General features: G+C 72.8%; 50 protein-coding genes (2 of these 50 cut by a window edge). 23 read left to right on the top strand and 27 right to left on the bottom strand.

From position 1 onward, the window contains the following. Window positions 1-743: the 5' portion of an alpha/beta hydrolase gene (locus AB0J76_RS18970; RefSeq protein WP_352323445.1), read on the bottom strand. The gene continues 139 nt to the left of window position 1, outside the view; 743 of the gene's 882 nt are visible here — the first part of the coding sequence; the start codon lies at window positions 741-743; its stop codon lies beyond the left edge, outside the window. Window positions 744-847: 104 nt separating this feature from the next. Between AB0J76_RS18970 and AB0J76_RS18965 the strand changes: the two genes are divergently transcribed. Continuing rightward, window positions 848-1,822: a BtrH N-terminal domain-containing protein gene (locus AB0J76_RS18965; protein WP_352323444.1), complete on the top strand. Its 975-nt coding sequence runs from the start codon at window positions 848-850 to the stop codon at window positions 1,820-1,822. 38 nt (window positions 1,823-1,860) lie between these two features. Here AB0J76_RS18965 and AB0J76_RS18960 read toward each other — a convergent pair whose 3' ends face one another. The 3 genes from AB0J76_RS18960 to AB0J76_RS18950 all read right to left on the bottom strand — a co-directional run bounded on the left by AB0J76_RS18960 (window position 1,861) and on the right by AB0J76_RS18950 (window position 5,148). Continuing rightward, window positions 1,861-2,865: an enolase C-terminal domain-like protein gene (locus tag AB0J76_RS18960; protein ID WP_352323443.1), complete on the bottom strand. Its 1,005-nt coding sequence runs from the start codon at window positions 2,863-2,865 to the stop codon at window positions 1,861-1,863. A 100-nt stretch (window positions 2,866-2,965) separates the two neighbouring features. Continuing rightward, window positions 2,966-4,357 (bottom strand): MFS transporter, encoded by a 1,392-nt coding sequence (locus AB0J76_RS18955; protein WP_352323442.1) that lies wholly within the window; start codon window positions 4,355-4,357, stop codon window positions 2,966-2,968. A 62-nt stretch (window positions 4,358-4,419) separates the two neighbouring features. Next, a complete protein-coding gene (locus tag AB0J76_RS18950) occupies window positions 4,420-5,148 on the bottom strand; it encodes a TetR/AcrR family transcriptional regulator C-terminal domain-containing protein (protein WP_352323441.1) in 729 nt (242 codons plus the stop codon). Between the two features lie 99 nt (window positions 5,149-5,247). Between AB0J76_RS18950 and AB0J76_RS18945 the strand changes: the two genes are divergently transcribed. Beyond that, window positions 5,248-6,696, top strand: coding sequence for a DHA2 family efflux MFS transporter permease subunit (locus tag AB0J76_RS18945; RefSeq protein ID WP_352323440.1), 1,449 nt, complete (start codon window positions 5,248-5,250; stop codon window positions 6,694-6,696). Window positions 6,697-6,804: 108 nt separating this feature from the next. Here the strand turns inward: AB0J76_RS18945 and AB0J76_RS18940 are convergent, their stop codons facing one another. The 5 genes from AB0J76_RS18940 to AB0J76_RS18920 are packed head-to-tail and all read right to left on the bottom strand — an operon-like array spanning window position 6,805 to window position 14,020. Beyond that, window positions 6,805-7,944 carry a VWA domain-containing protein gene (locus AB0J76_RS18940; RefSeq protein WP_352323453.1) on the bottom strand — a complete coding sequence of 380 codons (1,140 nt, stop codon included), beginning with the start codon at window positions 7,942-7,944 and terminating at the stop codon, window positions 6,805-6,807. Window positions 7,945-7,948: 4 nt separating this feature from the next. Continuing rightward, entirely contained in the window at window positions 7,949-10,255 is a 2,307-nt protein-coding gene (locus AB0J76_RS18935; protein ID WP_352323439.1) for a DUF5682 family protein, read from the bottom strand. Beyond that, window positions 10,252-11,316 (bottom strand): AAA family ATPase, encoded by a 1,065-nt coding sequence (locus tag AB0J76_RS18930; protein ID WP_352323438.1) that lies wholly within the window; start codon window positions 11,314-11,316, stop codon window positions 10,252-10,254. The genes AB0J76_RS18935 and AB0J76_RS18930 overlap by 4 nt, the downstream gene beginning before the upstream one ends. Next, complete coding sequence (locus tag AB0J76_RS18925) at window positions 11,313-12,650, bottom strand: DUF5691 domain-containing protein (RefSeq protein ID WP_364389994.1); 1,338 nt, start codon at window positions 12,648-12,650, stop codon at window positions 11,313-11,315. Before AB0J76_RS18925 ends, AB0J76_RS18930 begins: the two co-directional genes overlap by 4 nt. Then, complete coding sequence (locus AB0J76_RS18920) at window positions 12,647-14,020, bottom strand: SWIM zinc finger family protein (RefSeq protein WP_352330763.1); 1,374 nt, start codon at window positions 14,018-14,020, stop codon at window positions 12,647-12,649. The genes AB0J76_RS18925 and AB0J76_RS18920 overlap by 4 nt, the downstream gene beginning before the upstream one ends. Before the next feature lie 100 nt (window positions 14,021-14,120). Here AB0J76_RS18920 and AB0J76_RS18915 point away from each other — a divergent pair, with 100 nt between their 5' ends. The 7 genes from AB0J76_RS18915 to AB0J76_RS18885 all read left to right on the top strand — a co-directional run bounded on the left by AB0J76_RS18915 (window position 14,121) and on the right by AB0J76_RS18885 (window position 22,714). After that, window positions 14,121-14,672: a cupin domain-containing protein gene (locus AB0J76_RS18915; protein WP_352330765.1), complete on the top strand. Its 552-nt coding sequence runs from the start codon at window positions 14,121-14,123 to the stop codon at window positions 14,670-14,672. A gap of 27 nt (window positions 14,673-14,699) precedes the next feature. Then, window positions 14,700-17,942 (top strand): NACHT domain-containing protein, encoded by a 3,243-nt coding sequence (locus AB0J76_RS18910; protein ID WP_364389992.1) that lies wholly within the window; start codon window positions 14,700-14,702, stop codon window positions 17,940-17,942. 234 nt (window positions 17,943-18,176) lie between these two features. Beyond that, window positions 18,177-19,103, top strand: coding sequence for a hypothetical protein (locus AB0J76_RS18905; protein ID WP_352330538.1), 927 nt, complete (start codon window positions 18,177-18,179; stop codon window positions 19,101-19,103). Between the two features lie 78 nt (window positions 19,104-19,181). Beyond that, window positions 19,182-19,781, top strand: coding sequence for a hypothetical protein (locus AB0J76_RS18900; RefSeq protein ID WP_364389990.1), 600 nt, complete (start codon window positions 19,182-19,184; stop codon window positions 19,779-19,781). Between the two features lie 59 nt (window positions 19,782-19,840). Further along, window positions 19,841-20,104, top strand: coding sequence for a DUF1876 domain-containing protein (locus tag AB0J76_RS18895; protein WP_352324885.1), 264 nt, complete (start codon window positions 19,841-19,843; stop codon window positions 20,102-20,104). 82 nt (window positions 20,105-20,186) lie between these two features. After that, complete coding sequence (locus tag AB0J76_RS18890; RefSeq protein WP_352324886.1) at window positions 20,187-21,077, top strand: aminoglycoside phosphotransferase family protein; 891 nt, start codon at window positions 20,187-20,189, stop codon at window positions 21,075-21,077. Between the two features lie 125 nt (window positions 21,078-21,202). Then, window positions 21,203-22,714, top strand: coding sequence for an aldehyde dehydrogenase family protein (locus AB0J76_RS18885; RefSeq protein ID WP_352324887.1), 1,512 nt, complete (start codon window positions 21,203-21,205; stop codon window positions 22,712-22,714). Window positions 22,715-22,767: 53 nt separating this feature from the next. On the opposite strand, the gene glnII is transcribed toward AB0J76_RS18885, so the two are convergent. Then, window positions 22,768-23,787, bottom strand: a complete 1,020-nt coding sequence (gene glnII, locus AB0J76_RS18880; RefSeq protein ID WP_352324888.1) for a glutamine synthetase — start codon at window positions 23,785-23,787, stop codon at window positions 22,768-22,770. Between the two features lie 206 nt (window positions 23,788-23,993). Here glnII and AB0J76_RS18875 point away from each other — a divergent pair, with 206 nt between their 5' ends. Together AB0J76_RS18875 and AB0J76_RS18870 are read left to right on the top strand one after the other, a co-directional pair. Next, a complete protein-coding gene (locus AB0J76_RS18875) occupies window positions 23,994-25,448 on the top strand; it encodes an LLM class flavin-dependent oxidoreductase (protein ID WP_352324889.1) in 1,455 nt (484 codons plus the stop codon). A gap of 14 nt (window positions 25,449-25,462) precedes the next feature. Then, the gene (locus AB0J76_RS18870) at window positions 25,463-26,671 is read left to right on the top strand and encodes a TerC family protein (protein WP_352324890.1); all 1,209 of its coding nucleotides are present in this window, start codon (window positions 25,463-25,465) and stop codon (window positions 26,669-26,671) included. Here the strand turns inward: AB0J76_RS18870 and AB0J76_RS18865 are convergent. The 3 genes from AB0J76_RS18865 to AB0J76_RS18855 are packed head-to-tail and all read right to left on the bottom strand — an operon-like array spanning window position 26,664 to window position 31,926. Next, window positions 26,664-28,124 (bottom strand): MFS transporter, encoded by a 1,461-nt coding sequence (locus AB0J76_RS18865; RefSeq protein ID WP_352324891.1) that lies wholly within the window; start codon window positions 28,122-28,124, stop codon window positions 26,664-26,666. The two genes, AB0J76_RS18870 and AB0J76_RS18865, sit on opposite strands and share 8 nt — an antisense overlap. A gap of 27 nt (window positions 28,125-28,151) precedes the next feature. Then, complete coding sequence (locus tag AB0J76_RS18860) at window positions 28,152-31,268, bottom strand: AAA family ATPase (RefSeq protein ID WP_352324892.1); 3,117 nt, start codon at window positions 31,266-31,268, stop codon at window positions 28,152-28,154. Between the two features lie 10 nt (window positions 31,269-31,278). Next, complete coding sequence (locus AB0J76_RS18855; protein WP_352324893.1) at window positions 31,279-31,926, bottom strand: hypothetical protein; 648 nt, start codon at window positions 31,924-31,926, stop codon at window positions 31,279-31,281. Between the two features lie 292 nt (window positions 31,927-32,218). On the opposite strand from AB0J76_RS18855, the gene AB0J76_RS18850 reads away from it, so the two are divergent. Continuing rightward, entirely contained in the window at window positions 32,219-32,554 is a 336-nt protein-coding gene (locus tag AB0J76_RS18850; RefSeq protein ID WP_352324894.1) for a carboxymuconolactone decarboxylase family protein, read from the top strand. Here the strand turns inward: AB0J76_RS18850 and AB0J76_RS18845 are convergent. Further along, complete coding sequence (locus AB0J76_RS18845) at window positions 32,514-33,662, bottom strand: PQQ-dependent sugar dehydrogenase (protein ID WP_352324895.1); 1,149 nt, start codon at window positions 33,660-33,662, stop codon at window positions 32,514-32,516. The two genes, AB0J76_RS18850 and AB0J76_RS18845, sit on opposite strands and share 41 nt — an antisense overlap. Window positions 33,663-33,708: 46 nt before the next feature. Here AB0J76_RS18845 and AB0J76_RS18840 point away from each other — a divergent pair, with 46 nt between their 5' ends. After that, window positions 33,709-34,461 (top strand): SDR family oxidoreductase, encoded by a 753-nt coding sequence (locus tag AB0J76_RS18840; protein WP_352324896.1) that lies wholly within the window; start codon window positions 33,709-33,711, stop codon window positions 34,459-34,461. 131 nt (window positions 34,462-34,592) lie between these two features. Here the strand turns inward: AB0J76_RS18840 and ugpC are convergent, their stop codons facing one another. Beyond that, the gene (gene ugpC, locus AB0J76_RS18835; RefSeq protein WP_352324897.1) at window positions 34,593-35,804 is read right to left on the bottom strand and encodes a sn-glycerol-3-phosphate ABC transporter ATP-binding protein UgpC; all 1,212 of its coding nucleotides are present in this window, start codon (window positions 35,802-35,804) and stop codon (window positions 34,593-34,595) included. Between the two features lie 174 nt (window positions 35,805-35,978). Between ugpC and AB0J76_RS18830 the strand changes: the two genes are divergently transcribed. Then, window positions 35,979-37,061 (top strand): LacI family DNA-binding transcriptional regulator, encoded by a 1,083-nt coding sequence (locus tag AB0J76_RS18830; RefSeq protein WP_352324898.1) that lies wholly within the window; start codon window positions 35,979-35,981, stop codon window positions 37,059-37,061. A gap of 15 nt (window positions 37,062-37,076) precedes the next feature. Here AB0J76_RS18830 and AB0J76_RS18825 read toward each other — a convergent pair whose 3' ends face one another. Further along, window positions 37,077-37,874 (bottom strand): alpha/beta hydrolase, encoded by a 798-nt coding sequence (locus AB0J76_RS18825; protein ID WP_352324899.1) that lies wholly within the window; start codon window positions 37,872-37,874, stop codon window positions 37,077-37,079. A 156-nt stretch (window positions 37,875-38,030) separates the two neighbouring features. Between AB0J76_RS18825 and AB0J76_RS18820 the strand changes: the two genes are divergently transcribed. Continuing rightward, window positions 38,031-38,981 (top strand): alpha/beta hydrolase, encoded by a 951-nt coding sequence (locus AB0J76_RS18820; RefSeq protein ID WP_352324900.1) that lies wholly within the window; start codon window positions 38,031-38,033, stop codon window positions 38,979-38,981. A 38-nt stretch (window positions 38,982-39,019) separates the two neighbouring features. Continuing rightward, window positions 39,020-40,168, top strand: coding sequence for an acyltransferase (locus tag AB0J76_RS18815; protein WP_352324901.1), 1,149 nt, complete (start codon window positions 39,020-39,022; stop codon window positions 40,166-40,168). On the opposite strand, the gene AB0J76_RS18810 is transcribed toward AB0J76_RS18815, so the two are convergent. Next, entirely contained in the window at window positions 40,165-40,650 is a 486-nt protein-coding gene (locus AB0J76_RS18810) for a glutathione peroxidase (protein WP_352324902.1), read from the bottom strand. The two genes, AB0J76_RS18815 and AB0J76_RS18810, sit on opposite strands and share 4 nt — an antisense overlap. 187 nt (window positions 40,651-40,837) lie before the next feature. On the opposite strand from AB0J76_RS18810, the gene AB0J76_RS18805 reads away from it, so the two are divergent. Both AB0J76_RS18805 and AB0J76_RS18800 read left to right on the top strand, forming a co-directional pair. Next, window positions 40,838-41,233, top strand: coding sequence for a transglycosylase SLT domain-containing protein (locus AB0J76_RS18805; protein ID WP_352324904.1), 396 nt, complete (start codon window positions 40,838-40,840; stop codon window positions 41,231-41,233). Window positions 41,234-41,566: 333 nt separating this feature from the next. Further along, a complete protein-coding gene (locus AB0J76_RS18800; protein ID WP_352324905.1) occupies window positions 41,567-42,022 on the top strand; it encodes a transglycosylase SLT domain-containing protein in 456 nt (151 codons plus the stop codon). A gap of 42 nt (window positions 42,023-42,064) precedes the next feature. On the opposite strand, the gene AB0J76_RS18795 is transcribed toward AB0J76_RS18800, so the two are convergent. Further along, on the bottom strand, window positions 42,065-42,697 hold the full coding sequence (locus AB0J76_RS18795) for a TetR/AcrR family transcriptional regulator C-terminal domain-containing protein (protein ID WP_352324114.1): 633 nt from the start codon (window positions 42,695-42,697) through the stop codon (window positions 42,065-42,067). 89 nt (window positions 42,698-42,786) lie between these two features. On the opposite strand from AB0J76_RS18795, the gene AB0J76_RS18790 reads away from it, so the two are divergent. Further along, the gene (locus AB0J76_RS18790) at window positions 42,787-43,905 is read left to right on the top strand and encodes a ferritin-like domain-containing protein (RefSeq protein WP_352324113.1); all 1,119 of its coding nucleotides are present in this window, start codon (window positions 42,787-42,789) and stop codon (window positions 43,903-43,905) included. 61 nt (window positions 43,906-43,966) lie between these two features. Here AB0J76_RS18790 and AB0J76_RS18785 read toward each other — a convergent pair whose 3' ends face one another. Then, complete coding sequence (locus AB0J76_RS18785) at window positions 43,967-44,446, bottom strand: nucleoside deaminase (protein ID WP_352324112.1); 480 nt, start codon at window positions 44,444-44,446, stop codon at window positions 43,967-43,969. Between the two features lie 221 nt (window positions 44,447-44,667). On the opposite strand from AB0J76_RS18785, the gene AB0J76_RS18780 reads away from it, so the two are divergent. Together AB0J76_RS18780 and AB0J76_RS18775 are read left to right on the top strand one after the other, a co-directional pair. Continuing rightward, the gene (locus tag AB0J76_RS18780) at window positions 44,668-46,449 is read left to right on the top strand and encodes an ABC transporter ATP-binding protein (protein ID WP_352324111.1); all 1,782 of its coding nucleotides are present in this window, start codon (window positions 44,668-44,670) and stop codon (window positions 46,447-46,449) included. Continuing rightward, entirely contained in the window at window positions 46,446-48,278 is a 1,833-nt protein-coding gene (locus AB0J76_RS18775; RefSeq protein WP_352324110.1) for an ABC transporter ATP-binding protein, read from the top strand. The genes AB0J76_RS18780 and AB0J76_RS18775 overlap by 4 nt, the downstream gene beginning before the upstream one ends. Before the next feature lie 43 nt (window positions 48,279-48,321). Here AB0J76_RS18775 and AB0J76_RS18770 read toward each other — a convergent pair whose 3' ends face one another. The 6 genes from AB0J76_RS18770 to AB0J76_RS18745 all read right to left on the bottom strand — a co-directional run bounded on the left by AB0J76_RS18770 (window position 48,322) and on the right by AB0J76_RS18745 (window position 51,613). Next, on the bottom strand, window positions 48,322-48,762 hold the full coding sequence (locus tag AB0J76_RS18770) for a hypothetical protein (RefSeq protein ID WP_352324109.1): 441 nt from the start codon (window positions 48,760-48,762) through the stop codon (window positions 48,322-48,324). Window positions 48,763-48,928: 166 nt separating this feature from the next. Then, the gene (locus AB0J76_RS18765) at window positions 48,929-49,234 is read right to left on the bottom strand and encodes a hypothetical protein (RefSeq protein ID WP_352324108.1); all 306 of its coding nucleotides are present in this window, start codon (window positions 49,232-49,234) and stop codon (window positions 48,929-48,931) included. 58 nt (window positions 49,235-49,292) lie between these two features. Next, on the bottom strand, window positions 49,293-49,622 hold the full coding sequence (locus tag AB0J76_RS18760; protein WP_352324107.1) for a DUF202 domain-containing protein: 330 nt from the start codon (window positions 49,620-49,622) through the stop codon (window positions 49,293-49,295). Then, the gene (locus AB0J76_RS18755) at window positions 49,623-49,949 is read right to left on the bottom strand and encodes a DUF202 domain-containing protein (protein WP_352324106.1); all 327 of its coding nucleotides are present in this window, start codon (window positions 49,947-49,949) and stop codon (window positions 49,623-49,625) included. It lies immediately after the preceding gene. 47 nt (window positions 49,950-49,996) lie between these two features. Then, complete coding sequence (locus AB0J76_RS18750) at window positions 49,997-50,383, bottom strand: hypothetical protein (RefSeq protein ID WP_352324105.1); 387 nt, start codon at window positions 50,381-50,383, stop codon at window positions 49,997-49,999. Between the two features lie 45 nt (window positions 50,384-50,428). Further along, on the bottom strand, window positions 50,429-51,613 hold the full coding sequence (locus tag AB0J76_RS18745; protein ID WP_352324104.1) for an aminotransferase class I/II-fold pyridoxal phosphate-dependent enzyme: 1,185 nt from the start codon (window positions 51,611-51,613) through the stop codon (window positions 50,429-50,431). A 173-nt stretch (window positions 51,614-51,786) separates the two neighbouring features. Here AB0J76_RS18745 and AB0J76_RS18740 point away from each other — a divergent pair, with 173 nt between their 5' ends. Beyond that, the gene (locus AB0J76_RS18740; protein WP_352324103.1) at window positions 51,787-52,044 is read left to right on the top strand and encodes a UBP-type zinc finger domain-containing protein; all 258 of its coding nucleotides are present in this window, start codon (window positions 51,787-51,789) and stop codon (window positions 52,042-52,044) included. Between the two features lie 32 nt (window positions 52,045-52,076). Here the strand turns inward: AB0J76_RS18740 and AB0J76_RS18735 are convergent, their stop codons facing one another. After that, a complete protein-coding gene (locus AB0J76_RS18735) occupies window positions 52,077-53,681 on the bottom strand; it encodes a Na+/H+ antiporter (protein WP_352324102.1) in 1,605 nt (534 codons plus the stop codon). A gap of 63 nt (window positions 53,682-53,744) precedes the next feature. Next, a complete protein-coding gene (locus tag AB0J76_RS18730) occupies window positions 53,745-54,806 on the bottom strand; it encodes a hypothetical protein (protein ID WP_352324101.1) in 1,062 nt (353 codons plus the stop codon). A 371-nt stretch (window positions 54,807-55,177) separates the two neighbouring features. On the opposite strand from AB0J76_RS18730, the gene AB0J76_RS18725 reads away from it, so the two are divergent. Further along, window positions 55,178-55,784, top strand: partial view of an ATP-dependent DNA helicase gene (locus AB0J76_RS18725; protein ID WP_352324100.1) — the start only. It continues 1,367 nt past the right edge of the window; the window shows 607 of its 1,974 coding nt (coding positions 1-607); it begins with the start codon at window positions 55,178-55,180; its stop codon lies beyond the right edge, outside the window.

The following is a 55,784-nucleotide window of genomic DNA, read 5'->3' as shown; positions in this document are numbered from 1 at the left end:
AGGTCGGGCGAGTGGGTGGCGTCGAGCTCGCCGTACCAGACGTCGACCGGCGCCGTGATCGACGACAGGTCGATGCCCCAGCGGCCCATCGCCAGGACGGTGTCGCGGGCGTAACCGGCCGGCCCCTGCGCGAACGCCTCCCCCAGCGCCTCGCGGTATCCGGCGGCGAACTCGGGCCGCTGGTAGACGGCCAGGTCGCAGGCCGGGCTGCCGCCCATCACCAGGTCCCACATCGCCTGCGGGGTGAAGCCCGCGAAGATCTGCTCGGCGGCCTGCGGGTCGTGCGTGGACAGGTCCGACAACTGCCGCAGCTCGGCGGGCAGCGCGCCGGCGAAGCGCGGGTCGGCCACCTCGTCGGCGGCCGAGACCAGGGCCAGCGCGCCGGTCACGCCGGCGGCGGCGCAGGCGAGCGCGAACGGCGCGCCCTGCGAGTTGCCGACCATGGCCGGACGCCCGAGGCCGCGCAGCCCGGCGAAGACCCCGACGTCGGCGGCGAAGTGGGCGAACGTGCGGCCCGGCGCCGGGGTGGAGACGCCCAGACCGGGCCGGTCCAGGGAGATCAGGCGCACGCCGAGGTCGTCGGGGGCCGCCGCGCCCATGCCGAGCCGGCGGCTGGTGGCCGCGCCAGGGGAGAGCAGGACGGGCCTCCCGTCCGGCGGCCCCCACTCGGCCCAGCCCAGGAGGCGGCCGTCGGGCAGCCGTTCGGCGCCCGTGCGGGAAGGAGGTGCGACCACGATGTCCATGCGCCCATCATCCCGTGCGCACCTGTAGGCGCTTCCACCGGTTTTCCGTGGCACGCCGGGTCACCCGACAGGTGAATCCGCAGGTCATCCTGCACACTGGGCTTGTGCTCATCGATCTCGTTCCGCCCTTCGAAGGGCGTCACTGTGAGACGACCACCGCCGGCACGCTGCTGCGGCACGCGGGCGTGGAGCTGTCGGAGGCGATGCTGTTCGGGCTGGGCGAAGGGCTGAGCTTCATCTACTGGGACAGCGGCTCGCTGGACGTCCCGCTGATCGGTGGGCGGGTCAAGCCGCACGCGCTCACCGAGAAGCTGGCCGCCGCGCTCGGGTTCACGCTGGACACGCAGGAGACCTCCTCCCCCATCACGGCCTGGTCGAACGTCCGCCGCCATCTCGACGAGGGCGCCCCCGTCGGGATCCGGCTCGACTGCTACCACCTCGACTACGTCCGGACGCCCTACCACTTCGGCGGCCACTACGTGGCGATGATCGGCTACGACGAGGGCCACGCCCACCTCGTGGACACCGCCCAGCACGGCACCCGCAACCGCGTCCCGCTCGACTCGCTCGAACGGGCCCGCGCGGCGACCGGGCCGATGACGGCGCACAACCTGTCGTACACGCTGGGGCCGTGCGCCGAGCCCGACCTGCCGCAGGCCGTCAGGACGGCCGTGCGGTCCACCGCCGCCGCCTTCCTCAACCCGGCGATGAGGAACGTCGGCTACCGGGGCATCGAGCAGGCCGCCGCGCTCATCCCCACCTGGCTGGAGCGCGGGCCGACCGCGCAGCTCACGCGTACAGCCAACCTCATGGAGCGAGGCGGCACGGGCGGCGCGTTCTTCCGCAACCTCTACACCGAGTTCCTGGCCGAGGCCCAGATGATCGCGCCCGGCAAGGCCCTGGAGACGGCCTGCCAGGCGTACATGGCGCTGGCGCCCAAGTGGAGCGAGGTGGCCGACCTGCTGGCCCAGGCCGGGGAGACCGGCCGGCAGCAGCCGCTCGACCAGGCGGGGGCGCTGCTGTACGACCTGGCCGTGCGCGAACGGCTGGCCATGGAGACGTTGTACGAGGCCGCGTAGCCGGACTGAGGGTCAGCGGTGGCGATCAGGCGGGCCGGTCAGGCGTGGAAGGACTCCTTGGCCAGGCGGACGAGGCGGGTCTCGTCGATCGTGTGGCCCAGCCCGGGCTGGGTGAGCGGGACGGCGATGACGCCGGCGTTCGCGCCCACCAGCGGCGTGACGATCTGGTTCTGCTTCGGCGGCTGGGTGACGTCGCACGGCAGCGTGCAGCCGGGCAGGCTGGCGACCGCCACCGTGGCCGCCCTGGCCAGGCCGGCTCCCTGGCCGCCCGCGCACTGGATGTCCCAGCCGGCGGCGGCGGCCCGGTCGTGCGCCCGCCGGGCCTCCGACAACGACGGGAAGGCGGTGGGGCGCAGCAGGAGCACCCTGGCGGCGCGCAGGGTCAGGTAGTCGTCCAGCTCGGCGGTCGAGCGCACCTCGACGGCGACCGAGGCGGCCACGTCGTCCTGGAGCGCGGCGTGCGCGTGCACGTCGCCGAGCGGGAAGGGCCGCTCGATGACCTCCAGGCCGTAGGAGTCGAGGGCGACGAGCTGGCCGAGGTCGGTGTAGGCGTTGCCGCCGTCGACGGCCAGGGTAAGTGCGGGGTAGGCCCGCCGCACCGCGCGTACCGGCTCGACGTCCCAGCCGGGCCTGATGTCGAGGGTGACGTGCCCGTAACCGGCGCAGACCTGCTGGTTGACGCGGGCGACGAGGCTCTCGACGGACGGGTCGGGCGCCAGGCGCACGGTGGCCATCACCGAGGTACGGGTGCCGCCGATCGCGTGCGCGAGCGGCACGCCGCGCATCCTGGTCCACAGGTCCCAGCAGGCCATGTCGACGGCCGGATCGCCGCTCGGCACGGCGTCGGGGTGTTCCCAGTCGACGCCGATCAGCAGCGCGGCCAGCGATTCCTCCAGCCGCGACCAGGCCTTGGGCTCCGGCGAGACGGCCTCGCCCCAGCCGGTCATGCCGCCGTGGTCGGTGAGCTTGACGAGCAGGCTCTCCGACCTCGCGCCGTACGGCAGGACCAGCCGGAAGACCTCCAGCTCCCGCACTCGCGGCATGAACCCCCCTTAAGCCATGACGAGAGAGTCGTCGCGCCTGGTGAAGGCCATCCACGCCGATGCGTTTGGCAGCGTTCTCAGCACTATGACGTTCTCATCACTATGACGCGGTCCCTTCCATAGTGCCTGCCTTGGCGGACTGCACAAAACGGGGGGCCAGCACGAAGGCCAGGACGGCGAGCACGACGGTGAATCCGAGCCCCACGGCGTAGTTCTCGCCCGTGGCGGTGAACAGGGCGCCGCTGACGGCGACGGCCACGACGGTGAACACCGACTCGCCGACGCCCACGGCCGCGCTGTTCTGCCCTTCCTCGCCCTCCTTGGACATCTCCAGCACCAGCACGGACACCGTGGGGTGCAGCGCGCCGATGCCCAGGCCGGAGATGGCCATGGCGACGTAGGCGATCGCGATGGGCAGGGAGTCGACGAGCACGAGCGACACCAGCGCGATGCCGACGGCGATCATCGCGGCGCCGCCGCGGATGGCGGTCATGTGGCTGATCGTGCCGCGGCCCTTGATCCACGAGCCGGTGGACCAGCCGAGCGCCCCCACCGTGAGGACGACGCCCGCGCCGGTGGCGGTCAGGCCGCGCTCCTTCATCAGCATGAGCGGGATGAGCACCTCGGCGGCCATGAGCGAGCCGTAGGCCAGCCCGCGCAGCACGGGGGCGGACGGCAGGCCGCGGGCGGCGCGCAGCGAGCCGGGCAGCAGCAGCTTGGGCAGGGCCACGGCCAGCAGGACGACGCCGGCCACGAGCAGCGGCAGGCCGTCCAGCTTCGCGGCGCTGCCGTACTGGATGAGAGCGGCGGCGACGGCGGTCAGCGTGGCCCAGACGAGCTTGCGGCCGATGCCGGGAGCGGGTTCGGCGGAGCCGCGCTCGGCCGAGCGGCCCGCGGTGCCGCGCCACAGCAGCAGCGCCGCCGGGATGACCAGCGCGGAGACGCCGAGGAAGATCCACCGCCAGCTCACGTTCTCCACGACGAACCCGGCGATGGCCGGTCCGATCATGGAGGGCACCACCCAGGCGGCCGAGAACAACGCGAACACCTTGGGATGCATGGCCCCCGGGAAGACCCGGGCGACCAGCACGTACAGGGAGACCTGGATCAACCCGGCGCCGAGCCCCTGGATGAACCGCCCGGCGACCAGCACCTCCATCGTCGGCGCGAACCCGGCGACCAGCAGCCCGGCGACGAAGGCGACCACGCCGACGGCGATCGGCTGCACCGGCCCCCGCACGTCGCTCCACCTGCCGCCGAGCACGGTCGCGATCACGCTGGCCGCGAGGGTGGCGCTGAAGGCCAGGTTGTACAGGGGCATGCCGTCAAGATCGCGGGCCACGATCGGCATCGCGGTCGCCACCGCCATCGCCTCGAAGGCCACCAGCATGACGAGCGCGACCAGGCCGACGCTGAGCGCCCGGTACCGCGCGGACAACACCCCGGCCGGGGCCGGGGCGACGTCCTCGATCGGATCAACAGTCGTAGTCATGACCGTAAAGCTACGAGGAGGCCCGGTTCGGCACATCGGGCGCGGGGCCTAGGCAATTGGGCCTAAGGCATGCGCGACTCGATGCCGTCGAGCATCAGTTCCAGGCCGTAGCGGAAACGTTCCTCGCCGCCGGCGGCGACCAGGTCGTCGATGTGCTCGACCAGGTAGGGGAAGCGGTCGCGGGGCAGGGCGCGGTAGTAGTCGGCGACCTGGCCGACGAAGGAGGCGAAGTACTCCTCCTGCGAGGACATGCCGGCGGCGCGCATCCGGCTGATGTGCACCGAGCCCTCGTAGGCGTCGCCGATGAGGTAGAGGGACAGGCGGTCGAGGCACAGGGCGGCCTCGCGCGGCGGCATGCCGGCCTCCACCAGCAGCCCGTAGACGAACTCGCCGGTGCGCAGGGAGTTGCCGCCCGAGGGGATGTTCGCCAGGGCCGCCCTGGCGACGTCGGCGTGCCTGTTCAGCACCCGGTAGACCTCCAGCGCGTACGACCTGAGCTGGTCCTTCCACCGGGCCGGGTCGCGCTCGGGCAGCCGGATCTCGCCGAGCACCCGGTCGTAGACCAGTTCGAGCAGCTCCTCCTTGTTGGCCACGTGCGCGTACAGCGAGGCGGGGCCGGTGTCGAGCTCCTGGGCGACGCGTCTCATGCTGAGCGCGTCGAGCCCTTCGGCGTCGAGCACGCGCAGCCCGGTCTCGACGATGAGCTCCTGGCTGAGCTGCCGCCTGATCTGCGGTTGCTTGCGGGACTTGCGCCACGGCGGCACCGGCACGACTTCTTCCTTGCTCCCCATGGCGAACACTGTACTTGACACGAACGCTGTTCGCCACTAAAACAGTGTTCGTAAACGAACAGTGTTCGTACTTAAGAACGGCGTTCTGAAGGAGTTCTTGTGACAGTGACCAATGCGGGGCAGGCCACGGAGGCCGTCGCGCCCTACCGGTGGCGCTGGGCCGCCCTTTTCGTGATCCTGGCCGCCGAGGTGATGGACCTGCTCGACGCGCTGATCACCACGATCGCCGCCCCCACCATCCGCGCCGACCTGGGCGGCAGCGACAGCCTCGTGCAGTGGCTCGGCGCCGGCTACACGCTGGCCATGGCCGTCGGCCTGGTCACCGGCGGGCGGCTCGGCGACCTGTTCGGCCGCAAGCGCATGTTCCTCATCGGCGCGTTCGGCTTCACCGCCGCCTCGCTGCTGTGCGGAGTGGCGGGCAGCCCCGAGATGCTCATCGCCAGCCGGGTGCTGCAGGGCCTGTTCGGCGCCGTGATGTTGCCGCAGGGGCTGGGGCTGATCAAGGAGATGTTCCCGCCGCAGGAGATCGGCAAGGCGTTCGGCATGTTCGGGCCCGTCATGACGATCTCGTCGGTCGGCGGCCCGGTGCTGGCCGGCTGGCTGGTCGACGCCGACTTCTTCGGCACCGGCTGGCGCATGATCTTCCTGATCAACCTGCCCATCGGCCTGGCCGCCGCCGTCGCCGGCATCCGCTTCCTGCCCGAGTTCCGCCTCTCGAACGCCACCAGGCTCGACCTGGTCGGCGTCGGCCTGGTCTCGGTCGCCGGGTTCCTGCTGATCTACCCGCTGATCCAGGGCCGCGAGCTCGACTGGCCCGCCTGGACGTTCGTCTCGATGGCCGCCTCGCTGGTTGTCTTCGCCCTGTTCGGCAGGTACGAGTCGCGCCGCGCCGCGTCCGGCAAGGACCCGCTGGTCACCCCCAGCCTGTTCCGCAAGCGGGCCTTCTCCGGCGGCCTGGTGGCCGGTCTGGCGTTCTTCTCCGGCATGATCGGCCTCAGCCTGGTCTTCAGCATCTACATGCAGGCCGGCCTGCACTTCAGCCCGCTCAAGGCGGGCCTGGCCAGCCTCCCCCAGGCGGTCGGCGGCGTGCTCGGCTTCGGCCTGGCCATGTCGGGGCTGCAGGAGAAGCTGGGCCGCGGGCTGCTGCAGATCGGCGTGGCCGTCATGGCCGCCGGCGCGGCCGTGCTCGGGGTGACCATCCAGCTGGCCGGCACCGACGTCGGCGTCTGGCAGCTCGCCCCCGGGCTGGCGCTGGTCGGCATCGGCATGGGCCTGACCATGGCGCCGTTCTTCGACATCGTGCTGGCCGGCGTCGAGCCGCACGAGTCGGGGTCGGCCTCGGGCACGATGACCGCCGTCCAGCAGCTCGGCGGCGCGCTCGGCACCGCCGTGCTCGGCACGCTCTTCTTCAACCTGCTCAAGCACGAGTGGAGCTTCGGCTCGGCGATGCAGGTGACCGTCTGGGTGGAGGTCGGGCTGCTGGCCGTGACGTTCGCCCTGTCGTTCCTCATGCCGCGCAGGGCCCGTCCCGAACAGGCCGGCCACTGAGCGCTGCCCCGGCCGCGGCTCCCCTGCGGGGGTGGAGCCGCGGCCGTTCGCGTGCCCGGGTCACGGGCTGACGCGGCGTTCGGAGCCGCCGTCTTCTGCGTGCACCGCTCAGGTGCTGACGTGGCGTTCGGCCCAGCGCGCGATGTCGCGGCGTTCGATGGCGGCGGCCATCAGGTCGGGGAAGGCGTCGGGGGTGCAGGCGAACGCGGGCACGCCCATCGCGGCCAGCGCGGCGGCGTTGTCGTGGTCGTAGAAGGGCGCGCCCTCGTCGGAGAGCGCGAGCAGCACGATCACCTGCACGCCGGCCTGGGTCATCGCCGCCACCCGGCGCAGCATCTCCTCCCGCACGCCGCCCTCGTACAGGTCGCTCACCAGGACGAAGACGGAGTCGGCCGGGCGGGTGACGAGCCCCTGGCAGTAGGCGATCGCCCGGTTGATGTCGGTGCCGCCGCCGAGCTGGGTGCCGAACAGCAGCTCGACCGGGTCGTGCAACTGCTCGGTCAGGTCGACCACCGCCGTGTCGAACACCACCAGCGACGTCTTCAGCGACCGCATCGAGGCCAGGACCGCCCCGAACACGCTCGAATACACCACCGAGGCCGCCATCGAACCGCTCTGGTCGATGCAGAGCACCACCTCGCGCTGCACCGACCGCTGCCGGCGCGCGTAGCCGACGAGCCGCGACGGGACGACCGTGTTCCGGTCGGGCAGGTAGTTCTTGAGGTTGGCCCGGATCGTCCGGTCCCAGTCGATGTCGGCCACCCGCCTGGGCCGGTGGGTGCGCGCCGAACGGTCGAGCGCGCCCGTCACCGCCGCCCTTGTGCGGTCGGCCAGCCGGCGTTCGAGCTCGTCGACGACCTTGCGCACCACCGCCCTGGCCGACTCGCGGGCCTGCGCGGGCATCACCCGGTTGAGCGCGAGCAGCGTGCCGACCAGGTGCACGTCGGGCTCCACGGCCTCCAGCATCTCCGGTTCGAGCAGCAGCCTGGTGAGGTTGAGCCGCTCGATCGCGTCCTTCTGCATGACCTGGACGACCGTGGACGGGAAGTACGTGCGGATGTCGCCCAGCCAGCGGGCCACCCGCGGCGCGGACGCCCCGAGGCCGCCCTCGCGCCGGCTCTGCCCCTCGCGGCCGTCGTGGTCGTAGACGGCGGCCAGGGCCGCGTCCATCTGGGCGTCGGCACCCTGCAGGGCGCAGCCGGTGCCGTCGGCGTCGCCGCCCCCGAGCACCAGCCGCCACCTGCGCATGCGCTCATCCACGGTCTCTCCCGATGATCGCCAGCACGGTCGCCGCGGCTCCCGCCGCGCGCCGCTCGTCGATGTGCGGCTCGTTCGCGCCGCCGGCGCCGACTGTGCCGCCGGCGCCGCCTGCGCGGCCCGCCGCGCTCACCCGCTCGCCGACGGCCCGCCGCTCCGGCACGGCGAAGCCGCCGAACGTGCGGCGCAGCAGCGGCAGCACGTCGGTGAACTGGTCGGCGGGCAACGCGGTCAGCCAGGTGTCGACCAGGCCCAGCAGGCGCGGATCGTGCACCAGGAGCAGGCCGCCGCCGGACAGGAAGCCCTCGACCCAGGCCGCCGCCCTGACCGGGGTCTGCCCCCGGGACATGGCTCTGGACATGCGGTCGCCCGCGTCGGCGAGCTCACCGCAGTCGAGCAGGACGCGGGTGAGCCGGCCCTCGATGAGCCCGTGCAGGTCCTGCCGGTCGGCGATGCCCCGCAACGTGCCCAGCCACCGGGCCCGCGGCGAACCGCCCGCCCCGCCCTCGTCGGCCCCCTCCGCCGCGTCGCCCAGGCCCTCAGCGTCGCCGTCGGCGTCGGCCGCCGTGGAGGACGCCGTGGGCGGCGGCGGGCCGGCGGGGGGTTCGGCGAGCAGGGCGACGGCGGCGTGCACCGCGTCGACGTGTCTGAGCAGCTCGGCCGCCGCGTCGTCGTCGAGCGCGGTGACCGCGACCGGCAGCCCGACGCAGATCCGGTCGAGCATCGAGCGCACGATCACCGCCAGCCCCTCGGCCGAGGTGCCGCGCACGTCGCCGTACCGGTGGGCGCGGACCATCGCGGGCAGCGCCGCCATCAGCTGGGTGACGTCGGTGTCCAGCGCCGCCTTGGCCGACAGCGCGGCGAGCACGCCGGGCAGCGCCTGCGGCAGGTCGGCCAGCAGGCACTGCTCCACCAGCGCGGTCAGGTCGGCGAGCGTCGCCGACGCGGCCCCGGCCAGGTCGCGGGCGCGCCGCGCGGCCGCGGCCTCGACGGTGGTGCCGAGGGCGGCGTGCTCGATGAGCGCGAGGTCGTGCTCGGGCCGCCACTGCAACGTCCAGGACTCGCGGAACGTGCCCTTGCCGCGCGCCTGCCCCGGTGTGCCCCAGCCCACCTCCAGCAGCCGCAGCCGGTGCAGCAGATGGCTGCGCTCCAGGTCGAGCGGCTTGCGCAGGTCGAGGTCGAGCTCCCGGTCGAGGGCCTCGGGCCGCAGCTTCAGCCGCCGCCGCTGCTCGCGCAGGTCGCGCTGGAGCGGGACCATCGGGGTGCCGTCGGTGACGTGGCCCAGCCGGTCGCCGACGACCATCCGCCGCTGGATCAGCTCGACGGCCAGGTCGTCGCCCTCGCACAGCACCGCCCTGGCCGCCTCGGTCACCTCGCCCAGCCCGGCCAGCGGCCTGCCGCGCAGCCCGGCCAGGGCGGCGGCCAGGCGGACGGACTCGATGACGTGCGCCGAGGAGACCGGCAGCCCCTCCTCGCGCAGCACGGCGGCGGCCTCGGTGAGCCAGCGCTCGACCGGCCGGTCGGGGGCGGTGAACAGGTGGTGGTACCAGCCCGGCGAGGTGATGCCCGCGCCGTAGCCGCTCCAGGAGGCCAGCCGCCCGTACGTCCAGGGCACCCACGTCAGCTCGGCCTTCACCTTCGGCAGGCCGCGCAGCAGCGCGTTGTCGGCCGCGGCCGGGGGCAGCGGCCCGGTGAGCGCGGGCACGTGCCAGGCGCCGCAGACCACCGCGATCGTGCCGAACCCCTCCTTGATCGCGGCCCGCAGCGCCTTGCGCATGTACGCCTCGCGCCTGGCCTCCCGGCCGGCCGGCACGTGGCCCTCGCGCACGGCGGCCATGGCCTCGGCGATCACCTCGAAGGGGGTGTCGCCGCGGTGCTCGACGACGTCCTCCCACCAGCGTTCGGGATCGTCGTGCCCGGCCGCGGCGGCCAGCGCGCCGATCGGGTCGGCCCGCAGCCCGTCGCCGGTCTGGTCGGCTTCCTCGTCGTCGGCCAGGGAATGGGCGGCGGGCAGGTCGCAGAAGCGCACCGGGACGCCGGCGGCGGCGCCGTACAGGATCGCCTGCCATTCGGGCGAGAACTGCGCGAACGGCCAGAACGCGGCCCTGGCCGGCGCGCCGGGCACGTGCGCGAGCAGCGCGACCGGCGGCTCCAGGTCGGGGGCGAGCGCCACGAGCGCGTCGGCCTCCGGCGGCCCCTCGACGAGGATCGCGTCGGGCCGCAGGCGTTCGAGCTCGCGCCGCAGCGCGCGGGCCGAGCCTGGGCCGTGGTGGCGCACGCCCAGCACGGAGACGGCGCTCATGACACCTCGCGGCAGGCGCGGTAGAAGTCGCGCCAGTCGGGACGCTCGCGCACCACGGTCTCCAGGTACTCGCGCCACACCACCCGGTCGGAGACCGGCTCCTGCACCACCGCGCCCACGATCCCGGCCGCGACGTCGGAGGGCCGCAGCACGCCGTCGCCGAAGTGGGCGGCCAGCGCGATGCCGCTGGTGAGCACCGAGATCGCCTCGGCCGTGGACAGGGTGCCGCTCGGCGACTTGACCTTGGTGCGGCCGTCCTCGGTGACGCCGGCGCGCAGCTCGCGGAAGACGGTCACCACGCGCCTGATCTCGGCCAGGCCGGTGGAGGTCTCCGGCAGCTCCAGCGAGCGGCCGAGCTGGGTGACGCGACGGGCGACGATGTGCACCTCCTCCTCGGCGCTGGCGGGCACGGGCAGCACGACGGTGTTGAACCGGCGGCGCAGGGCGCTGGACAGCTCGTTGACGCCCCGGTCGCGGTCGTTGGCGGTGGCGATGACGTTGAAGCCGCGCTCGGCCTGGACCTCGCGGTTGAGCTCGGGGATCGGCAGCGTCTTCTCCGACAGGACGGTGATCAGCGCGTCCTGGACGTCGGAGGGCATGCGGGTCAGCTCCTCGACGCGGGCGACCCGCCCCTCGGCCATGGCCCGCATCACCGGCGAGGGGGTCAGCGCCTCGAACGAGGGGCCCTCGGCCAGCAGCCTGGCGTAGTTCCAGCCGTACCGGACGGCCTCCTCGGCGGTGCCCGCGGTGCCCTGGACAAGCAGCGTCGAGTCGCCGCTGACGGCCGCGGCCAGATGCTCCGACAACCACGTCTTGGCCGTGCCGGGCACGCCGAGCAGCAGCAGCGCGCGGTCGGTCGCGAGCGTGGCCACGGCGACCTCGACGATGCGGCGGGCGCCGACGTATTTGGGGGTGACGCGGTCGTCGTCGCCCAGGATGTAGCGGGTCACCGCCCACGGCGACAACTTCCAGCCGGGGGGCCGGGGGCGGTCGTCGTCCTTGGCCAGGTAGGCCAGTTCCTCGGCGTACTGGTCTTCGGCGTGGGGACGCAGGACGGTCATGCGAGCTCCTTGTACATGTCGGCACGGAAACGCAGGAGGGCGGCGACCTGCTGGATCGGCGCCACCGGCGAGTAGCTCTCGGCCAGCGGGAACAGCGCGGGGTCGATGTGCTCGCCCGCCAGCTTGACCAGCTCGCCGAGGTTCCACGGCTGGACGGCCGCCACCTTGACGATCTTGTGCAGGACGGCCGTGGCCAGGCCCTCCCGCCAATGGGACGAGACGCCGCCGAGCACCATGATCAATTGGCTGTCGAGGTCGTGCTGCTGGACGAAGCCCGCGGCGAGCTCCTGCTGCTCGGCGGGCGGGAGCGCTTCGAGCAGGTCGGCGATCGGGTCCCAGCCGAACATCGCGCGCGCCCACTCCGGGTCCTTCTGCAGCACCGCGGCCCGGACCCAGGCGGCCTTCACCTCGGCGTCCCAGTCGGGGATGCGCATCTTCAGCAGCGCGGACGGCGGCCGGCCCCAGAAGCCCAGCGGCGCGCGGGCCAGGATCTGCTGCAGCCACCAGGCCCGCTCGCCGATGCCGCGCGGCGGCTTGGGACGCACGCCGTCGCGTTCCATCGCCCGGTCGCACTCCAGGGGCGCCTCGACGGCGATGGCCGAGCCGGAGATCGACACGCAGGCCCGCGCCCGCTCGGCCATGCGCCTGGACAGGCGGGAGCCGGGCAGCCGGGTCAGCAGGTTGGCGGCGGCCTGGCGGACCTCCCGGCGGCGGTCGTCGAGCGCGGCCTCCAGGAACGGCTCGTCGCCCATGGACAGCCCGTCGGCCAGCAGCTCGACGAACTCGGCCCGGTCGTCGGGCGTCTCCCGCTCCCAGGTGCTCTCCAGCAGCTCCCTGGCCGCGTCGGGGTCGGCGGCGCGCAGGGCGCGCAGGTGGGCGCGGCGGTCGGCGGGGCCGCCCAGCTCCCAGGTCTCGCCGGTGGGCTCCTCCAGCAGGTAGCCCCACGCCGGGTTGAGACCGGCCAGCCAGCGGCCGCGCCGCCCGGCCAGGACGCCGAGATGGGCGCGGATCGAGCGGTCGCGCCGGCCTCTCTCGAGCAGGTCGGGCAGCACGTCGCAGGGCACCCTGCGGCCGGTCGCGGCGGCCGCGGCCAGCCATTCGGGCAGCAGGCGGTCGTAGTCGCCGCCCATGATCCGGACCAGCCGCCCGGCCGCGCGCCTGCCCACGGCGGGCAGGTCCTCGGCGGGGGCGGGGGCCGGCGGCGCGGCCTCGACCGGGCCGCGGCCCGCGCGCCGGCGGGCCGTCTCGACGGCGGCGGCCGCCAGCAGGTCTCCCCGGTACGGCCTGCGGTCGGTGCCCACCAGGGCCGTGGAGGCCAGGTCGTCCCAGGTCACAGAAGCACCGCCGTTCCCTCGTCGTCGTAGGTGGTGAGCGGGCGCAGGCCCTGCGGGGTCCATTCGGCGGCCAGTGTGACGGGACGGCCGCCCGAGACGGCGATCAGCCGCCAGGGGTCGCGGGCCCGGGGGTGCAGCGGCAGCCCGCCGACCGCGGTGCGGCCGGGGACGACGCCGGCCAGCACGAGCGGCCACGACTCGGTCCAGGGATCGTCGGCCAGCACCCGCGCCACCTCCTCCAGCGCCTCGCCGACCGGCACCCCGGCCGGTGGAGCGCCCTCGCCGGGAAGGGGATCGGTGTCGTGGCGGGCGGCGACGAGGGCGCGGAGGGGCGCGGCGCCCGGGTAGAAGGCGAGGTCGGCGTCGATCGTGGTGCCCGTGACCAGCGAGGCGTCGAGGGCCTGGCCGGGCGGGGCGAAGGAGAGGATCAGGGCAACCCGGCCGGTGGCGCGGCCCTTGAGCCAGACGCGGCGGGCGGTCAGCCGGTCGTGCTCGTCGTCGCGGCGGCCGAGGACGTGCCAGTGGTCGCGCACCGCCGGCCCGGCCAGCACCTCCTCCCGGGTGACCGGGAAACCGGTGCGGATGCGGACGGTCTCCGCCAGGGGGGCGGGCAGCTCGGCGCGGCGGCGGTAGGCGACGGCGAGCAGGTTGATCAGCGCGTACTCCTCCAGGAGCCGGCCGGGCCAGTCGTCCTCCGCGCGCACCTGGGTCAGCCGGGACACCAGGCCCGCGACGCCGGGGGCCTGGGCGTCGATGAGGCGCTTGGCCAGGCCGTCCCAGTCGTGCTCGGCGGAGGAGGCGAGGCCCTGGCGGATCTGGTCGGCCAGCCAGCGCTCCAGCTCCGCCAGCCCGGCCCCCACCCGCGCCTGCCGCACCGTCTCCGCCTTCCCCGCCCCGGCCGCCCCAGCGCCGGCGCCCGCCCCGGCGCCCGCCCCGGTGCCGGCTCCGGCCGCCGTCCCAGCCCCCGGCCCGGTCGCGGGCGCGGGCGCGGCGGCGGCGTCGCGGGAGGTCTCGGCGCGGGCCGCGGACCTGGCGGCGCGCTCGGCGCGGCCGTCGAGCCACTCGGTGACCCACTGCGGCGCGGCCTCCTCGGCGGGCACGTCGTCGGCCGACCACAGCAGCAGCAGGCCCAGCGCGTGTTTGCAGGGGAACTTGCGGCTGGGGCAGCTGCACCGGTAGGCGGGCTCGGTCAGGTCGACGCACGCCAGGTAGGGCTTGGACCCGCTGCCCGCGCACTCGCCGTAGAGGACGCTGCCCGTCGTGCCGCGCGAGGACCACTTGCCCGCCGCGGCCACCCCCTGAGCCGCCTTCCTGGACGGCGCGTCGGGGGCGAGGGCGAGCACCTGATCACGGCTCCACCGTTCGATCACCTGCCGCAGACTAGCCAGGCCGACCGACAGTTCGCGCGGCGGGCGGCCTGCCCGCCGGACGCGGTCCGCGCGCGTCCCGGGGCCTCGTAAGATCGGCCATGTGGAGCTGAGGATCTATCCCGACGGCGCGCCCACCGAGGTCGCCGACGAGGCCGCCGCCCTGGCGCTGGCCGCCGCGCTCGACGGCCAGGCCGTCCTCGACGGCACCCGTTTCCTGCGGCGCGACGTCACCGGCGCGCCCGTCGCCTTCGTCGAGCGCCCGCCCGTGGCCGCCGCGCTCGACCTGCTCCCCCATCCGGAGGGCGGCTGGTACCGCGAGACCTGGCGCTCGCCCGTCACCGTCCGGCCCGACGGCTACCCGGGGCCGCGCGCGAGCGCCACCGGCATCTACTTCCTGCTCCAGCCGGGTGAGGAGTCCGTCCCGCACGTCGTCAGGTCGGACGAGGTGTGGTTGTGGCACCGGGGCGGCCCGCTGAGCCTGACCGTGGGAGACCGCGACGTCGTCCTCGGGCCGCTGGTCGAGCGAGGGCAGGTGCCGCAGGCGGTCGTGCCCGGCGGCGTGTGGCAGTCCGCGCGCCCGGCCGGGGACGAGGCGGTGCTGGTGAGCTGCGTCGTGTCGCCGGGGTTCGACTTCGCCGATTTCACCGCGTGATCGTAAAGATCGTCTTATATAGAAGGCATGCCGGGCATCGAGGCGGCCCTGACCGCCGCTGGGAAGAGCGTCGCGGAGCGCGCCATGCGCGAATGGCTGGCCGTCCGGGCCGCGCGCAAGGACCGGACGAGTGAGCTGAAGGACCTGGTCCAGAGCGGCTTTCGCGACCGGCTGGCGCACCGGAAGATCGACAACCAGCTCCAGGGCATCGCGCTGGCCGTCGAGGGCCGGCTGTCACGGCTCATCGAGCAGGAGTTCCGCGGGCTGGACGAGTCCGCGCGGGCCGCCGTCCTGCTGGAGACCGTGGCCGCGCTGCGCGCCGCCGACCTGTCGGACGAGGCGCTGTTCGAGTCCGACGCCGACCCGGCCAAGCTCGCCGAGCGCATCCTGGCCGCCCTCCCGGAACCGCGTCTCGGGGAGGCCGAGGACCGCCTGTACGCCGTCCTGCTCGCCGAGTCCGTCGACTGCCTGGTCGGCCTGATGCGGCAGCTCCCCCAGTACGTGCCGCGCGCCGCCACCGAGACGCTGGGCAGGCTGAGCGGCCTGGCCGAGGGCGTGGAACGGCTGCTCGCCAGGATGCCGCAGCGCACCCTGGAGGCCCCGGAGGGCACCCAGGACGACGCCGCGTTCGAACGCCTCTACCTCGGTTTCGCCAGCCGCACCCTCGACGAGGTCGAGCTGTTCGGCGTCCGGGTGGAGACCTACCGCCCGCGCACGTCGCTGAGCATGGCCTACATCAGCCTCAACGTCTCCTCCGGCGAGCGCGGGCCGCGCGCGCCGGAGCGGCTGTCGATCGCCGCGCTCACCGGCGGGCATCCCGCCGAGCGCGGCGCCGAGCGCATCGAGTCGGCGCTCGGCCGCGCCCGGCTCACGCTGCTGCGCGGCGACGCCGGTTCGGGCAAGAGCACGTTGCTGCGCTGGCTCGCGGTGACCGCCGCGCGCGGCGGCTTCTCGGGCGACCTGGCCGCCTGGAACGGCTGCGTGCCGCTGATGATCAAGCTGAGGAGCCATTCGTCGGGACGGCTGCCCGCGCCCGCCGCCTTTCTCGACGACGTCGCGCGGGAGGTCGCCGGGCGCATGCCGCGCGGCTGGGTGGAGCGCGTGCTGGACTCCGGCCGCGGCCTGCTGCTGGTCGACGGGGTGGACGAGCTGCTCGTCCGGCACCGGCCGGCCGTGCGGGAGTGGTTGTCGCGGCTGCTGGCGGCCTATCCGGGGCTGCGGGTCGTGGTGACCTCGCGTCCGACCGCCGCCGACGCCCGCTGGCTGGCCGACGAGGGGTTCGCGGCGTCGACGCTGGAGCCGATGACGCCCGACGACCAGCGGGAGCTGATCCGCCAGTGGCACGTCGCGATGCGCGACTGCCCGAGCCTGCCGTGCGAGCCGGGCGAGCTGGAGGGCTACGAGGTCGCCCTGCTGGCCCGCATGGAGTCCAATCCGCACCTGGGCGTGGTCGCCTCGACCCCGCTGCTGGCCGCCATGTTGTGCGCGCTCAACCTCGACCGCCGCACGCAGCTCCCGCGCAGCCGGATGGGCTTCTACGACGCCGTGCTGAGCCTGCTGCTGGAACGCCGCGACGCCGAGCGGCGGATCGACGACGACGTGTCCCTCGACCCCGACCAGAAGGTGTGGATCCTGCGCGACCTGGCCTGGCGGCTGGTGTCGATGGGCCGTTCCGAGCTGTCGAAGGCGACCGCGCTGCGCCGGGTCGAGCAGAAGCTCGCCTCGATGACCCGCGTCTCGCACACCGCCTCCGACGTGCTGGAACACCTGCTGCGCAGGAGCGGCGTGCTGCGCGAGCCGGTGCCCGGCCGGATCGACTTCGCGCACCGGACCGTGCAGGAGTACCTGGCCGCCGGGCAGCTCGTGGAGGACGAGGACGTCGAAGCCGCGGTCGAGCGGGCCCACCTGGACCAGTGGCGCGAGGTCGTGGTGATGGCCGCCGGGCACGCGAACGGCCGGCTGCGCGGTGAGCTGCTGGGCGGCCTGATGGACCGGGCCGACCAAGGCGGCAAGCACGCCCGCCGGCTGCGGCTGCTGGTGGCCGCGTGCCTGGAGACCGTCCAGGAGATCCCGGCGGGGCTGCGCGACCGGGTGGAGGCGTGCCTGGCGGAGGTGATCCCGCCGCGTACGGAGGAGGAGGCGACCCTGCTGGCGGCGGCGGGCGAGGAGATCCTGCGCCGCCTGCCCCGCGACCTGACGGCCCTGCCGGTGCAGCGCGCGGCGTGGACGGTCCGCACGACGTTCCTGATCAACGGCCCCGAGGCCCTGGACCGCCTGGCCGGATACGCCGCCGACCCGCGGTGGCAGGTACGGGAGCAGCTTCGCCAGGGCTGGGAGTACTTCGACGCCGACGTCTACGCCCGGCGCGTCCTGGCCGACATGGAGGACGTCACCTTCTCCAGCGCCCGCCATCTGCGCAGCGCCTGCCTGCTGAAGGCGGCAGACGTGCGTGTCACCGTGCCCACTCCCCTCCCCGACCTGCGGTTCCTCCGCGACCTGCCACAGACGGAGTCGCTGAGCCTGCAGGACGCCCAGATCCGGTCCCTGGACGGGGTGGAGTCGCTGCCCCGGCTGACCCATCTCGGCCTGTTCTTCTACGACGAGCCGCGCGCCGTGGACGTGGCCCGCCTGGACGAGTCGCGACAGCTGCGCACCCTGCGGCTGTGGGGGGTCCGGCTCGACGATCCGTCCTTCCTCGACCGGCTGCCCCGCCTGAACGATCTCCTCATCGACCTGCTCGACGACGGCCGGGACTCCTGGCACGCGCCGCTCGCCCGCCAGGACGAGCTGGAGTCGCTGCACGTGAGGCGCGAGGGCCTGCCGCTGCCCGGCACGGTCCTTTCCGGGATGCGGCGGCTGCGGCAGTTGTGGCTGGACGGCGTCGCGGAGGCCGGCGCCTGCCTCGACGCCGCCGCCCGGACCTGCCCGGCCGTCACGGAGGTGTCCCTCGACGGGGTCGGCGGGCTCGACCTCGCGCCGCTCGGCGGGTTCTCCCTGACCCGCCTGCGCCTGCGCCACTGCCCCGCCCTGACGGATCTCGGCCCGCTGCGCGGCCAGACGCGGCTCTCCTCCCTCACCCTGGCGCTGTGCCCCGGCGTGACTGACCTCTCGCCGCTCGCCGCGCTCCCTCAGCTCCGCAGCCTGAGCCTGTTCCTCATGCCCCACGACCTCGACGTGAGCCCGCTGGCTGGGATGCCGGGGCTCACCGTCCGGCTCGGGCACACGCAGCGGGTCGTCAACGGGGACGGCGTGCGGATCAGGAGGGTGTGACGTCCCGGCAGGGGTGGGCGGCGCCTTTTACTACCCGGCATTTCGTGCTAAACGTGGCAATATCCCGTTCGGAGTTCCCATCAACCGGCCATGGCCGGCCTGGCGCCCTGCCCTGATCACCGTCCAGGCCGTCGTCACAGAACTTGCACGGCGTGTACACGTTCACCCCCCGGGACGCCCGGCGTCCGCCCGTGCGCGGGCGCCGCGTCCCGCTGGACGAGAAGGGGAACCACCATGACCCTGCCCCTCGCCGCGACCCCCGCCGTCGACTCCGCCCCCGCCCGCCGCCGCGGACTCGTGCTGCTGCTCAGCGCCCTGGCGGGATTCCTGCTGACCGTGGTGTGGTCGGCCGAGTTCGTGGACCAGACGATCGGCTCGACGGTCGCCGACACGATGCTCGGCCGCGACGCCGACGCCACCCCCATCGCCGGGACGCTCTCCGGCATCGTGTTCGCCTTCGCCTCCGGCCTGGCGGGCTCGTTCACCGCCTGCAACATCGCCGCGCTCGGCGCGGTCGCGCCCCTGGTCGGGGCCAGGCCGTCGGTCGGCGCCCGGATCCGCGGCACGCTGCGCCCGCTCGGCTGGCTGGCGGCCGGCGCGCTGGCCGTGTCCGGCGCGTACGGCGTCGTGGTGGGGATCGTGGGCACCGCCATGCCGCAGTTCGCCACGGCCAGGCCCGCGCCGGGCACCCTGTCCCCCGGCCTGGTCCAGGCGATGGTCACGTTCGGGCTGATCGGGCTGGCCTTCCTCTACCTGGGCCTGGCCGCGCTCGGCTACCTGCCCGACCCGCTGGCCCGCCACCCGAGGGCCCGCATGGCCGTCATGGGCGCGCTGATCGGCGGCTTCCTGATCGGCCGCCCGTTCCCGCTGTTCCGCCAGCTCTTCCGGGACGCCGCCGAGAGCCACAACCCCCTGTACGGCGCGCTGGCGTTCATGCTGCAGTCGGCCGGCAACCTCGTCGTCATGTCGGTCCTGTTCGTGCTGCTCGCCCTGGCCACCGGGGGCCGCGCGCACCGCTGGCTGACCGCCACCCCGGCCCGCCTGGCCCTCATCACCGGCGCGGCGCTCGTCGTGGCCGGCGTCTTCACCCTTCTGTACTGGGACGTCCGGATCCTGGCCCGCCGCGACCTCATCTGGTACCCGACGGCGCCCTGGAGCTGACCGGCACGGCGGCTGCCCGCGGGCGGGCTACCGGCCGTTTCTGCGGGAAGGAGGAAAGGTGACCGTGGGAGGTGCGCGATGAGGGCCGTCATGAACGCCGCGCTGTTGCGGATCCGCAGGCACCGGCCGGACCGCAACCCGTTGCGCCGCCGCTCCGACCGGGTGGAGAGCGCCGTGCTGGCGGTGGCGGTGCTGCTCGTCCTGCTGAGCGTCTGGCCGGCCGTGCTGGCCGGCCGGGTCACCTACGAGGGCGGCCTGCGCGAGGCCCGCGTGGGCCCCGGCTTCCGGCAGCAGGTGACCGTGACGGCGCTGCGGGAGCCGCGGCCCGTGCGGCCGTCGTTCGGCGAGGCGGCGACCACCATGGTCCCGGCGAGCTGGACCACCCCGGCGGGGGTGGCCAGGACCGGGCAGGTCCAGGTGCCGGCCGGCACGCGGGCGGGCCAGACCGTCCCCCTGTGGATCGACCGCGCGGGCGACCCCACCACGCCGCCGCCGAGCCGCACCGACGTGGTCCTGCGTGGCGTGGGCATGGCGGCGTTCGTCCAGGTGCTGGCCTTCCTGCTGGTGCTGGGGGCCGTCGCGGCGCTGCGCCGGCTGCTGGACCGGCGCAGGTACGCCGACTGGGACGCCGCCTGGATCCGCGCCAACGACCGGTGGCGCCGCCCGCGCCGCCCGTAGCCGCGCCGTCCGGTTTACCGCCGTGTGTCCGGGCAGCCGTACGCGGGAGGAGGCGAGCCATGCAAGCCAAGGAGTGGACGGTCCGGATCAGTCTCGCCGAGGACGGCGACGACACCTCGGCGCGGGCGGTCCTGACCGTCCCGGACGGCACGCGGGTCGAGGGCTCGGGCCACGCCCGCCGCAACCCCGCCGACCCGTCCATGCCCGAGGTCGGGGACGAGCTGGCCGTCGCGCGGGCGCTGGCCGACCTGGCCGGACGGCTGTCCAGCGACGCCCGGCACGAGCTCGGCGACGGCGGCCCGGTGCCGACCAGGTCCTGGTGAGGGCGGCGAAAACGACTTGACGCGCCCGCCCCCGGTCCGCTGACATGGCCCCCGCGGATCGTACGGACCGAGGGGGACGCGCATGGGCGGCAGGATGCACGCGGACGAGGCCGACATCGACGAGGCCCTCGTCCGGCGGCTGCTGGCCGCGCAGTTCCCGCGGTGGGCCGGTCTCCCGCTGCGCCGTTTTCCCTCCTCCGGCACCGTCAACGCGGTCTTCCGGCTCGGTGACGACCTGGCCGTCCGCCTGCCGCGCGTCAGGCAGGGCGTCGGCGACGTCGCCCGGGAGGGGCGGTGGTTGCCGCTGCTGGCCCCCGCGCTGCCCGTCCCGATCCCGTCGGTGCTCGGCCAGGGCCTGCCGGGTGAGGGTTTTCCCTGGCCGTGGTCGGTGTGCCGGTGGCTGGATGGCGACAATCCGGAGGCCGGGGCGCTCTCCGGCGGCGGGGAGGCGCTGGCCGCCGACCTGGCGTCGTTCGTCGCCGCGCTGCGCGAGGTCGAGCCCGCCGGCGCGCCCGGCGCCTACCGGGGCGGCCCGCTGTCCCGCCTGGACGAGGCCACCCGGGCCGCGATCGGCGAGCTCGACGGCATGATCGACACCGCCGTCGCCACGGCCGCCTGGAAGGAGGCGCTGAGCGCGCCCGAATGGCAGGGCGGGCCCGTCTGGGTGCACGCCGACCTGATGCCGGGCAACCTGCTGGTCCGCGACGGACGGCTGAGCGGGGTCATCGACTGGGGCACGGCCGGCGCGGGCGACCCGGCCTGCGACCTGATCCCGGCCTGGAACCTGCTGCCGCCCGCCGGTCGCGAGGTCTTCCGGGCCGCGCTCGGCGCCGACGACGCCACCTGGGCGCGCGGCCGCGGCCGGGCCCTGTCCATGGCGCTGATCCAGCTCCCCTACTACAAGGACACCAACCCGGCCATGGCGGCCAACGCCCGCCACGTGATCCGCGAGGTCCTCGGCAGCCCGCGCTGAACCGCGCACCGAACCGCACGCTGAATCGCACGCTGACGGGTTTCTTGGGTTTTTTCCGGCGAGATGATTGTCTGTCCGGAGGAACTACGAGGAGGCCACCGGTGAGCCGTCAGATCGTGTCAATCGTGGGTGGGAAGGACACCACCGGCGAGAGCGTGTACGAGTCGACCAACCCCGCCCGCCCCGGCGAGGTCGTGGCCCGGGTCGGCCTGGCCGACGCCGCCGCGTTCGCCGCCGCCTGCCGCACCGCCAAGGAGGCCCAGCGCGAGTGGGCCAAGGTGCCGGCGCCGGTGCGCGGCCGGGTGATCGCCTCCATCGGGCGGCTGGTCGAGGCCAACGCCGAGAGCCTGGCCCGCCTGGTCACCCGGGAGATCGGCAAGCCGTACGCCGAGGCGCTGGGCGAGGTGCGGGAGATCGTCGACACCTGCGACTTCTTCCTGGGCGAGGGCCGCCGGCTCTACGGGCAGACCGTTCCGTCGGAGATGCCGGACAAGAACCTGTTCACCTTCCGCAACCCGGTCGGGGTCGCCGCGGTGATCACGGCGGGCAACTTCCCCGTGGCCGTGCCGTCCTGGTACCTCGTGCCCGCGCTGCTGTGCGGCAACGCCGTGGTGTGGAAGCCCGCCGAGTACGCCGCCGCCTCCGCCGAGGCCATGTACCGGCTGTTCGCCGCCTCGGGGCTGCCCGACGGGGTGCTCAACGTGGTCTTCGCCGACGGCGCGCAGACCTTCGCGGGGCTGGAGCTGGCCCTGGAGGAGGGCAGCGTGCACAAGGTCGGCTTCACCGGGTCGAGCGAGGTCGGCCGGAAGGTCGGCGAGCTGGCCGGGCGCCACCTGCAGTCGGCGTGCCTGGAGCTCGGCGGCAAGAACCCGATGGTGATCATGCCGGACGCCGACCTCGACCTGGCCGTCGAGGGCGCGCTGTTCTCCGGCTTCGGCACCGCCGGCCAGCGTTGCACGAGCCTGGGCACGGTCATCGTGCACGAGAGCGTGCACGACGAGTTCGTCGAGCGGTTCGCGCGGGCGACCGGCGCGGCCAGGATCGGCGACCCCGAGCAGGACGTGCTGGCCGGCCCGCTGCTCGACCAGAAGTTCGCCGACCGGTACGAGGAGTACCTGACCTGGATCCAGCCCCACCACCAGGTCGTCTCGGGCAGCACCGGCAGGATCACCAAGGACAACCCGCGCGGCGACTTCGACGGCGACGGCGGCCTCTACTACCACCCGGTCATCGTCGACGGCGTGCAGCCCGGCGACCGGCTGTTCCTGGAGGAGACGTTCGGCCCGATCGTCGGCGTCACCACCTTCACCACCCTGGACGAGGCCGTCGAGCTGGCCAACCGCCCCGGTTACGGCCTGTCGAGCTCGATCTACACGACCAGCCCCACGCACGCCTTCCGCTTCCGCGAGGGCATCTCGGCCGGCATGGTCAGCGTCAACAACTCCACCTCCGGCGCCGAGGCCCACCTGCCCTTCGGCGGCAACGGCAAGTCGGGCAACGGCAGCCGCCAGTCGGGCATGTGGGTGCTCGACCAGTTCACCCGCTGGCAGGCGATGAACTGGGACTTCTCGGGCCGGCTGCAGAAGGCCCAGATGGACGTGGCGGAGATCGTCCCGGATCTGGAGTTCCGGATCTGACACGGAAGAAGCCGCCCCCCGGCCGGGGGCGGCTTCTTGCGTGTGCGGGCGGATCAGACCTGGCCGGCCTTCTCCAGGGCCTCGCAGCAGGTGTTCACCAGCAGGCGGGTGACCACGTACGGGTCGACGTTGGCGTTCGGGCGGCGGTCCTCGATGTAGCCCTTCTTGTCCACCTCGACCTGCCACGGGATGCGCACGGACGCGCCGCGGTTGGACACGCCGTAGGTGTACTTGTTCCACGGGGCGGTCTCGTGGTGGCCGGTCAGGCGCAGCTCGATGTCGGCGCCGTACTGGGAGACGTGCTCCATGGGCTTGTCGCCCTCGCCGAGCGCCTCGCAGGCGGTGATGATGGCGTCGTAGCTCTCGCGCATCGCCTTGGTGGAGAAGTTGGTGTGCGCGCCGGCGCCGTTCCAGTCGCCGCGGGCGGGCTTGGCGTCGAGGGTGGCCTCGACGCCGAACTCCTCGGCCGTCCGGTAGAGCAGGTAGCGGGCGACCCACATGTGGTCGGAGACCTCGAGGGGGCCGGCCGGGCCGATCTGGAACTCCCACTGGCCGGGCATGACCTCGGCGTTGATGCCGGAGACGGCCAGGCCGGCCGCCAGGCAGCGGTCGAGGTGCAGCTCGACGATCTCGCGGCCGAACACGGCCTCGGCGCCCACGCCGCAGTAGTAGTGGCCCTGCGGGGCGGGGAAGCCGCCCTCGGGGAAGCCGAGCGGGCGGCTGCCCTTGAAGAAGGTGTACTCCTGCTCGATGCCGAACCAGGACTCCTGGTCGGCGTACCGCTCGGCGATCGGGCGCAGCAGGGCGCGGGTGTTGCTGGAGTGGGGCGTCCCGTCGATCTCCTCGACCTCGCACAGGACGAGCACGTTGTCGCCGCCGCGGATCGGGTCGGGGCAGGTGAACACCGGGCGCAGCACGCGGTCGGAGGCGTGGCCCTTGGCCTGGTTGGTGCTGGAGCCGTCGAAGCCCCAGACCGGAGGCTCGGCACCGTCAGCCAGGATCTTCGTCTTCGAGCGCAGCAGAGCCGTGGGCTCGGTGCCGTCGATCCAGATGTACTCAGCCTTGTAGCTCACGGTGGTCCTTTCGGGATTTCTCTCAGCCACGCCGAGTCTTATGGACGGCCATTTCCCGGTTTTTGCCCGAATGTGAACGCCATGTTAATCGTGCCGCCACCCGTGCCGCTATTAGGGGGTAAATCCAATAAAGCCGGTTAGCTGGGGCAGGTCGGCCGTCCGGGGGACGGCGGCCGTACGACGATCGAGCCCGGGGGATGATGATCATGGACGATGTCTGGTTCGGCGCGCTGCTCGCGCCCGAGGCGGCCGACGGCGAGCGGGTCCTGCGGCACGCCGAGCTCGCCGACCGGCTCGGCCTGGACCTGGTCGGCGTCCAGGACCACCCCTACCAGGCGGGATTCCTGGACTCCTGGACCCTGCTGGCCGCCATCGCGCAGCGCACCGAGCGCGTCCGGCTGGTGCCCGACGTGGCCAACCTGCCGCTGCGCCCGCCCGCCGTGCTGGCCAGGGCCGCCGCCTCGCTGGACATCCTCAGCGGCGGCCGGGTGGAGCTGGGGGTCGGCGCGGGCGCGCTGTGGGACGCCATCGCCGCCATGGGCGGCCCCCGGCTCTCCCCCGGCGAGTCGATCGAGGCGCTGGCCGAGGCGATCACCGTCATCCGGGCGCTGTGGACCCCGGGCGACCCGGTGACCTTCTCCGGCGGCCATCACCGGCTGGCGGGCGCGCGGCCCGGCCCGTTCCCGCCGCACCCGATCGGGATCTGGATCGGCGCGACCAGGCGGCGCATGCTGGAGCTGACCGGCCGGACGGGCGACGGCTGGCTGACCTCGTCCTTCCACAGCCCGCCCGAGGCCGTGACCGCGCAGGCCAGGATCCTCGACGCGGCCGCCGCCGACGCCGGGCGCGACCCGGCGGCGATCCGCAAGGTCTACAACCTCGGCGGCAGCCTGTCGCCGCTGCCCGGCGCGGGCTTCCTCGACGGGCCCGCCGCCCTGTGGGCCGAGCAGCTCACGGAGCTGGTGTTCCAGGCCGGCATGAGCGGGTTCGTGCTGGCCCCGGGGGTGGAGGCCGAGCGGGACCTGCGGGTGTTCGCCGAGGAGATCGCGCCCGCCGTACGGGCGGCCGTGGCCAGGGAGCGCGGCCGGCCCGCGCCCGAGCCGGTCCGCCCGCAGGTGACGATCCCCGACCTGGACGAGGCCGGCCGGCCCAGGACGGCGAGCGGCGACCCCGCGTCCCTGACCCCCGGCCAGGCCCGGCTGGGCCGCCGCCTGGTGGACGTGCACGACGGCTACCGCGCCCAGCTCCGCCAGGTCAGGGACGCGGTCGAGCAGGTCGCCGCCGAGACCGCGGCCCCGCACCAGGACGGCGACCGGCTCGCGCTGCGCCAGAACCACTGGACGCTCGGCGTGTTCTGCGCGACCTTCCGCCGCCTGCTGACCGTGCACCACGACGTCGAGCACGACAGCACCTTCCCCGCCCTCACCGAGCGCGACCCCGCCCTGGAGCCGGTGGTCAAGAAGCTGGAGCAGGAGCACGAGGTCATCGCCGAGCTGCTGGACCGCCTGGACCGGGCGTGCGCGGAGATGATCGCCGACCCGGCCAGGATCGACCGGGTCCGGGCCGGCGTCGAACGGCTCTCGCAGGCCTTGACCTCGCACTTCGCCTACGAGGAGGAGGAACTGGCCGAGCCGGTCGGCCGCCTGGAGATCGGCCTCTAGCCCGAGGAGCGTTCGTGGACGTGTCCGCGCCCGTGTGGTGGCTGACGATCCTGGGGATCGTCGGCCTGCTGCTGTTCGACTTCTTCTTCCACGTGCGGCAGGCGCACGTCCCCGCGCTGCGCGAGGCGGCCGTCTGGTCGGCCCTGTACGTCGGGATCGCCCTGCTGTTCGGCGTGGGCGTGTGGGTGTTCGGCGGCGCCGAGCCGGGCGCGGAGTACTTCGCCGGGTACGTGACCGAGAAGGCGCTGTCGGTCGACAACCTGTTCGTCTTCCTCGTCATCATGGCGAGCTTCCGGGTGCCGCGCGCCGACCAGCAGAAGGCCCTGCTGTTCGGCATCGTCTTCTCGCTGGTGGCCAGGACCGGGTTCATCCTCCTCGGCGCCGCGATGATCGAGACGTTCGCCTGGGTGTTCTACGTCTTCAGCCTGATCCTGCTGCTCACGGCGGGCAACCTGCTGCGGCCCGAGACCGGCGAGGGTCACACCGACAACATCATGGTCCGCCTGGCCCGCCGGCTGTTCCGCGCCACCGAGACCTACGACGGCGACCGGCTGTTCACGGTGGTGGACGGCCGCCGGGTGATGACGCCGATGTTGCTGGTCATGATCGCCCTGGCCGGCACCGACGTGCTGTTCGCGCTCGACTCCATCCCGGCGATCTTCGGCCTCACCCAGAACGTCTACCTCGTCTTCACCGCCACCGCCTTCTCCCTGCTGGGGCTGCGGCAGCTCTACTTCCTCATCGACGGCCTGCTCGACCGGCTCATCTACCTCGCCTACGGGCTGGCGGTCATCCTGGCCTTCATCGGCGTCAAGCTCGGGCTGCACGCCTTGCACGAGAACAACGTGCCGTTCGTCAACGACGGCGAGCCGGTGAACGTCACCGAGATCAGCACCGGGCTGTCCCTGTCGGTGATCGTCGGCGTGCTGCTGGTCACCGTGGCCGCCTCGCTGGCCAGCCCCCGCGGCCGGGCGCAGAACGTGGTGTCGGCCGTCCGCCGGCACGCCCAGGACTACCTGGAGGTGGAGAAGGACGCAGGGCGGCGCGAGGAGGTCTACCGCGACCTGCTCGCGTCCGAGGCGCAACTGGCCGGGCTGCCGGAACGGCAGCGCGCCGGCGTCGCCCGGGACGAGCGGCTGGCGGCCCTGGTGGCGCGGGCGCACGCCGAGCACCAGGACGGGCACCAGGACGGGCACCAGGGCGGGCACGGCCCGGCTAGGTAGAGGTGGCCTGGCGGGAGGTCAGCGGGGCCGCGATGTGCTCCAGCGGTGTGCGCTCGGCCTTCACCCCGAAGACGATCTCCACCAGCCCGGCCGCCACCATCATCCCCGCGCCGAAGCAGTAGCCCCAGAACAGCCTGGTGGGGTCGGGGTTGCGCTGGTCGCCGATGAGCGAGGCGAAGACCGTCGGCCCGAACGCCCCCGCGACCTGCCCGAGCGCGAAGAAGATCGCGATGGCCTGGGCCCGCAGCTCGATCGGGAAGATCTCGCTCACGGTCAGGTACGCCGAGCTGGCCGCCGCCGAGGCGATGAAGAAGATCACCGACCAGAGCACGGTCTGCGTGACCGCCGTCAGCAGCCCCTCCTTGAACAGCCAGCCGGTCACCGCCAGCAGCAGCCCCGAGGTGATGTAGGTGGCCGAGATCATCTGCCTGCGCCCGACCGTGTCGAACAGCCTGCCCAGCAGCAGCGGCCCGAGCAGGTTCCCGGCCGCGAAGGCGAACATGTACTGCGGCACCGAGCCCGCCGGGACGCCGTAGAAGTGCGTCAGCACCAGCGAGTAGGTGAAGAACACGGCGTTGTAGAGGAACGACTGGCAGATCATCAGCGTCGCCCCCAGCACCGAGCGCTCGGGGTAGGTCCGGAACAACGTCTTGGCGACCTGCGACAGCGGCGCGTGGTGCTCGGGGACGATCTCCAGCGCCTGCTCCTGCGGCACCGGCTCCAGCCTGACCCGGTCCTCCCGCTCGACCTCCCGCTCGATGCGGGCGACGACTTGCTCGGCCTCCTCCTCGCGGCCGTGCGTCATCAGCCAGCGCGGACTCTCCGGCAGGTGCCGGCGCAGCCCCCAGATGGCCAGGCCGATCACCGGCCCGACCGCGAACCCGAGCCGCCAGGCCAGGTCGGGGTCCAGCGGCCCGCCCGGGTGCAGCAGCAGGAACGTGGCCGAGGTGGCCAGCAGCGACCCCAGCCAGTAGGTGCCGTTGATGGCCAGGTCGACGTGGCCCCGGTAGTGGGAGGGGATCATCTCGTCGATGGCGGAGTTGACGGCCGCGTACTCGCCGCCGATGCCCGCCCCGGCCACCAGACGCAGCACCAGGAAGCTCCACAGGTCCCACGACAGGGCGGTCAGGCCGCTTGCGACCAGGTAGATGCCGAGCGTGAGGATGAACAGCTTGCGGCGGCCGAGCCGGTCGGACAGCCAGCCGAAGTAGAGCGCGCCGGCCACCTGGCCAATCAGGTAGACGGTGGCCGACAGGCCCACCTCGGCGGAGGTGAAGCCGAGCGTGTCGGGGCGCTGCAGGAACGCCCCGACGTTGCTGGCGATGGTGATCTCCAGCCCGTCGAGCACCCAGGCCACGCCGAGCGCGATCACCAGCCGGGTGTGGAACGGCGCCCACGGCAGGCGGTCCATGCGGGCGGGGACCAGGCTGCGCACGACGCCGTCCTTGTTCATGCGTCCTTACTCTAAGTGACCATGTGATCACCCATCGGCCCGGGTCCCGTTGCCGTTGCCGTTGCCGTCGTAGCCGAGCAGCCGCATGGCCGTGTCCGGGTCCATGGCCGCGGCCAGCAGCTGGGCCCGCCGGTGGGCCTCGTCGCGCTCGCGTTCCGCCTTGGCCTGCGCCGCCCGTACGCCCCTGGCCGCCACGAACGCGAGCCCGGCGCCCACGACCACCCCGACGACCACCACGAACAGCAGGAGCAGCAGCGCCGGCGAGGCGAGCACGGGAGCCGCCGCGACGTCGGCGCCCGCGCCGGGCACCGCGCCGGTCACCGCCAGCGCCGTGATCAGGGCCAGCGCGATCAGCCCGAGCAGGCTGGCCACGACCAGCCAGGCCCGCCCGGCGCGCCGGCGCGGCCGGACCTCGGCGACCGCCCCGGCAACCGGCCCGAAGCCCGCGTGCGGGACGCCGGCCGGAATCCCCGCCGGAACCGCCTGGACCGCCTGGACCACCGACGGGACCACCGACGGGGCCGCTGACGGGCCCGGGACCGCCCGCGGGCCTGGCGCCCACGGCACGAACTCGGGCCGGTCACCGCCCTGTTCGACGCCCCCGACACCCTGCCCGACGCCCTGCCCGCCGCCCTGGTCGATCCGGGTGACCTCGGCCGTGATCACCTGGGCCGTGGCCGTGCCGGCGGCCGGGGCGGCGAAGGCGCCCGCCCGCGGCTCGGCCTCCTCCGCCGCCGGGCCGGGCAGCTCGCGCTCGATGCGGCTGTGCTCCTTGTGCGCCCTGGCCGCGTCGTGGTGGTAGTCCTCCAGCTGCTCGTAGAGCTCGTCGGAGGCGTAGATCGTGCCGTCCACGAGCGGTCCGCGCTCGCCGCGGATGACGGCCACCACGTCGTCGCCGTTGAGCGTCTTGTGCGTCTCCAGGGCGTGCGCCAGGCACAACACCTGCCGGCGGTGCTCCTCCAGCAGCCGCTCGGTCTTCTCCAGCAGCCGCACCAGGTTGAACTCGATGCGCTCGCCCAGCACGTCGGGGGTCAGGTCGGGCGCGGCGCGCACCGGCTCGCGCTCGGTGATGCCGATGCCGCCTCCCCCGCCGCCCCGGCCGCGCATGGCCTTGCCGCCGTGGATCTCCAGCTCCTGCAGCGCGGGCAGCGACGTGACGCCGGAGCCCATCCCCCAGTACGACTCCATGAGCGCGGTGAGGAACGTGGCCGCGTGCAGGTCGCCGGAGACGCCGGAGGAGTTGTCCTCGCCGAAGAACATGCGCTCGCCGGCCAGCGAGGCCAGGGAGACCATGATGTCGGCCTCGTACTCGGACTTCCAGCGGGTGAACTGGTCCTCGGGCTTGATCGAGGCGACCATGCCCAGGTAGTCGGCGCCCTTCTCGATGGTGGCGATGTCGATCTCCAGATGGAACCGGGTCACGTACGCCACCACCGCGTGACACGCCTCGTGCACGGCCACGGCGTGCCGCTCGCGCTCGATGTACTCGACGTCCTCGGGCGGGCCGAGCTGCTTGAGCCGCTTGGCGCGCAGCACGTCCGACCAGGTGATGACCTCCCGCCCAGCACGGATGGCGGTGATCAGCGACTCGTTGACCAGGTCCTTGATCGTGGCCCCGGTCGCGTACGGCGTGATCGTGGCCAGCTTGTCGATCTGCTCCCCGGTGAGCTCGTGCTCGACCTTGTCGAAATAGCCCTGGTACGTCCGCACCCGCCCGGCCTTGGACGGATAGCCGACCTTGTAGATGCGGTCGATGCGGCCCGGCCGCAGCAGCGCCTCGTCCAGCGCGTCGGGCCGGTTGGTGGCCATCATGACGAGGATGCGGTATTTGGGCGGCGGCTTGGGCCGCATCCCGAGCAGCCGCCTGACCAGCCGGTTGAAGAAGCCGCGCGGCTTCTTGAGCCCGGACAGCTCGGTGAGCAGCGCCTGGAGGGTGCCCGGGTCGCCGCTGTTCATCATGCCGCCGCCGGCGAAGAAGCGCTCGCGCCAGGTGCCCGGCGGGTCGGCGGCCTCGCGCCGGCCCTTGAAGGCCAGCACCGAGCGGCTCTCCTCCGACAGGTACGTCATCCCGTGGCAGCCGGAGTACGCCGAGAAGCCGGAGTGCGCCGAGAAGCCGGTGTGCGCCGACCAGCCGGTGTGGGCCGAGAAGCCGCCCTGCCCCGGCGGCCCCTGCTGGGCCAGCTTGCCGCGCTTGCCGAGCGAGTCGGCCTCGTCGAAGAAGACGATCACGCCGCCGTACCGCAGCGCCAGCTTGCGCAGCTTCCTGAACAGCCCCTTGACCTTCAGGATGCCGACGCCCATGAACATGTTCGTGAAGGCTCCCGGATCCACGAACACGTACGGCTTGCCGGTCTCGCCCGCCACGGCCTCGGCCATCAGGGTCTTGCCGGTGCCCGGCGGGCCCCACAGCAGCAGGCCGCTGGGCACGTACCCGCCGCGCCGCTCGATCTCGTCGGGACGCTCCAGGAAGACGATGTTCTCCTGGACCCGCTCGACCACGTGGTCCTGGCCCCAGACGTCGGCGAAGCGGGTCTTGATGTCGTCGGGGAAGTACGTCTCCACGCCGCCCCTGGACAGGAACCAGAACAGGCCGACGAACTGGATGATGACGAAGAAGAACAGGAAGACGATCTGCAGCAGGAACGGCAGCGCCTGCCAGATCAGCGTCGGCGCCTGCAACAGGGCGACGAACGGGCTGACGTCCAGCACCGCCCCGGCCACGAGCGCGGTCAGCGTGACGAAGAAGGCGATCTTCAGGGCCCTGGAGATGCGGTACCTGGTCCAGTCGTCGAAGCGCCGGTGCGTCCACCGCTCGAAGCCGCCGAAGACCTTCTGGCTCCAGAACCGGTGGTAGCCCGACCAGTGCTCGCTGACGAGGAAGTGCAGTTGCCGCAGGACCTCGGCGCCGAGCAGCCAGAAGATCCACTGGTACTCGTAGCCGATCTTCCAGGCCGCCTCGGGGAAGGTCACGACGCCCGTCCAGTCGGCCATCACCTTCCAGGTGAGGATCAGGTAGGCCAGGACCAGCGAGATGAGGAACTTGCTCCGGTCCCAGAACTGCATCTTCTTCCTGGTCACGGAGTCCGGGTCGGAGGGCCCGCTGCCGGGGGCGCGCAGCCCTTCGTGCTGAACGGTGGTGGTCACTGACGTCCCCTCATCCGGGCAGCCGGAGCAGCTTGAACGAACCCGCGATCTTGTCGAATTCGGCGCCGCGCTCGCGGTAGCAGGCCGCCCGGCAGCCGATGAGCATGACCGAGACCGTCGCGCCCTTCTCGTCGAGGATGGCGGTCTGGTCGAACGTCTGGACGTCGGCGCCGATCTGGTAGTTGAAGCGCACCCGTACGCCTCTGGCGCCGTTCTCCAGGGCGAGGACGTCGTCACTGAGGAGCTCGAACTTGGCGAACATGGGCGGCCGGCCGGTGCTCATGGCCTGCTGCTCGTACAGCTCGCGCATCGGGTCGGTCACGGGCAGCACGAAGTCGCGCAGGCGGTTGAGCGAGATCGCGTCGCGCTGCTGCTCGGTGAGCTTGTGCACGGTGGCGTACACGAACGGGTCGGACGAGCTCAGCAGATGGTTGACCGACGGCTCGGCCGACTGGTCGAAGGCCGTGGACCAGACCCGCTGCGCGCGGGTCGCCGCCGCCAGCGAACCGGGCCGGTCACCCGTCAGATACAGTTCGATCGGATAGGCGTTGAGCTGCGTGAACGAGGCGGGCACCTTGAAATAGGTGGTGCCTTCCCTGTCCCGTACGTAGGTGAACTCCGGCTGCCCGCACGCCGGCAGCACGGAAATCGCGACCATGAGCGCGATCCAAGCCCGTGTCCTTTTCACCAGGGCTTACCTCCGCTTTACGGACCAACGCAGTTGTTGTGCCCGCTTTCATGCGGAATGAGGCCGGGTGCACGATGAGAAATCTTGACCAAATCTTGGCCATTGATTGGCTTTACTTGTTACAGATCACCAAATGATGGTATGCGCCAGGTCGCCACACTCTACGGTCGCCCGGGATACAACGTTCGTGCAACCCCCATTGGTAGACCACAGGAAGTAGCAAAGGATATGAGGACGCCCATCCCGAGCCCCGGAGCGCACCATGAAAGAACCCGCGATGGAGACCGTCGACTCCTTCGGCATGACGGCTGAGCGGCAGTTCGCCGACCTGTGGTCGAGGACCGCCCTGTCGGTCAAGGAGCGCCGGCTGCTGCTGCTCGGGCTGCTCGTCGGACAGGGGCTCGACGAGCTGACCGCCGTACAGCTCGACGTCGCGCTGCGGGCGGGCGACCTGAGCGAGAGCGAGCTGCGCGAAGTGGTGGTCTTCCTGACCCACTACGCCGGCTGGACCCGCGGATCACGGCTCAACGACCAGGTCGAGGAGCTGATCGAGCGGGTCAGGCAGGCTCGATCCGGTAGAGCGGACCCCGCAGGCTGAGCGCGTAGAGCTCGCCGTCGAGCCCCTCCCCGAAGGAGGAGAGCTGCTCGACCCGGCCGATCTCGGCCGCCTTCGACGGCTCCGCCACGGGCGCGGCCCTGACCCAGCCGGCGCAGAAGTCCCCGTACAGGAAGCTGCCGCGCAGCCAGGGCAGCGCGGCGCCGCGGTAGACGTACCCGGCGATCACCGAGCAGGCGCCGTCCTTGTGCAGGGGGTAGGTGATGACCGGCTCGGTCAGGCCGCGGCCCGTGCCGCCGCGGAAGGGCCGCTCGCCCTCGCGCAGGTTCCAGCCGTAGTTCTCGCCGCCCCTGGACGCCGCCGGCTGGCGGTCGACCTCCTCCACCTCGTCCTGGCCGACGTCGCCGATCCACAGGTCGCCGCTGTGCCGGTCGAAGCCGAACCGCCAGGGGTTGCGCAGGCCGTAGGCCCAGATCTCGGGCCGCGCGCCGTCCTTCCCGGCGAACGGGTTGTCCCGCGGCACCTTGTACGGCCTGCCGCGCGGGTCGATGCGCAGGATCTTGCCCAGCAGCGTGCCGAGGTCCTGGCCGTTGCCCTGCGGGTCGCCCGCGCTGCCGCCGTCGCCGAGCCCGACGTAGAGGTGGCCGTCGGGGCCGAAGGCGAGCTGGCCGCCGTTGTGGTTGGCGTACGGCTGGTCCTGGGTGAGCACGTCGCGCCGGCCGGTGGCGCGCCGGCCGTCGAAGGCCCATTCGGTGACGTGGGTGGCGCCGCGCGCGTCGGTCCAGTCGAGGTAGAGCCAGCGGCCGGAGGGATGGAAGGCCACGCCGAGCAGGCCCTGCTCGTTGCCGCCGCTCACCTCGCCCGACAGGTCGACCAGGACGTCGCCGTCCGTGGCGCGCAACCGGCCGCCCTGCTCGGCGACGTAGAGCCGGGCGTCGCCCTTGCGCACGGCGAGGGCGACCGGCCGTTCGAACCGGCCGAGCTCGCGGAAACGCACCTGCCGGGAAGCGCTCCTCGGCTCGGGGCTCGCGGGCGTGGCAGCCCGGGTGGAGGCCGGCGGGGCGGAGGTCGCAGGGGCCGGGCCGGGCGGGGGCGAGGCGGCCGAGCAGGCGGTGAGGGCCAGGAGGAGCACGGCCGCGAGGGGGCGCACGCCGTCCATACTCGCACGCCCGACCGGGGACGTTAAGGTTCAGGACATGCCTACCGCATTGATCACGGGCGCCACCGCCGGCATCGGCGCCGCGTTCGCCCGCCGCCTGGCCGCCGACGCCTGCTCGCTCGTCCTGGTCGCGCGCGACGAGCAGCGGCTCGTCCAGGCCGCCGACCAGCTCAGGCTCAGGTACGGCGTCGACGTCGAGGTGCTGCCCGCCGACCTGGCCACCGAGGAGGGCCTGGCCAGGGTCGAGTCGAGACTCCGCGACGGCGTCGACCTGCTGGTGAACAACGCCGGCTTCGGCCACCCCGGCGACTTCCTGAAGGTGCCGGTCGAGGACGAGCTGCGCATGCTGAAGGTCCACTGCGAGGCCGTGCTGCGGCTCACCCTGGCGGCGCTGCCGGCGATGCGCAAGCGCGACCGGGGCGCGGTGATCAACGTGGCGTCGGTCGCGGCGTTCTTCTCCCGCGGCACCTACAGCGCCTCGAAGGCGTGGGTGGTCAACTTCAGCGAGTCCGCGGCCAACGACGTGCGCAACCCGCGGATCAAGATCATGGCGCTGTGCCCGGGCTTCGTGCGCACCGAGTTCCACCAGCGGGCGTCCATGGACACCTCGGGCATCCCCGGGTTCCTGTGGCTGAAGGCCGACAACGTGGTCAGGGACGCCCTGCGCGACCTCGCGCTCGGCAAGCGGGTCTCGGTGCCCGACCTGCGCTACAAGGTCATCGTGGCGATCGGCAAGCTGGTGCCGCACAACCTGGCCGGGCGCGTCTCGGCCAGGCTCGGCCGCCGCTGACGTCGGGGCGGCCACAGACGTCGGGGCGGCCACAACAGAGTGGGCCCCCGCCGCGGGAGGGGGTCGCGGTGGGGGCCCGGGACGGCCGTGAGGAACTCACGGCCGGGAACCGGCAGATCCGGCTGGACCTGCTAGCGGTTGGCCTCGTGGCCGATGGCCAGGCCGCTCGTCGGGTCGAAGAAGTGCATGTTGTGCGTGTCCAGCACCAGGTCGATGCGCTGGCCGGGACGCACGTGGCTGCGGGCGTTGACGCGGGCGGTCCACAGGGACTTGTCGCCCACCAGCGGCAGCGCCGCCTCCTCGTCGTCGCCCGTGTCGGCGGCGGCGACGGTGTCCTTGTGCTCGACCGGCGGGGCGTCGATCAGGAACAGCACGTTGATCTCGGAGCCCAGCTCCTCGGTGACCTCCGCCTTGACGGGCAGGGTGGCCCAGCCGTTGGCGTGGTTGCCGGCCGAGTTGGCGTCCTCGAAGTCCGACGGGCGGATGCCGAGGATGACCTTCTTGCCGATGTACTGGTCGAGGCCCGGCTTGTCGGCGAACGCCGAGTCGGGGATCGGCAGGCTGATGTCGGCGAAGCGCACGGCCGCGCCGTTGTCGCGGACCAGCTCGGCGGTGACGAAGTTCATCGAGGGCGAGCCCATGAAGCCGGCGACGAACAGGTTGACCGGCTTGTCGAACAGGTTCTGCGGGGTGTCGACCTGCTGGAGCAGGCCGTCGCGCAGGACGCAGACGCGGTCGCCGAGGGTCATGGCCTCGACCTGGTCGTGGGTGACGTACACGGTGGTGACGCCGAGGCGCTCGTGCAGGGTGTTGAGCGAGGCGCGCATGGAGACGCGGAGCTTGGCGTCGAGGTTCGACAGCGGCTCGTCCATGAGGAAGGCCTGCGGCTCGCGGACGATGGCGCGGCCCATGGCGACACGCTGGCGCTGACCACCGGACAGAGCGGCCGGCTTGCGCTTGAGGTAGGTCTCCAGGCCGAGCATCTTGGCGGCCTCGTTGACCCGCTTCTGGATCTCCGGCTTGGGCATCTTGCGGAGCTTGAGGCCGAAGGCGAGGTTCTCCTCGACCGTCATGTGCGGGTAGAGCGCGTAGTTCTGGAAGACCATCGCGATGTCGCGGTCCTTGGGCGGAAGGTGGTTGACCACCTTGTCGCCGATGGCGATCTCGCCGCCGCTGATGTCCTCGAGGCCGGCGATCATCCGGAGCGCGGTCGACTTACCGCAACCCGATGGGCCCACCAGAACCATGAACTCGCCGTCCTTGATCTCAAGGTTCAGCCCGTTCACGGCCTTCACGCCACCGGCGTAGATCTTGTCGACGTTCGTCAGAACGATGGATGCCATGACATTCCTTCGCGCTCCAGGGCGATCGGCCCGGACGTTGGTTCTCGGTTCCCGTGGATACGTTTTCACGTATCTCACCCGAAACGGACATCGGTGTCAAGGGGTACCGCGTGACCAGCCTTTGTAGGCGCGGTGCCCTTCCGGTGCCGCGGAATCCATGATGGAATCGTTTCCATGGAGAAGCGGGCGACGATCAAGGATGTGGCCGAGGCGGCGGGCGTCGGCGTCGCGACCGTGTCCCGGGTGTTGTCGGGCGGCTCGGCCAGCCCCAGCACCAGGGAACGGGTCCTGGCCGTCGCCGCCCAGCTCGACTACCGGCCCAGCGCGCTCGGCCGCAACCTGCGCCAGCGCCGCACCGGCGGCCTGGGCCTGCTGGTGCCCGACCTCACCGACACCTTCTACGGGCAGCTCTGCGAGGGCGTGCTCGCCTGCGCCCGGTCGGCGGGCGAGCCGGTGGTGCTGGGCTCGACGGGCGGCGACCCCGAGCAGGAGGCCGAGCTGATCGGCATGCTGCTCGAACAGAGCGTCGACCGGGTCATCGCGGTGCCCTCCGGCGACGCCGAGACCTGGGCCCCCGCGCTCAGGGCGGGCATGACGGTGGTCTTCGCCGACCGCCTGCCGCCCGAGGCCGGGCGCGACGGCGACCGCGACCCCGCCGAGAGCGCCCTCGACGATCTCATGCTCCTCGACGGCGTGACCCCCCGCGGACGCGTCCCCGAGGGCGCCGCGCGTCCGCTCGACGTGCCCGCCGTGCTGGCCGACGACCGCGCCGGCATCCGTACGGCCGTGCGCTACCTGCGGGGCCTCGGCCACCGGCGCATCGCCTTCCTCGGCGGCCCCGGCCACGACCGGCGGGCCGACGCCTTCCGCGCGGCCGTGGGCGCCCCGGTGGACGAGGAGCTCGTGGTGTTCGGCACCGGCAGCCGCGACTCGGCCTACGCCGCCGCCTCCGGCCTGTTCCAGAGCCGTCCCGACCTGTCGGCCGTCGTCGCGGGCGGGAACGTCCTGGGCGAGGCGGCCGTGCTGGCCGCCCGCGAGCTCGACCTGCGGGTGCCGAAGGACGTGTCGCTGGTGATGTACGACGACGTGCCCTGGGCCGAGCTGTGCGCCCCGCCGCTGACCGTGATCGCCCAGCCGGGCCGGGACATGGGGTACCGGGCGTGCGAGCTGGTGCTGCGCGAGGGCACCCGGCGGGCGCGCACGGTGGTGCTGCCCACCGAGCTGATCATCCGCGGGAGCTGCGGCCCCCGCAGGTGACCGCGAGGGGCACGTTCAGCCTCCGCCGAGGATGTCCCGCGCGTGCGCCTCGATCACCTGGGCCACCTCCCGGGGCGCCCGCAGGTGCGCGCCGTGCCCCTGCCCGTGCAGCGTGACGCGCCGGGCGCCGGGGATCACCTCCCGCAGGGCGTCGAGCCGCGTGCCGAGATGGGCGGGGCTGCGGTCGCCGCCGAGCAGCACCACCGGCGTGCGGATCGCCGCGTACGCCGCCCGCCGGTCGCCCAGGGCGTCGATCGCCAGCAGGTCGTCGATCTGGCGGGGCGCGCGCAGCCGCGTCGGCCGATGGCAGGCCACCGCCACGGAGGCCAGCCAGGAGACCGCCGGCGACAGGCCCACCACGTCCCTGAAGAAGATCCGCATCGCCCGGCCCGGCTGGCCCGCCGCCACCGCGGCCTCGGCCGCCTGGCTCGCCGCGCCGCCGAGCGAGGGTCCGAGGGCGACGGGCGGCTCGTACAGGACCGCGCCCGCGAAGGCGTCCGGCGCGAGGAGCAGGGACTCCAGCGCGGCCACCGCGCCGGACGAATGCCCCACGAGCAGGACGGGCCCGCCGAGCGCGGCCGCCACCGCCACCGCGTCGGCGGCCTCCTGCGCCATGGTGGCCGGCCCGGCCAGGTCCGGCCGGTACTGGCGGCGCCGGACGCGCACCACGCGGAACCGCGGCGCGAGCAGCCCCGCGACCTTGCCCCACTGGGTGCCGTCGTCGAGCCCCGCGTGCAGGACGAGGACGGCCGGGCCCCGCCCCTCCTCGACCACCCGGACGTCGGTCCCGTCCGCGGATGTCACCATGAGCATGGCGCCTCCTCAGTGCGGCCACTGTACGCCTCCTCAGCCCCGTAGTACCTCAGAGCTACGCGAAAGGTGCATCCCCCAGCGGGAAGCCGACTACAAGGCGTGATCCCTACCTTCGGTGCCGGAAGGAAGAACCGGCACGGAAGGGGACCATCCGCCATGGCATCGCTGAGGAACCGCCTGCTCGCCGCGCTCGTCACCGCTTCGGTGGCGGTGCCCGTGTCCGGCGCCGGCGGGTCCGCGGGGGTGCCCGCGCCCGTTCCCGCCGCCGTGGCGCCGCTGCGCGCCGCGACCCCTGCCGCGTTGTCCGCCGGGCTCGCCGGGCGGTACGCCGCCGGGCGCGCGGCCGTCCTGGCCGCCGAGCGCACCGCCGCCGCGCGGGGGCACCGCCGGCGGGCGGCGGCGCTGCGGGCCATGGCCGGCCCGTCGCGCACGTTCCTGTCCTTCGACGGGCGCGACGGCGGCCGGACCGTGGAGGTCTTCGGCGACCTGGCGACGGCCCGGCGGATCGCCGTCCTGGTGCCCGGCTCCGACACGAACCTCGACCGGTACGGCCGCCTGCACGCCGGCGCGACGCGGCTGCGGGAGGCGCTCGGCGACGGCTCGGCGGTCATCGCCTGGGCCGGCTACCGCGCGCCCGGCACGCTCAGCCTGGACGTGCTGACGCCCGCGCGGGCCGACGAGGCCGTGCCCGGGCTGCGCGCGTTCGTCCGGGAGCTGCGCGCGGTCAAGCCCGGCGCCCGGCTGTCGCTCGTGTGCCACTCCTACGGCTCGGTGGTGTGCGGACGGGCCGCGCCCGGCCTGGACGTGGCCGACATCGTCCTGATCGGCAGCCCCGGCGCGGGCGTCCGCGACGTCGCCGCCATGCGCACCCGCGCGGTCGTGTGGGCCGGGCGGGGCGCCGCCGACTGGATCTCCGGCGTGCCGCACGCGCTGGTCGAGCTGCCGTTCGTCACGGTCGGGCTGGGGGCCGACCCGGTCTCGCCCGGGTTCGGCGCCCGCGTCTTCGCGGCGGGCGACGGCGGCCACAGCGACTACCTGCGGCCCGGCTCCCCCGCCCTGACGGCCGTCGCCCGCATCATCTCCGGAGAGGCCGCCCGTGATGTCTGACTCCTCCCTCCGCATCGTCTCCGGAGAGGCCGCCCGCGATGTCTGACTCCTCCCTCCGCACCCGCTCCGGCCCGCGTGGGCTCGCCGCGCGCGTCGAGGCCGGCACGCCGCCGGAGCGCGACCGGGCCCTGGACGCCCTGCGGGCCCTGGCCATCCTCGGCGTGGTGGCCGGGCACTGGCTGGTGACCGCCGTGGTCAGCGACAGCGGCAGCCTGCGCGTCACCAGCCCGCTCAAGTACCTGCCGCAGCTGGCCCCGATGTCGTGGGCGTTCCAGATGCTGGCGATCTTCTTCCTGGTGGGCGGCCTGGTCGGGGCGAAGGGCCACCGGTCGGCGCGGGCCGCCGGCATCGGCTACGTCCCGTGGCTGCGCGGCCGGTTGGGGCGGTTGTTCCGCCCGGTGGCGGTCGTCGCGGCGGTGTGGGCCGTGGCGGCGGTCGCGATGCTCGCCTCCGGGGTGCCGCTGGAGGACGTGTGGCTGCTGGTCAGGGTGGCGTCGGCGCCGATGTGGTTCCTGCTGGTGTTCGCCGCGCTGACGGCGGCCACGCCGCTGGCCGCGCGGCTGCACCCGGCCTGGCCGCTCGCGGCGGTGGCGGCCTGCGACGCGGTGCGGTTCGGGCCCGGCGGGCCGGAGTGGTTGTGGTGGGTGAACCTGGCGGCCGGGTGGCTGGTGCCGTACTGCCTGGGCGCGGCCTGGGCCCGCGGGCGGCTGCGCAGCCGGGCCACCGGCTGGACGCTGCTGGCCGGCGGCGCGGCCGCGGCCCTGGCGCTGGTGGTGTGGGGCGGCTACCCGGCCACCATGGTCGGCGTGCCGGGCGCCCCGGTCTCCAACCTGGACCCGCCCTCGCTCGCGGCCGTCGCCTTCGGGCTCGCCCAGTGCGGCGCGGCGCTGCTGCTGCTCGGCCCGCTGCGCCGGCTGCTGCGTCGCCCCGCCGTCTGGGCGCCCGTGGCCGTGGCGAACCTGGCCGCGATGACGATCTTCCTGTGGCACCAGACCGCGCTGATCGCGGTGACCGAGCTCGGCCTGCTGGCCGGCCCGCCGGGCGGCGCCGCGCTGCCCGGCCTGCACACCCCGCCCGAGGAGCTCGGCTGGGTGGCGGCCCGGCTGGCCTGGCTGCCGGCGTTCGCTGTGGCGCTGCTGGTGTGCTGCGCCGCCTTCCACGCCTACGAGCGCCGGCGGCCCCGCTAGAGCAGCTTCTCGATGGCCGCGACGACGGCCGGGTCGTCGGGGGCGGTGCGGGGGCGGAAGCGGGCCACGACGTTGCCCTCGCGGTCGAGCAGGAACTTCTCGAAGTTCCACTGGACGTCGCCCGCCGCGCCCTCCTCGTCGGGGGCCTCGGTGAGCTCCGCGTAGAGCGGGTGGCGGCCGGGGCCGTTCACGTCGGCCTTGGCCAGCAGCGGGAAGTCGACGCCGTAGGTCGCCGAGCAGAACTCCTGGATCTCCTCCGCCGTGCCGGGCTCCTGGCCGGCGAACTGGTTGCAGGGCATGCCGACCACGCTGAAGCCGCGCGGGCCGAAGTCCTGCTGGAGCTTGACCAGGCCGGCGTACTGCGGGGTCAGGCCGCAGCGGGAGGCCACGTTGACCAGGAGCACGGCCTTGTCGCCGGCGAGGTCGCCGAGCGTGGTGGGGGCGTCGGCGAGGGTGCGGAGCGGGATGTCGCGAAGGCTCATGATCTGAAGCTTACAGAACGACGCCCGCCGCAGATTGTGACCTATTCCTCATTTTTCCCGCGAAACCCCTGAATATCAATATGTCGCGATCTTGGAATTACGCCTGATTTTTCATGGTCAATTAGGAAATGTGGGCGTTTGTCAGGCAGGGTGACGCGGTCCCCGTCCCCTTCGAAAGGGAATCCGCATGCCCATGCTCCGCCGTACCGGTGTCCTGGTCCTCGCCGCAACGCTCGCGACGGTGACCGGCACCACGGCCGCACAGGCGCAGAGCTCCCAGAGCAGTGGCAGGAACAAAGCCATCGCCAAGTCCCTGGTCGCCCAGCGCGGCTGGGGCGCCGCGAGCTACGGCTGCCTGGTCAGGCTCTGGGCCAGAGAGAGCGGCTGGAACCACAGGGCCGGCAACCGGTCGGGCGCCTACGGCATCCCGCAGGCGCTTCCGGGCCACAAGATGGCCTCCTCGGGCGCCGACTGGCGCACGAACCCGCGCACCCAGATCCGGTGGGGTCTGGGTTACATCAAGCAGCGGTACGGCTCGCCGTGTCGCGCGTGGGCGCACTTCCAATCCCACAGTTGGTACTGAGCCAAACCCCAGGTACGTCCGCGTTTTTACTCAAGGACATGCCATATGGGCGACGGGCCGGGCAATCCTGGCCCAGCGAGATCGCCCTTTATCCGAATTGAGCGCGCAAACACCTGTCCTTCGCGTGTCGAGATCGCGGCCCGCGGTCACGGCCCGTAATAGGAATCGTGCTTGAGGACACGTCGTGGCGCCTTCCGGGCCGTCCAGCACGATCGGGCGGTACAGGATCCCGGGAGGCCGCGCGGACCCTCCGCGTCCGAGCCACGGACGCCGGACCGGCAGGGCGCCCCGAGAGGGCACCCGTCCGCACGCGACCCGAAAGCAAGGATCGCCTTGGACAGCAAACGCGTGCTCAGCGGCACTCTTCTCACTATCAGCGCGTTCGGCGTCAGCACCGGCCCGGCCTGGGCGGAGTCCCGGCCTCCGGTGATCAAGATGCGGACCTGGACAACGTCAGCGCAACCGAAGATCGCGGCCGTACGGCCCGCCGGAAGAAACAAGAAGATCGCCCTGGGACAGGTCGTCCAGCGCGCGTGGAACTACCGGGAGTTCCGCTGCCTGGACAACCTGTGGACCAGGGAAAGCAATTGGAACCACCACGCGCTCAACCGGTCGTCGGGCGCCTACGGCATCCCGCAGGCGCTGCCCGCGGGCAAGATGAGCGGCGCGGGCAAGGACTGGCGGTCCAACCCCGAGACGCAGATCCGCTGGGGCCTGGCCTACATCAAGGGAAGGTACGGCAGGCCCTGCGGCGCCTGGGGGCACTGGCAGTCGCACAACTGGTACTGATCTCGCGTGCCGGAGGGCACCCGGGCCGGCCCGGGTGCCCTCCTACTGACCCGCGTGCACCGCGATGGCCTGGATGAGCAGCTCGACCCCGAACTCGAACTCCGCCTCGTGGTCGCACTCGGTCAGCAACGGCGCCAGCGCGCTCACCTCGGGGAACAACGCCGGATCGACGACGGCGGCCTCGACCGTGCGGCTGTGGACGGGCGCGAACGTGGGCGTCACGCCGACCTCGCGCAGCAGCGAGCCCACGATGAAGGCGATGAACATGCGCAACATCCGGACGGCGTCGGGCCCGTCGAAGCCCGCGCCGCGCAGCGTGGCCAGCGCCCGCTCGACCGGCAGCAGCCCGGCATGGGAGTGGAGCTGGCGGCTGACCACCACCATGGTCGAGCGCGGATGGTGATGGGCGATCTGCCGGAAGGCCCGCGCCTGCGCCCGGACCCGGTCGGTCCAGTGGGCGTCGGGGTCGTCGGTGAACTCGATGCCGCTCAGCACGCTCTCGGCCACGCCGTTGAGCAGGGCGTCCTTGTTCGGCACGTGGTTGTAGAGGGACATCACGCCGACGCCGAGCTCGGCCGCGATGCGGCGCATGGAGACCGCGTCGGCGCCCTCGCGCTCGATGAGGTCGATGGCCGCGGCCACGATGCGGGGCCTGGACAGGGGCTCGGTGGTCATAGCTCATTCTATTGACGTACGTACACCGTACGTGCAAGGGTCGAGCCGTGGACGTACACCGTACGTAATCCCCCTCGCGGAGGTCCCCCATGTCGACGCACGATCTCTACACCCTCCCCGCCGAGCTCTCCACCTGGGACGTCGGCATGGCCGGCGCCAGCCGGTTCACCTGGGAGTACGACGAGGGCCGCGACCGCATGCTGGCCTTGTACCAGAAGGGCAAGGACAAGCAGTGGGACTCGGTCAAGCGCATCGACTGGGACCTGGAGGTCGACCCGTACAACGTGCTCGGGATCCCCGACACCACGATCGCCATCTACGACACCCCGCTGTGGCGCCGGCTCGGCCCCCAGCAGCGCCAGGACGTGCGGCTGCACGGCGCGGCCTGGCAGTTCTCCCAGTTCCTGCACGGCGAGCAGGGCGCGATGATCTGCTCGGCCCGGATCGTGGAGTCGGTGCCCGACCTGGACTCCAAGTTCTACGCCGCCACCCAGACCATGGACGAGGCCCGCCACGCCGAGACCTACGCCCGCTTCCTGCAGGAGAAGGTGGGCCTGGCGTACCCGATCAACGAGCACCTCAAGGCGCTGCTGGAGAGCACGCTCAGCGACTCCCGCTGGGACATGCCCTACCTCGGCATGCAGGTGCTCATCGAGGGCCTGGCCCTGGCCGCGTTCGGCGTCATGCGCGACATCACCACCAAGCCGCTGCCCAAGCAGATCCTCGCGTACGTGATGCAGGACGAGGCCCGGCACGTCGCCTTCGGCCGGATGGCGCTGCGCGACTACTACCAGAACCTGTCGGAGTCGGAGCTGCGCGAGCGCGAGGACTTCGTCATCGAGGGCTGCTACCTGATGCGCGACCGGCTGCGCGGCGCGGAGTCCTGGGAGCACCTGGGCCTGTCCAGGGCCGAGACCGACGAGGTCATGCGGGCCACTGACCAGTCGGAGTACCTGCGGCTGTTCCGCTCGCTGCTGTTCAGCAGGATCGTGCCGTGCGTCAAGGACATCGGGCTGTGGAGCCCGCGGCTGCAGCAGGCGTACGCCGACATGGGCGTGCTGGAGATGGCCGGCCAGTCGCTCGACGCCCTCATGAAGCAGGACGAGGACATCGCCGACAAGCTGGATCAGGACCGGTTCGCCGCCGAGGAGGCCGAGCGGCACGCCGAGGTCGCCGACACGATCGCCCTCGGCTCGTCCGCCCCCTGACCGGCTCGTCCGCCCGCTGCGCCGGGCGGCGTCCTCAGCGTCCTCAGCGTCCTCAGCGTCCTCAGCGTCCGCGGTGGAAGCGCCGGTGCAGGTCGTGCACCTGCCCGGCCAGCTCCGGGACGGGCCCGTCCACCTCGACGCCCGGCGCGACGGCGTTGACCGGCAGCGTGCTCACCGGCGGCGCCGGCACGCCCAGCTCCGTCAGCCAGCCGGCGAGCTGCGCCGACGACGCCACGTACACGATGCGCCCGAGGCCCACCCAGGCGTGGGCCGCCGCGCACATCGGGCAGTGCTCGCCGGAGGTGTAGACGGTGGCCGCCGCCCGCTCGCTCGGGGTCAGGTTGGCCGCCGCCCACCGGGCCAGCTCGAACTCCGGATGCCGGGTGCGGTCGCCCCCGGCCACCCGGTTGTGGTCCTCGGCCAGCACCGCGCCGTCCGCGGCGACCAGCACCGACCCGAAGGGCTCGTCGCCCGACTCCAGCGCCTCGGTGGCCAGCTCGACACAGCGCCGCAGGTACGGCAGTTCACTCTCGTGGATCATTCGCGACTTCCTGTCCGGTGAGAAAGCTGAGCGGAAAGGACAGCTCCGCCTTAGCCCGGGCCGCGCCCGCGCCGCAGGTGGACGTGTGCCCGGCCGTCCGGACGACGGCGAGCGCGGGGTCGCCGGACGTGCCGTGAGGGTCTGGTTTCTGCCCGTAACCTGCAGAAACCCCCACATATACCGCAAAAAATGGGTTGATCCCACGTATTAATCTGGATGGGATGCCTCCCGATACTGACACACCTCGCCGTCCCCTGCTGTCCTCCAACTCCCTGTGGCGGATGAAGTCCTACCTCCGCCCGTACGCCGCCAGACTGGTGCTCATCTGGCTGGCCGCGATCCTCAGCATCGCCGCGAGCATCGCGCTCCCCCTGATCAGTGAGAAGGTCATCGACGGTCCCGTGACGCGGGGCGACTCCGACGGGCTGCTCCCGCTCGGTCTCATCGCCCTGGGCGTGGGCGTCGTGGAGGCCGGGCTGATCTTCCTGCGGCGCTGGACCCAGGTCAAACCCGTCCTCGGGCTGGAGACCGCGATCCGCGACGACCTCTACGAGCACCTGCAGCGCCTGCCGATGGGCTTCCACGGCGACTGGCAGTCGGGCCAGTTGTTGTCGCGGGCCACGACGGACCTGTCCACGATCCGCCGCTTCCTCGGCTTCGGCATGCTCTTCCTGGTGATGAACGTCCTGCAGCTCATCACGGTGACCGTGCTCCTGCTGAACAAGTACTGGCCGCTCGGGCTGCTGGTGCTGGCCTCGGCCGTGCCGATCGTGTGGACGTCCCTGCGGTTCGAGAAGCGGTACATCAAGATCTCCCGCCAGGTCCAGGACGAGCAGGGCGACCTCGCCACGCTCGTCGAGGAGTCGGCCATCGGCATCCGGACGATCAAGGCGTTCGGCCGCCGCCACCACGTCTACGACCGCTACGACGAGGCGGCCCGCAAGGTGTACGGCAGCTCGGTCGACAAGGCCACCCTGTCGGCCCGGTTCTTCGCCTTCCTCGAAGTCATCCCCAACGTCACCCTCGCCCTGGTGCTGCTGCTCGGCGCCCTCGCGGTGGGCTCCGGCTCGATGACGCTCGGCACGCTGGTCGCCTTCACGACCCTGATGCTCCAGCTCGTCTGGCCGATCGCCAGCCTCGGCTACATCCTGGCCATGGCCCAGGAGGCGATGACCTCCGCCGACCGGGTCATGGAGGTCATGGACACCGTCCCGGCGATCGAGAGCGGCACCCGCACGATCGAGCTGCCCCGGGGCCACCTGCGGTTCGAGGGCGTCGGGTTCGCCTTCCCCGGCGCCGACCAGCCGGTGCTGCGCGACGTCTGGCTGGACGTGCGCCCCGGCGAGACGGTCGCGATCGTCGGCGCGACCGGCGCGGGCAAGACCACGCTGACCGCGCTGGTGCCCCGGCTGCTCGACGCCACCACGGGCCGCGTCACCATCGACGGCGAGGACGTGCGCGACCTCGACCTGACCACGCTGCGCTCGCTGGTGGCCACCGCGTTCGAGGAGCCGACGCTGTTCTCCATGAGCGTGCGCGAGAACCTCATGCTCGGCCGGCTCGACGCCACCGAGGAGGAGCTGGCCGCCGCGATCGCCACCGCCCAGGCCGGCTTCGTGTACGACCTGCCCTGGGGCCTGGACACCCGCATCGGCGAGCAGGGCCTGTCGCTGTCCGGCGGGCAGCGGCAGCGGCTCGCCCTGGCGCGGGCGGTGCTGAGCAGGCCGCGGGTGCTCGTCCTCGACGACACCCTGTCCGCGCTCGACGTGGAGACCGAGGCGCTGGTGGAGGAGGCGCTGCGGCACGTCCTGCGCGAGGCGACCGGCATCGTGGTCGCCCACCGCGCCTCGACCGTGCTGCTGGCCGACAAGGTGGCGCTGCTGCGCGACGGCACCATCACCCACGTCGGCCGCCACCACGAGCTGCTGGCCGACGTGCCCGAGTACCGCGAGCTGCTGGCCCAGGACGCCGACTTCGACCCCTCGGAAGGAGCGCTGCGATGACCACCGCCCCCGTCTCCTCCTGGCGCGGCGTGGCCTCCGAGGAGCAGGACGAACTGCCGGAGAAGGTGTCGGTGCTGCTGCGGGAGCGCTCCCGCAGGCTGCTCGGCGACCTGCTGCGTCCGTACCGCAAGGCCATCGCGCTGCTCACCGCGATCATCGTCGTCTCGAACGCCGCCGCGCTGGCGATCCCGTACCTGGTCAAGGTGGGGATCGACGACGGCATCCCGCCGATGACCCGCGGGTCGGGGCCGGAGATCCTGCTGGTCGTGGTCGGCGTGATCCTGGCCGCGGCCGTCACGCAGGCGCTCACCCGGCAGGCGTTCCTGCGCCTGTCGGGGAAGATCGGCCAGAGCGTGCTGCTGGAGCTGCGCAGGCGGGTGTTCGACCACTTCCAGCGGCTGTCGCTGAGCTTCCACGAGAAGTACACCTCGGGCCGGGTCATCTCCCGGCTGACCTCCGACATCGAGGCCATCTCCGAGCTGCTCCAGTCGGGCTTCGACGGGCTGGTCAAGGCGGTGCTGACGATGTTCGGCACCGCCGGCCTGCTGCTCATCCTCGACGTGCACCTCGGCCTGGTGGCGCTGGTCCCGCTGCCGCTGCTGCTGCTGTTCACGCGGTGGTTCCGGCGGCAGTCGGTGATCGTCTACCGGCGGACGCGGGAGACGGTCGCCCTGGTGATCGTGCACTTCGTGGAGTCGATGACCGGCATCCGCGCGGTGCAGGCGTTCCGCAGGGAGCCGCGCAACCAGGAGATCTTCGCCCAGCTCAACGACGACTACCGGGACGCCAACGCGCGCAGCATGGTCCTGGGCGCGGAGTTCATGTTCGGCATCAAGCTGATCGGCAACCTGACCGTGGGCGGGGTGCTGCTCTACGGCGGCTACCTGGCGATCCAGGGCGAGGTCACGGTCGGCGTGCTGGCCGCGTTCCTGCTGTACCTGCGGCAGTTCTACGAGCCGATGCAGGAGCTCAGCCAGTTCTACAACACGCTGCAGTCGGCGGGCGCGGCCCTGGAGAAGCTGTCGGGCGTGCTGGAGGAGGAGCCGGGCGTGCCGGAGCCGCGCCGGCCCGAGCCGCTGCCCCAGCAGGCCCGCGGCATGGTCCGCTTCGAGGACGTGCGCTTCGCCTACGTCGAGGAGATGCCGATCCTGCCCGGCCTCGACCTGACGATCCCCGGCGGGCAGAGCGTGGCGCTGGTCGGCGCGACCGGCGCGGGCAAGACGACGCTGGCCAAGCTGATCTCCCGCTTCTACGACCCGACTGCGGGCCGCGTGCTGCTCGACGGGGTCGATCTGCGCGACCTGGACGAGACGACGCTGCGCCAGGCCGTCGTCATGGTGACGCAGGAGAACTTCCTGTTCAGCGGCACGGTCGCGGACAACATCAGGTTCGGCCGGCCGGACGCCACCGACCGGCAGGTCCGCGAGGCGGCCAAGGCGATCGGCGCGCACGAGTTCGTCGCCGGGCTGCCCGACGGCTACGACACCGAGGTCGGCAAGCGCGGCGGGCGCATGTCGGCGGGCCAGCGGCAGCTCATCGCGTTCGCCAGGGCGTTCCTCGCCGACCCCGCGGTGCTCATCCTCGACGAGGCCACCTCCAGCCTCGACGTGCCGAGCGAGCGGCTGGTGCAGCGGGCGCTGCGCACGATCCTCGCCGACCGCACCGCGCTGATCATCGCCCACCGGCTCTCGACCGTGGAGATCGCCGACCGGGTGCTGGTCATGGAGGCCGGCCAGGTCGTCGAGGACGGGCCGCCCGACCGGCTCATCGCCGCCTCGGGCCGCTTCGCCGGGCTGCACCGGGCCTGGCTGGAGAGCCTGAGCCAGTGACCGTGACGCCGCCGGCCCACCGGGCCGGCGGCGCGCGGGCGCGTCAGTGGTGGACGGGCGCGACGGCCACGAGGCCGCGGTACAGCTCGTACCCGACGAACAGGGCGACGGGCACCCCGATCGCGACGAGCAGCCGACCGGCCAGAGGCGTCCCCGCCAGGGGCGCCTTCGGCTCCTCCAGCGCCGGACCCGACGCGGCGCCGAGCTCGGGCACGAGTTCGGGCCGCACCTCCGGTGCCGGCCGCAGCTCAGGGTGCCTGGCCAGGTAACCGCTGGGGAACGACGTCACGTGGTAGGCGCCGCATCCCGGGCAGCACGTGCCCGATGAGGGAGGTTGCACGGCAACGCCGGAGCTGAGCCAGATCTCGACCTGATTGCCGTGGTCGTCGGCGAAATGCCGGACGACGAATTCCTCCTCCCAGACACGCAGACAGCGCAGGCACTCGAAGGGCCAGGTCTCGCGGGTCTCGAACCCGTCGCGCACGAGGATCACCCCCGGCTGGGGATTCAGTGGTCTAGACCTGAGTCTCCGCCTGACCCCGCGCCTGCGCAAGGCGCACCTTATGACACTTCAAGCTACGAAACGCTTACCAAGTGTCATGGTTTAGCGCCGTTTTTCGGCACTTGCCCGCCCGCCGTCGCGTCTCCCGTCAGTACGGACGCCGCGGCGGAACCGGGCTGAGCAGCGGCGTGGCGTCGGGCACGACGGGCTCGTCCGACCGGAACAGCTCCGGATGACGGGCGAGATACCCGGCCGGGAACGTGGTGGTCTGCTGACAGCCGCACTGCGGGCAGATCACCCCGTACGACGGCGGCGGCACCACGAGCCCGTCCCTGAGCCAGATCTCGGCGGCGTTCCCGTGCTCGTCGTCGACGTGCCGGACGAGGTAGTCCTCTTCCCAGACGTGCCAGCAGCCGCGGCACTCGAAGGGCAGGGTCCTGCGTTCTTCCTCCACTGAGGTCACCCCCTCTCTACGAGTGTCCGCCTCACCTGCGGAACATCGCAAGCCGGGGTCACCGGACCGTGAGCACGAAGGTGGCCGCGCCGAGCACGACGCTGAGGGTGCCGAGCCAGGCGAACAGCGCGTCGAGGCCCGCGTCGATGGGCCGTCCGCCGTGCAGGGCCTCCTGGACCCGGCGGAAGCGCACCCCCGTCCTGATCAGCAGGACCGCGCCGCACAGCGCGGCCAGCGCGAACCCCGCGACGGCCACAGCGGGCAGGCCGTGGCGCACCGCGAGCCCGGCGGCGCCGAGCCCGCCCGTGGCCAGCGCCACGGCGGTGCGGACCCAGGCGAGCCGGGTGCGCTCGCTCTGCAGGCCCTCGTCCCAGATCTCCTGTGACATCTACACCGACAGGATGATGAGCACGAGGGCGACGATCGCCACGGTGGCCACGCCGTACCCGAAGACCGCCGCGAGGGCGGGCGGCGGGAGCGGCGCCTGGTTGCGCAGGGCGCGCTGGATGTTGCGCCAGCGCGGATAGGCCATGCCCGCGGCCAGCGCGGACAACGACACCAGCATGACCGCCAGCACCGTGCGCACCCACGGGACGAACACCTCGGAGGGCACCGCCGCCATGGCCACCCCGCCCGCGCTGAGCGCCAGCGCCGTGCTCAGCCACGTGAGGAAGGTGCGCTCGTTGGCCAAGGTGAAACGCGGGTCGGGCTCCATGCCTTATATGGTAATTCGTCCCCTTTTCCCCTAGAGAAGCCGGGATTTCAGCTGCACGCCTTGGCGACCTGCTGGGCGTAGTCGACCGCCTCGCTGCCCACCTTCTGGGCCGCGTCGACGGCGTCGTTGACGTTCTGGACGTCGATCCCGCCCAAAGTCTTGGCAAGGTCTTCGCTGGCCTGCTTGAGCGTGGTGTTGGCGGCCTTGTCGGCCACGTCGTTGAGCTTGCCCGCGGCGTCGTCGAGCGCCTTCTCCATGGCCTTGGGGTCGTCGGTGAGGTCCTTGACCTTGGCGGCCAGGTCGGTGACGATCTTCGGCGCCTCCAGGCACGCCTGGGCCTTGTCGATCGTGTCGTTGACCTCGCCGCACCCGGCGGCCAGGACGCATACGGCGAACAGCGCCAGGGGCACGAACCGGCTCTTGATGAGTCGCATACCTCGACCTTACCCAGCGCCCCGCGCCCGCGGCGGCGCGCGCGATCAGTGAACAAGCCCCGTTCGACGGCCGGCGGCGGCGAAGGCGGCCGCGATCCGGTCGAGCTGGGCGTCGGTGTGGGTGGCGGTGAGGCTGACCCGGATGAGCGCCTGCTCCGGCGGCACCCCCGGCGAGATCATGGCTGTGGTGAACACCCCTTCGTCGAACAGCTCCCGCCACAACCGGAAACACAGCAGGTCCTCCCCCACCGGCACGGCGATGACCGGACGGTCCGACGGCACGACGGCGTACCCCAGCCCGGCCAGCTCGCCGCTCAGCCGCCCGGCCGCCGCCCGCAACCGGGCCCGCCGCTCGGGCTCGGCGACGACGATCTCCAGGGCGGCCAGCGCGGCGGCGGCGCAGGCCGGGGACAGCGCGGCGGTGAACACCATGGACCGCGCGTGGTGGCGCAGGTAGAGGATGATCTCCTCGGGCCCGGCGACCGCGCCGCCGATCGTGCCGAACGACTTGGAGAAGGTGACGGTCTGCACGTCCACGGCCTCCTCCAGGCCGTGCGCCTCGGCGGCGCCGCGACCGGCGTCCCCGAGCAGGCCGGCGTCGTGGGCGCTGTCCATCACGACGCGGGCTCCGTACGCGCGGGCGAGCTTGGCGATGCCCGGCAGGTCGCATACGTCGCCCGAGGTGGAGAACATGCCCTCGGTCACGATCATCCGGCCGGCGTCCGGGTCGGCCGCGGCCAGCAGCCGTTCCAGGTGGTCCATGTCGTTGTGCCGGTAGCGGCGTAACCGGGCTCCGCCCAGGCGTACGGCGTCGATGAGGCACGCGTGCACCAGCCGGTCGCCGAGCACCACGTCGCCGGGCCCCAGCAGCGCGCCCAGCGCGAGGTTGGCCAGGTAGCCGGCGCTGGTCACCATGGCCGCCGGACGCCCGAGGAACTCCGCGAGCCGCGCCTCCAGCTCCTCGTGCAGCGCGAGAGAGCCGTTCGTCAGCCGCGAACCGCCGCTGCCCGCCCCGAGCCGGCGGATCGCCGCGACGGCGGCCTCCTTGACGCGCGGGTCCCCCGAGAGCCCGAGGTAGTCGTTGGACCCGGCCTGCACCAGCACCCGCCCGCCGACCACCACCTCCCCGTCGCCCGGCCGCTCCTGGATCGCGTGGTAGTACGGATAGACGCCCAGCTCCTTGACCGGCTGGTACCCGGGCAGACGACACTTCGCGAACACATCGGCCATGCCTTCTCACTCCCCTGAGCGCGGACCCCCTGGGAAGAGTCTGGTCGACCGCCCCGTGAACCGCGCGGACCTCGTTCGCCGAAGGCCCGGAACGCACGGCGTTCTCGCAGGCCAGGGCCCGGACAGGAGGTCTGGGCGGAAGGCGTCGGCGGCCGGGTCCTAGGATCTGATCCATGGCAATGTGCGAGCATCTTTCCCAGGCCGACGACCCGGCGGCGAAGACCCCAGAGGGCTGCGAGGAGTGCCTGGCCAGCGGCAGCCGATGGGTGCATCTGCGGCGCTGCCTGGAGTGCGGCCACATCGGCTGCTGCGACTCCTCGCCCAACAAGCACGCGACCAAGCACTTCCACGCGACCGCGCACCCGGTGATCCAGTCGTTCGAACCGGGCGAGGGCTGGCGCTGGTGCTTCGTGGACAACCAGATGGGCTGACCCGGCCGGCGCCCTCGCGGGGACCGGCGGGGTCAGCGTTCGAGGATGGCCTCCTCGAAGTCGAGCTGGGCCATCACCTCGCGCAGCACCTCGTCGTCGAGGCGGCGCTCGTCGCGCAGGCGGACGAACACCTCGCGCTCGGCCGTGAGCATGTCACGGCGCAGCCGCCGGTAGATGCTGCTGGGGGTCTCGGCGCCGCCCTGCGCGGTGCCGCCGCCCAGGCGTTCCCACGCGGTCAGCGACCGCCGCCACGACTTCTCCCTGAGCTGGTCGATGACCTGCTTCTTGATCTCGTCGGGCTCGCCCTCCTGCTCGACCAGCCGTTCGAGCTCGGCCAGGCCCGCCTCCAGCGCGGCCTGCTGGGCGGCCGCCTCGGCCAGCGTGTCCTCGTAGCGCTCCTGCTCGCTCGACACGCGCAGCTTCCTGATCAGCGCGGGGAACGTCATGCCCTGGATCAGCAGGGTGCCGATCACCGTGGTGAACGTCAGGAACAGCAGCATGGCCCGGTCGCGGGCCGGGATCTCGGGCGGGATGGAGAACGCCGCCGCGAGCGAGACCACGCCCCGCATGCCGGCCCAACCCAGGATCACCGTCTGCTGCGGGCTGGGCGCCGGGCCCCGCCGGACGAGCTTGACCAGCGGGGTGAAGGCGAACACCCACACGAACCTGGACACGATCGTGACCGCGAGCACCGCCAGCGCGTAGCCGGCGACCTGCCAGGGGCCGTAGCCGGTGATGCCCTTGACCACGGTCACGAGCTGCAGCCCGATGAGCGCGAAGACGATCGACTCCAGGAAGAAGTCGGTGACCTTCCACACCGCGTCGGACACCAGCCGGGTGCCGAACCCCCGCTGGTGCATGCGGTTGCCCAGGTAGAGGCCGACGACCACGACGGAGATCACGCCCGAGGCGTGCACCGGCTCGGGCCCGAGCCCGGAGACGTGCACGGACTCGGCCGCGAGATAGGCCGCAAACGGGATCAGCAACATCAGCGTGTTCTCGACCAGCGAGTCGCGGGTGTGCTGGAACACCCAGGCGAACACGAACGCCAGCGCCAGCCCGATCGCCACGCCGCCGAGCGCCGCGAACAGGAACTGCGCCACCCCCTGGAGCAGGTCGATGCTGCCGCCCACGGCCGCCCCGATGGCCACCCGGTAGGCCGTCAGCGCCGTGGCGTCGTTGAACAGGCTCTCGCCGATGAGGATCGTCAGCGACCTGCGCGGCAGCCCGAGCCGCCGGCCCACGGCGACGGCCGCGACGGCGTCGGGCGGCGCGATGATCGCGCCGAGCGCGAAGGCGGCGGCCAGCGGGAGCTGCGGCAGCAGCAGGTGGACGACCAGCCCCACCACAGCCGTGGTGAACAGCACCAGACCGATGGACAGCAGCGCCACGGCCCGCTTGACGTCACGCAGCCGCAGGTAGGAGCTGTCGAGCGCGGCCGAGTAGAGCAGCGGCGGCAGGAACACGAACAGCACCAGCTCCGGCTGCAACGGCACGGCCGGCACGAGCGGCGAGACCAGCAGGCCGGCCGCGACCAGCAACAGCGGGGCCGGCCAGCCCCGCCGCCGGGCCACCGCCGCGACCGCGACCGCGCCACCGGCCATCAGCAGCAGTTGCAGGCCCATGGTCGGGTTCAACGACGTTCCTCCAGCTCGCCCGGGTGGATGCCGAGAGCGTACCCGGCGGGCGGGAGGAGGGTGTCACCACTCCCGGCGGTCGTGCCCGTCGCCGTAGTCCTGCTGCTGGTCGGGGCGCAGACGTTCGCCGGTCGAGAACAGGGGGTCCGTCACGTAGGGACGGCCCATGTTCGGGTCGGACGACTGCGGCGGGTACTCCTGGCGGCCGAGCGCCAGCAGCGGGTCGACCGGGTTGGGCTGCGCGGGCTGCTGGTAGCCCTGGTAGGTGTCGGCCGCGCGGTAGGAGTCCGGGGCGGGCGCGGGGTTGCGCCTGCGGCCGGCGCCGGGGATGCCGTGCATGGGAGTGCCGAGCCCCGCCGTGCTCTGCGGCTGCGCCTGAGACGGGGGCTGGGACGGGGGCTGAGGCTGGGACGGGGGCTGCTGGTAGGAGCCGTAGGAGTCGGAGGAGTACTGCTGGGCCGGCGGGAAGGGGTCGGCTGCCTGCGAGGGGAACCCGAGCGGGTCGGTGCTCAGCGGCGCCGGGCGGCGCTGGCCGGCGGGCAGCTGGTAGACGGGCTCGCCGCTGTCGACGTACTGGGGGCCGGTGAAGGGGTCGCCCGTGTACTGCGGGCCGCTCAGCGGGTCGCCGGTGTACTGCGGGCCGCTGAAGGCGTCGCCCGTGTACTGCGGGCCGCTCAGCGGATCGCCCGTGTACTGCGGGCCGCTGAACGGGTCGCCGGTGTAGTGGGGGCCGCTGTGCGGGTCGCCTGGGTACTGGGCGGCGGGCTGCTCGACGTACTGGGGGCCGGTGAAGGGGGTGCGCTCGCCGTACGACGGCGTCTCCCGGGGGCCGGTGGTCTCGCTGTAGGAGGCCACCAGTTTGTCCTGCGGCGCCGGGCCGCGCGCGACCAGCACGTCGTTGGGCGACAGCGACGCGGTGGGCCGCTCGTCGAGCGCGGGCGGCGGAGGCTGCTGGGCGTGCTGGGGCGGCCGATGGTACGTCCCGGTGCCCGGCATGACCTCGGTGCCCGGGTCGGCCGCGGGCACCGCGGGCTGCTCGCCCGTGGCCTCGGCGTAGCCGTCGTCGAGCGTGTCGAGCAGCCTGCCGACGTCCTCCATCGGCATGCGGAAGCTCGCTGTGCACATCTCCCCTCGCCACAGGCTGAGGACGAGTGTGCCCTCATGCCACGTGACCCGGAGGCACCGCTCCTGACCTCGTGCATCGAAGAAGACTTCGCCGAACGACGGCAACGGGACAACTTCCGACATGGCAGACATACTGCTTTAACCAGCCTTTATTCGTCCACTCAACCCCGGAAAACCCTACCTAACCGCTCTCACCATCGAGACCGTGAACCCCATCGATCACACCTGCAAGCTCTTCCTGACCAGTTGAAGTTCCGCTCGACAGTGTGCCATGCGAGTCCCGCGCGGAGCCCGCGAACGCCGGGATGCGCATGACCGGACACAGGGCGTCCCGGCGCGTCGGCCCGGGATTGCGGGTACCGTTGACGACCGTGCCGGACTCCCATCTCCCGTCAGTGGACGAACTGCTCAGCATCGCGGTCGGCGCTCTCGGAGGGAGCGAACGGCAGGGCCAGATCACCATGGTCAAGGCCGTCCAGAAGGCCATCGACGACGAGGAGCACCTGGCCGTCCAGGCGGGCACGGGCACCGGCAAGTCGCTGGCGTACCTGGTGCCCTCGATCCGGCACGCCATGGACAGCGATACCCCCGTCGTGATCTCCACGGCCACCATCGCGCTGCAGCGCCAGCTCGTCGACCGCGACCTGCCCCGGCTGGCCGAGGCGCTGGGCAAGGAGCTGCCGCACGAGCCGACGTTCGCCATACTCAAGGGCCGGCGCAACTACCTGTGCCGCTACAAGGCGACGGCGGGCTGGCCCGAGGAGGACGAGCAGGACCAGCTCTTCGACCCGCGCGAGGTGAGCGCGACCGGCCGCATGGTCCAGCGCATCCAGGAGTGGGCCGACGAGACCGAGACGGGCGACCGCGACGAGCTGGTGCCCGGCGTCAGCGAGCAGGCCTGGCGGCAGTTCTCGGTGAGCGCGCAGGAGTGCCTGGGCGCCACCCGCTGCCCGAGCGGCGCCGAGTGCTTCGCCGAGC

It is taken from the genome of Nonomuraea sp. NPDC049624 (assembly GCF_040675255.1).
Lineage (GTDB): Bacteria > Actinomycetota > Actinomycetes > Streptosporangiales > Streptosporangiaceae > Nonomuraea.
Note: the sequence above shows the minus strand (reverse complement) of the source record. Positions and strands in the feature narration are given on the sequence as shown.

Excerpts from the sequence above, each read along its gene's own strand:
- AB0J76_RS18960 (WP_352323443.1), bottom strand. The coding sequence starts at position 2,865 with ATGCCGCGAGTGCGGGAGCTGGAGGTCTTCCGGCTGGTCCTGCCGTAC.
- AB0J76_RS18955 (WP_352323442.1), bottom strand. The coding sequence starts at position 4,357 with ATGACTACGACTGTTGATCCGATCGAGGACGTCGCCCCGGCCCCGGCC.
- AB0J76_RS18950 (WP_352323441.1), bottom strand. The coding sequence starts at position 5,148 with ATGGGGAGCAAGGAAGAAGTCGTGCCGGTGCCGCCGTGGCGCAAGTCC.
- AB0J76_RS18940 (WP_352323453.1), bottom strand. The coding sequence starts at position 7,944 with ATGCGCAGGTGGCGGCTGGTGCTCGGGGGCGGCGACGCCGACGGCACC.
- AB0J76_RS18935 (WP_352323439.1), bottom strand. The coding sequence starts at position 10,255 with ATGAGCGCCGTCTCCGTGCTGGGCGTGCGCCACCACGGCCCAGGCTCG.
- AB0J76_RS18930 (WP_352323438.1), bottom strand. The coding sequence starts at position 11,316 with ATGACCGTCCTGCGTCCCCACGCCGAAGACCAGTACGCCGAGGAACTG.
- AB0J76_RS18910 (WP_364389992.1), top strand. The coding sequence starts at position 14,700 with ATGCCGGGCATCGAGGCGGCCCTGACCGCCGCTGGGAAGAGCGTCGCG.
- AB0J76_RS18905 (WP_352330538.1), top strand. The coding sequence starts at position 18,177 with ATGACCCTGCCCCTCGCCGCGACCCCCGCCGTCGACTCCGCCCCCGCC.
- AB0J76_RS18900 (WP_364389990.1), top strand. The coding sequence starts at position 19,182 with ATGAGGGCCGTCATGAACGCCGCGCTGTTGCGGATCCGCAGGCACCGG.
- AB0J76_RS18895 (WP_352324885.1), top strand. The coding sequence starts at position 19,841 with ATGCAAGCCAAGGAGTGGACGGTCCGGATCAGTCTCGCCGAGGACGGC.
- AB0J76_RS18890 (WP_352324886.1), top strand. The coding sequence starts at position 20,187 with ATGGGCGGCAGGATGCACGCGGACGAGGCCGACATCGACGAGGCCCTC.
- AB0J76_RS18875 (WP_352324889.1), top strand. The coding sequence starts at position 23,994 with ATGGACGATGTCTGGTTCGGCGCGCTGCTCGCGCCCGAGGCGGCCGAC.
- AB0J76_RS18865 (WP_352324891.1), bottom strand. The coding sequence starts at position 28,124 with ATGAACAAGGACGGCGTCGTGCGCAGCCTGGTCCCCGCCCGCATGGAC.
- AB0J76_RS18855 (WP_352324893.1), bottom strand. The coding sequence starts at position 31,926 with ATGGTCGCGATTTCCGTGCTGCCGGCGTGCGGGCAGCCGGAGTTCACC.
- AB0J76_RS18850 (WP_352324894.1), top strand. The coding sequence starts at position 32,219 with ATGAAAGAACCCGCGATGGAGACCGTCGACTCCTTCGGCATGACGGCT.
- AB0J76_RS18840 (WP_352324896.1), top strand. The coding sequence starts at position 33,709 with ATGCCTACCGCATTGATCACGGGCGCCACCGCCGGCATCGGCGCCGCG.
- ugpC (WP_352324897.1), bottom strand. The coding sequence starts at position 35,804 with ATGGCATCCATCGTTCTGACGAACGTCGACAAGATCTACGCCGGTGGC.
- AB0J76_RS18830 (WP_352324898.1), top strand. The coding sequence starts at position 35,979 with ATGGAGAAGCGGGCGACGATCAAGGATGTGGCCGAGGCGGCGGGCGTC.
- AB0J76_RS18825 (WP_352324899.1), bottom strand. The coding sequence starts at position 37,874 with ATGCTCATGGTGACATCCGCGGACGGGACCGACGTCCGGGTGGTCGAG.
- AB0J76_RS18820 (WP_352324900.1), top strand. The coding sequence starts at position 38,031 with ATGGCATCGCTGAGGAACCGCCTGCTCGCCGCGCTCGTCACCGCTTCG.
- AB0J76_RS18815 (WP_352324901.1), top strand. The coding sequence starts at position 39,020 with ATGTCTGACTCCTCCCTCCGCACCCGCTCCGGCCCGCGTGGGCTCGCC.
- AB0J76_RS18810 (WP_352324902.1), bottom strand. The coding sequence starts at position 40,650 with ATGAGCCTTCGCGACATCCCGCTCCGCACCCTCGCCGACGCCCCCACC.
- AB0J76_RS18805 (WP_352324904.1), top strand. The coding sequence starts at position 40,838 with ATGCCCATGCTCCGCCGTACCGGTGTCCTGGTCCTCGCCGCAACGCTC.
- AB0J76_RS18795 (WP_352324114.1), bottom strand. The coding sequence starts at position 42,697 with ATGACCACCGAGCCCCTGTCCAGGCCCCGCATCGTGGCCGCGGCCATC.
- AB0J76_RS18790 (WP_352324113.1), top strand. The coding sequence starts at position 42,787 with ATGTCGACGCACGATCTCTACACCCTCCCCGCCGAGCTCTCCACCTGG.
- AB0J76_RS18785 (WP_352324112.1), bottom strand. The coding sequence starts at position 44,446 with ATGATCCACGAGAGTGAACTGCCGTACCTGCGGCGCTGTGTCGAGCTG.
- AB0J76_RS18780 (WP_352324111.1), top strand. The coding sequence starts at position 44,668 with ATGCCTCCCGATACTGACACACCTCGCCGTCCCCTGCTGTCCTCCAAC.
- AB0J76_RS18775 (WP_352324110.1), top strand. The coding sequence starts at position 46,446 with ATGACCACCGCCCCCGTCTCCTCCTGGCGCGGCGTGGCCTCCGAGGAG.
- AB0J76_RS18760 (WP_352324107.1), bottom strand. The coding sequence starts at position 49,622 with ATGTCACAGGAGATCTGGGACGAGGGCCTGCAGAGCGAGCGCACCCGG.
- AB0J76_RS18755 (WP_352324106.1), bottom strand. The coding sequence starts at position 49,949 with ATGGAGCCCGACCCGCGTTTCACCTTGGCCAACGAGCGCACCTTCCTC.
- AB0J76_RS18750 (WP_352324105.1), bottom strand. The coding sequence starts at position 50,383 with ATGCGACTCATCAAGAGCCGGTTCGTGCCCCTGGCGCTGTTCGCCGTA.
- AB0J76_RS18745 (WP_352324104.1), bottom strand. The coding sequence starts at position 51,613 with ATGGCCGATGTGTTCGCGAAGTGTCGTCTGCCCGGGTACCAGCCGGTC.
- AB0J76_RS18740 (WP_352324103.1), top strand. The coding sequence starts at position 51,787 with ATGGCAATGTGCGAGCATCTTTCCCAGGCCGACGACCCGGCGGCGAAG.
- AB0J76_RS18730 (WP_352324101.1), bottom strand. The coding sequence starts at position 54,806 with ATGTGCACAGCGAGCTTCCGCATGCCGATGGAGGACGTCGGCAGGCTG.